This is a genomic window from Accumulibacter sp. (assembly GCF_036625275.1).
Lineage (GTDB): Bacteria > Pseudomonadota > Gammaproteobacteria > Burkholderiales > Rhodocyclaceae > Accumulibacter.
This window is the reverse complement of sequence record NZ_JAZKUD010000018.1, coordinates 1-55,556: the sequence shown is the minus strand read 5'-3', so window position 1 is coordinate 55,556 and position 55,556 is coordinate 1. Positions and strand designations below refer to the sequence as shown.

Here is a 55,556-nt window from a genome sequence, read left to right as displayed (position 1 = left end):
CCTTCATGAACGCCATCCAAGGTTGCCTGGACGATACCCACACTATTCACCAAACGGCTCTGAACTCCCTCTTGAGCCTCAACTTTCAAACCCTACAGAAAGCGCAGTTGTGACCGCGTACGGTATATGACCAATATTTGGCAGCGGGGTATCCCATCGCCTCCGTCGTGATCGAGGGGGCCTGTCGGCATGTGGTCAAGGATCGGCTGGAACGTACCGGGATGCGCTGGACGGTGGCCGGCGCCCAAGCCATGCTGCAATTGCGCTGCATCGCCATCAATCAGCAATGGGAAGACTTCACCGCCTTCCGTGTTCGACGCGAATCCGAGCGGCTGTATCCACATACCACTCTGTATGAGGTCGAGGATTGGCCGATATCTCAAACCGCTTGAACCTTGGGCGCGGGAGACGGGTTGCACCCGTGACGGACACGGCGACGCGATTCCTCGGCGACACAATCGATGCGATCGCTGAACACCGCCGCCACCCCCCGCCGGTAGAGCGTGGTTGCGAGCACTGGATCATTGACCGTGTAGCAAAGCACCGGGATGCCATGGGCACGCGCTTCGCCAAGCAGGTCGTCGTCAAGGCAATCGACGTGACAATGCAGGGTCACTGCTGCGAGCTGCCGGAGACGCGCCAGCCAGTCCGTCGGCGGACGTTCATGAAGCATGCCGAGCGGCAGTTCCGGGACAGCCGCCCGTGCCGCAGCCAAGGCCGTTTCGGAAAACGACGAGAGCAGCGGCAGTTCGGCGCCGGCCCACAGCGCGCGCAGCGCGCGCGCGACGACCTCGCCGGTCAGGGCGTCGAAACCGGCGGCCGGTTTGATTTCGACGTTGGCCAGCAGACCCAGTTGCCTGCAGACGAAGGCGGCCGACGCCAGTGTCGGCAGCGGCTCGCCGGCAAATGCCGGATGCTGGCGAACACCGGCGTCGAGGACCGACAGTTCGGCATCAGAGGTCTCGCATATCCGACCGGCGCCGCTCGTCGTGCGGGCCAGCGTTTCGTCGTGCAGTAGCCACGGCGAAGCGTCTGCCGACAGCATCACGTCGAATTCGACCGCCCGCAGACCCAAGCGGGCGGCGATGCGCAAACCGGCCAGGGTGTTCTCCGGCGCCAGCGCGCCCCCGCAGCGGTGCGCGAAAACATGCGGCAAGCGCCAGCCGAGGCGTGGCGCAATCACTTCTTCCGTTGCGGCGCCGGCGCTGGTGCCTTTGACGCTCCGGAAAGGACGAGATTGCCCCGCTGGACAGCGTTGTCGAGCGCCTGTTTGGCCGGCGTCTTGCCCGCCCAGGCGGCTTCGAGTTCCTCCTCGGTGATGATCCGCACCCGCTCATTCTCCGAAACGCGCAGCGCACGCAGAGCGCCTGGGCCCTGCAACTGCGCGTAAGCGACATTGAGACCGGCGGTATCGGCCTTCAACAGCTTGCTGCCCGCAGCCGCACGCGCCGCCGGCGTCATCGGTAGAAAGCCGGCCACCGCACTGAACTCGACCTGCAGATCGGGCTCCATCAGGAAACTCACGAACTGCGCAACCCCCTTGTACTCGGCCGGCTTCTGGCCGGCGCCGACCCACAGCGAGTAACCTCCGGCCAGCGTCTGCTGCGGTGCTCCCGGCACATCGTCGTGATACGGCAGCGACGAAACGCCGACCTCGACCTTGCGGCTCTCGTGCAGCGCGCCGTAGAGCGAAGACGAACTGGTCAGCATGCCGCATTCCCCCGCGACAAAACGGTTGTCGGCCTCGTCGCGACGGCCGAAATAGATGAAGAAACGGGCTTTCGCCCAGGTGGTCAGCATCGCCGTGTGCTTGACCTGGACCAGGCCGTTGAAGTTCAGGCGACCCTTCGCGTCGGATACCTCGACGCCGTTCCAGGAACTCAGGTTGTCGATATGCACCCAAGACGGCCAGGAAGTGGTGTAGGGACAGGTGCTGCCGGCATCGAACAGCTTGTCGGCGGCTTTCAGCATCTCCGCCCAGGTTTTCGGCGGTTTTTCCGGATCGAGTCCGGCCTTGCGGAAGGCCATCTTGTTGATGAACAACACCGGCGTCGACAGCCCGATCGGCAACGCAAACAGTCCTCCTTTGGCATCACCCAGGCCGACGCGCAGTTCCGGCGCTAGTTTGCCGCCATCGAGGGGCATGTTCGCTTCCTTCATCACCTGGTGCAAAGGTTTGAAATTTGCCTTTGCAGCGACAAAGCGCGCCTGCTCCTCGCGCGTCACCAGGTTGAGATCCTTGGGCGAATCGCCCTGAACGCGGCGCACCAGCTTGACCTCATAGTCCTTCTGCCGCGAGTTGAAGCGTTCGATCAGTTTCTCGAGTCGCTCGGCACGTTCTTCGTCAAGCTGATGCGAGAGGTCGATGGTTGTCGGTGCCGCAACCGACAACGAAGAAACGGGCGCCGCCAGTACAAATGCCAATGCCGCCGCCGGGAGAATTCTGAGTAAATGCATGCCGATCCTTCCTGGTCAGAAAAAAAGAACGTGATTATAGTGGCAGCGACCGCCAATCCGATTGTAATCCTCCGACCGCGGTGGCCTGTGAGGCTCATGTCTGATGGTTTGCCGCTAACCGGTTGTTAACACCCCATGATGGGCAACGCATGAATGACGCCGTCCACAGGCACTGGTGCGTCGAGAACAGCCTGCATGGGTGCATGGATGTCGTTTTCGGCGACGACCAGATGCGCGCTCGCACCGATCATGCCGCTCAAAATTTCGCCGTCTTGCGCCAGTTCGTCTTGAACCTCCTGCGCCTTGCTCCGGTAAAACCAAAAGGCGGCCTCAAGGTTCAGCGACTGATCGCCGCCTCTTCGGACGCCTTCCGCGCCGAACTCCTGAGTCTTGTATAAGATTCATGCGATGGCCCTGCCAGAGGCGCCGGGTGGGCATGAAAGTGTTGCTTGAACCCGTATAATTGCGCCTTCACTCCCACAGGCCCAATCGTGTCCGACCGTCTTGCCGTACTGTCCCAATACCTTCTGCCCAAACAAGCTCTGAGCACAATCGCCGGCAAGCTCGCCGAGAGTGAAGCCGGCAGCCTGACGACCCGTGTCATCCGCTGGTTCGTTCAGCGCTATGGCGTCGACCTGAGCGAGGCCGTCGATGCCGATCCGATCAGCTACAGGAGCTTCAACGAGTTCTTTGCCCGATCACTGCGTGCCGGTGCCCGGCCACTTGCCGACGCCGCTTTTCTCTGTCCGGTCGATGGTGCGATCAGTCAGTTTGGCGCCATCGAACACGACCAGATTTTTCAGGCCAAAGGTCATCGCTATTCGACCGTTGCCCTCGTCGGCGGCGACCGTCCACTCGCCGCCCGCTTCGAGAACGGCGCTTTTGCAACCCTCTACCTCAGTCCGCGCGACTATCACCGAATTCACATGCCGGTTGATGGCCGCCTGACGCGAATGATCCATGTTCCCGGCGCGCTATTCTCGGTCAATCCGGCAACAGCACGTGGCGTGCCAGGATTGTTCGCCCGCAATGAGCGGGTCGTTTGCGTCTTCGAGGCCGGATTTGGCCCCTTCGTCCTGATCCTGGTCGGCGCAACCATCGTCGGCAGCATGGCTACCGTCTGGCACGGCATCGTCAACCCACCGCGTGTCCGCGAAATCCGTGAATGGCGCTACGACGACCAGCAGATCGTCCTGAAGAAAGGCGATGAAATGGGCCGCTTCCTGCTCGGCTCGACGGTGGTCGTACTCTTTCCGAAAGACACGCTCCATTTCAATCCGGCCTGGGCGCCCGCCCGCCCGATCCGCATGGGCGAGATGATGGCTACTCCTGCCGAACGATCTCGGCCTGCACCCGAGGGGTCAGGCGACAATTCCGGTAGAACCTGATGGTCCGAGCGATTCCCCAGCAGATCAGCGTTGGCAGCGCGGCAACGATGGCCGCACTGACGATGACCCTGGCAAAGCTGCTGGCCGTAATCAGCGGGACTTTGGCGGCGATACCGGCGAAGGCCGCCATGAAGGTGACAACAAAGATGATTCCCAGGGTTCTCATATTCAGAATTCCTTGCGTGCGACGATGGCGGTGGTGATGGCGCTGGCGGTGCTTGCTTGACGAATCGGATGCCGATGCACAAGGCGTTCAGGGCATCGTTCCTGGGGTGTCAGGAATTTCGTTCAAGGCAAACGAATTATGTGTTGCACTGGCAAAACAGCGAGGAACTACTTCTCGGTTTTCGAACTATACTCATTGGTTTTTTCGCACGAGGGAGCAGTGGATTCAAACGGTTTGACAGTTTCTTCGCGAGCGTCAGTGATGCCGGCGATCGCTTCGGGAACCCCCACCCATCTGGCACGCGCCTGGCTGTGGCTGGGGGTGATGGCGCTGATCGGTTCGGGTCTGTTGGCGGTACTGCTGGTCCTGTCACGGACACCGGGGATTCAGGATGTCTTTCCGCTGAAGGATCTGTTCCGGGCCGCGCTGGTGGTGCATGTCGACCTGTCGGTAGCCGTCTGGTTCATGGCCTTTGCCGCGGTGATCTGGAGCGCCGTCGGCACCGCCAGCCTGACGTGGCTCGGCTGGGTCGGTTTCGGTCTGGCGGCGCTGGGGACGGCGCTGATGACCGTTTCACCGTTCTTCCCCGGCGCCGAACCGATGCTCAACAACTATATCCCGGTACTCAAGCAACCGCTTTTTTTTGCCTCGATCTGGACCTTCGCTGCCGGCTCGAGCCTGACCGTGCTGCGTGCCCTGGTCACCACCTGGCCGCAGCGCCCGCTTGCCGAGCCGCTGCTCCTCGGCGCTTTCCTCGGTGCCATCGCGGCCTTGCTGGCGCTGGGTGCCTTCTACGTATCCTGGGCGCAGGTGCCCTGGGTCGAAGGAATGATTTATTACGAAGTGTTGTTCTGGGGCGGCGGACACACTCTGCAGTTCCAGCATGCCCTGCTGATGGTCGTCGCCTGGCTTTGGATCGCAGCGCAACTCGGCCGTCCGTCGCGAGTCTCGGCTCGTGCGCTGTCGGTACTCTTTCTGGTCGCAGCACTGCCGCTGCTGGCCGTGCCGGCAATCTATCTGTGGGTACCGGTCGGCTCGCTGCCGCACATGGAGCTGTTCGCCAAACTGATGCTCTGGGGCCACCCTTACATGGGACCGCTGATCCTCCTCGGCGCCCTGTCTCTGTGGCGCTTGCGCGGCCTGCCGACTGATCTCGACGGCCCGGCCAGGTCCGCCCTGCTGGCTTCGTTCATCCTGTTTGCCCTCGGGGGGGTGCTCGGTTATCTGATCGAAGGGGTGAACGTCGTCATTCCGGCGCATTACCACGGATCGACGGTCGGCGTGACGCTGGCCTTCATGGGACTCGCCTACGTGCTGCTGCCGAAGCTCGGTTTTAACCGCCCGGCGGGCCGCATGGCAATCTGGCAACCCTACGTTTATGGCGCCGGGCAGTTGTTGCATGTGCTCGGTCTGGCGTGGTCGGGGGGTTACGGCGTGCAGCGCAAGGTGGCCGGTGCCGATCAGTTGCTGACGACGCTACCGCAGAAGATCGGCATGGGCATGATGGGCCTCGGCGGCCTGATCGCGGTCATCGGCGGATTGATGTTCGTTCTCGTCTGTCTCAAGGCAATGTCGCGGCGCAGCGGACGATGAAGCAAGCATTGGGGCTGGCGGTAACGGCCGGGGTGGCGACGCTGGCGACGATTGGCTGGCTGGGTTATCGCTTGATCGAGCAAAACCGTTTGCCGGTCAATGGCACTCCCTCCGGCCTGATCTCGTCGCAGCAACTATCGCCGGCGCAGGAGCAGGCGCAGGCCGACGCGGTCATGGGGCTGACGCTGCCCGATCTCGACGGGCGCCCGCAGGCGATGGCGCAGTGGCGTGACAAGATTCTGGTGGTCAATTACTGGGCCAGTTGGTGCGCCCCTTGCGTCGAGGAAATACCAGCCTTCTCACGCCTGCAACGCCAGTATGCGGCGCAGGGCGTACAGTTTGTCGGGATAGGGATCGACACTGTGGAAAACATGCAGGCCTTCGTCAGGACCACACCGGTCGCCTATCCGCTACTGTTCGCCGATCCGGCCACCAGCCAGATGCCTGGCCTGCAGATCAAGGGTCTGCCCTATACACTGGTGATTGGCCCCGACGGCCGGGTGCAGGGTAGCCGTTTGGGTCGGTTTGACGAGTCCCGACTGAACTCGATCCTGCAGCGCCTCGCCTCGCGGTAAGCGGGCAAGGCGTCACCCGGAACCAGACCAAGGAACCGCGACCAGCAGGGTCAGCCCGGTTGTCGCCAGCAGCACGTGCTGCTGAACTGATCACCCGTTTACTGCAACTGGCGCCATTCGCTGCGAATCAACTGCTGCGCAGAACGACTTCCCGCAGCCGCTTCAGCTTCGGCGCAACCATTGGTACGGTGAGCATCGTACTGGCCACCGCCATCAGCAACAGAGCGGTGAAGGCCTCACTGGTGATGATCTGCTTGTCGAGCAGAATGTTGGCGAAAATGATCATGATCAGCGCCTTGGTCTGCAGGAGCCAGCCGATGATGCCTGCCTCGCCGGGCATCCAGTCGAGGATTCTGCCGGCGATGCTTGTGCCAAGCAGCTTGCCGCCAACCGAAGCGACGAGCAATAGCCCGGCAGCGACGAACACCGCCTCGCCACCGAGCGTCCAGTTGGTACGCAGGCCGGTGCTGAGGAAAAAGACCGGCATGACGACCAGCAGGACATGGTGGCGCAGCAGGTCCATCCGTTCCTGATCGAACCACCCGGTGTCCATGATCGCGCCGGCGAGAAAGGCGCCGACCATGAAGTGCAGGCCGGACCAGTCGGCACCGAAGGCGCAGGCGGCCAGCCAGATCAGCGCCACATGCCAGCGGTCACGCTCCTGCAGCCGCTGCATCAGCGCCCGGAAGGCGAAGCCGAGCAGGGCGTAGCCGAGAAGAAAAGCGATCTGCTTGCCGACCCGATGCCAGTCCATCAGGATCAGCGCCAGCACACCCCAGATGGCAATGTCGTCGAGACTGGCGTAGCGCAGGATGCGCTGGCCGATCGGCTGGCGCAGAATGGCGAGCTTGTCCATGAGCAGGATCAGGATCGGCAGCGCCGTCACCGCGCAGGCCATGCCGACGCCGAGAACGAACTGCCAGGGCATCGCCTGCGGCCCGGTCCAGCCATCGTCGAGCAGCAGCAGACCGGCCGCCAGGCAGCCGAACAGGAGCGGCGTACCGAGCGCCAGTCCGGCGGTGATGCTGCTCTCGCGACGATGTGCCCAGGCCTGTCCGAGGTCGAGTTCGACGCCGGCGATCATCACGAAGAGCATCACCGCCCACCAGGCAATGCCGTTGAGTGACTGGACGACCGCCGCATTGAAGACCAAGGCATAGCCATCGGGGTAGAAGCGACCGAGAATTCCCGGTCCGAGCACGATCCCGGTGAGGATCTGGACGACGACCAGCGGCGCGTAGTAATCCGTACGCCCGATACGCCAGATCAGATAGGGCAGCGTGAAGATGATCGCCATGGCGATCAGAAAGATTTCTGTGATGTTCATGGTGCCGTTGGCAGTCTCCAGGATCGACCGCTCAGTCGGTGATCTTCCTGGCCAGCAGCCATGGCAAGCGGAGCAGGAAACCGAAAAACAGCCGGGTGTGCATCCAGGTCAGCAGAGTGTTGTCGCGCAGGTAGCGGAAATGCGAGACGCCGCCCTCGTCGGGCCGCAGGTAGCGCACCGGCGCATCGCTGTTGAGCGGCGGGACGCCAGCCCAGCACAAGCGAACGACGGCCTCCGGATCGAAATCGAAACGGCGCATCCAGCGATTCGCCTGCATGATCCGTTGCAGCGGTTCGATCGGGTAGACGCGAAACCCGTAGAGCGAGTCGCCGATGCCCATCCACAGCGTTTCGAGGTTGGCCCAGCCATTGGAGATCTTGCGGCCATTGACGCGCAGTGCCGGCGCATCGGCGGCGAAGACCGGCTTGCCGAGCACCATCGCTTCCGGCCGCGCTTGCGAAGCCGCCATGAACGCGGGGATCAGCCTGGCCGGGTGCTGGCCATCGGAATCCATCGTCAGCGCGTGCGTGAAGCCGGCGATCCGTGCCTGGCTGATGCCTTCGAGCACCGCCGCCCCCTTGCCACGATTCTTTGGCAACACGAACACGCGCAGGCCATCATCTTCACCAGCCAGTGCCTGCAGGCATTCGCCGGTCCCGTCGGTACTGCCGTCGACAACCACCCACACCGGCGTCCATTGCGCACGTGCGGCACGAACCGTCTGCAGAACCTGTGGCCCTGGGTTGTAGCTCGGGATGATGACCAGATGAGTGGAGGAGGCGACCGCCATGGCGCGCGTTCAGCAGACCTTTCGCCGGCCCTTGTGGGCATTCACGAGGGCCGGGCCGGTGACTGTTGCCGGCCATGGCTCACTCAGTTCGGCCCGGAAATGATTTTCGAGTTCGGCCCTGAAGACAGCAACGTCCTCCGGCGGGGTGAAGCGACGGCCGAGACGGATGCGACAGCGCAAGGGCAATTCCGGCCGCCTGAACAGTGGCCAGTGCTTGCCGAGATAGGGCGTCGAGAACTCGATCAACAAGACTTGAACCGCCACCCTGTTGCGCCGGGCGACGAGACCGACCGTCGGCAGGCAGGAGTTGACCGGAAAAGTGGTGGTCCGCGTGCCTTCGGGGAAAATCAGCAGGTGGGCGCCTTGTCTGAGTTCTTCGCCGGCGTCGAGGATCATCGCCAGTGGCGCGTCATTGCGGATGAAGCGCGCCAGCCGCGCAGCCGCGCCGAACAGGAGATTGTCCATCAGTTCCGCCTTCATGATGCAAACGGTATCCGGTACGCGAGAGAGGATAAGGACCGCGTCGAGCAGCGAGGGATGGTTGGCTGCCAGCAACAGCGGCCCCGCGCCGCGCAGTTGATCGAGTTCTTCGAGATCGAAGCGGCAGGCACACAACCAGCCGAGCACTGCCAGATAGCCACGGAAACCGACACGCGCCACCAGGCGGCCAATCGACTGGCCGATGCGGCGCGGCAAGAGCGGATGGAGAAGCATCGCAAACGGCAGCCAGATCAGGCAGCAGAGCGCCAGAACGCCCAGCCCCAGCACCATGGCCAGACGTTCATAGGCGACCCACAGGGGGGCTTTGCCGGCAGGCGAGTCAGTCATCGACCTGCACGCGCGTCGACGATTCGCCGAGAATCCAGCTCAGCGAGAGACCGGCAGCAAAATAGTTTTTTTGCCTGACCAGCGGGCTATCGTCGAAAGTCGCGCCATCGAGGTTGTCGTAGCGGACAAAGGCGCCAAACCAGAATTTGGGAAAGCGCTTCGAGAGCGCCGCCAGGTATTGCGTGCCGGCGTAGCCGCCAGCGGCCTGGTAGGCGGGACGCGTCGGCGTGGCGTACTGCGGTGCGACCGTGTAGTAATAGGCATTCTGCCGCTGGTTGCCGAAAACCACCCCGCCCAGCAGGCCGAGTTTCCAGTTAGGCATCCCCGGCAGGTCGGTGAGGTCGAGGTTGAGCCGTGGATGGAAGACCCAGCCGATATCACGGGGAGAACTCTCGACGGTGAAAGCGGCGCGCAACGGCAGCAGCAACTTGACGAAACGGGACCGGTTTTCCGATCGCCACAGGGTGATATCCATCTGCGGGCCAATCTCGAAGGTCGCATCGAGGTTCGGCATGCCGGCGCGGGCACGGATGTCGTCGCTCAGGCCCGGTGGCGACAACGCCAGACTGACGCTCAGGTCGACGCGGTCGGAATCGAAGAAGCTGCCGCGGATGCCGTGCCGGTCGGCCTTGAAGAAATCCCCGTGATAGGTGAAATAGGGGACCGGCAGAACGAAATGGTCGGTTTGATCCGACCCCCGGTAATACGGGAAGCTGAATGCCGCAACCCCGGCCCCCAGTTCCCACAGTGGCTTTTCCTCGGCTGCCGGCGCGACCAGCGCAAGACAGCCCAGCCCCGCTGCCGTCAGACGGCCGATCCGGCATCCGTTCAAGGCATCATGCATCAGACACTCCCCAGAACATTGACGGCCACCGCCTCGATCTCGACGAGAAGGTCTTGTCGGCAGATGTCGGCCTGCACGCAGAGACCCACCGCAGTACCCATCGGAGCGCTCAACAGATCCCGCACGGCCGGAAAATCCTCGGCATGGCGGATGTAGACACGGTACGCAAGCCCGCCCAGCGTAAATATCGTGCGGCTCAGACGGTTGGCCTCGGTCAGCACGGCCTCGACGTTGGCCAGCGCCTCGCGCGTTTGCCCAAAGATATCCCCGAGATGCACCGTGCGGTGTCCGACGATGCTCGCCGTCCCGGAAATGAACAGGCACTCCCGTTCGGGCAGGGTCAAGAGCACCGCACGTGAGAAAGTAGGGCTGCGTGGCCCGTACTCCATCGGGTAGTGGTAGGCACTCACCTGGCGTGGGTTCTCGACCGGCTGTACCGGCGTTCGACCTGCGAGGAAGGCAATGCTCAGCGGTCCCTGCGGCAGACCGATCGTACAGGCCGCGGGAACGTCACCGGTGGCCGCCCGAGCGCAGGCAGCAAAGGCATCGTGCCGGCCAATGTTGAACTGGCGATAGCGTTCGAGGCCGTTGGTTTCGCCGTTGATGTCGGCAAGATAATTCCAGACGCGCCAGAGGTGTGGCAACTCCTGCGCGGCAAGTAGCCGGAAAATGCGCCGGTAGGCTTCCCCTGTTGCCTGCTGCAGGGCGCTTTCCCGGCCGGTAGTCGAAAAGGCCTGCTCGTCGAGTTCGATGACACCGAACAGGACTTCCCGGCTGCGCCGGAAAGCGATTCCTTCAAACTCGCCGGGGCGGCAATCGCCCGCACTGATCCACAACTCATGGACGGCTTCGCCGGGATAACCGAGCAACGGCGCAACCACTGTCTGCTCCGGCCAGCGAGGCGTCGGGGGTGTGGACGGCCGACAGCCGATCAGCGTGCCGCCGAGGATCTCCGCAGCTTTGACTTCGGCATCCACAAGCGGTCGCGAACGGCAGGCATCGGAACGAAAAGCGAGGCTCACGGGCTGGCGTTCAGGGCAGGGTCATCGACCCGGCGGATGTTGGAACGCCGGCGCCTCCAGCCCATGAAGGCACGCCGGGGCTGGATGGCGTTGGCGAAATAGTAGAGCAGCTTGAACATCCACAGCGAGCGCCAGATCGGCGTACTGCCGAAGATGTCGCCGGCGAGCACCGACAGCAGCGCTTCCTTGACCCGGAAGAGGTTCTTCGGACCCATGAAGAAGTCGCGCATGATCGGGTTGGTGACCCGGTAGATGAACCACGAGAACTGCTTCGGACCATGCTGCATCAGGCGGTCGAAGCGCTTGAGGGCCGCCGCCGCCTCGCCAGGCCGCTGCAGGCAGGTGTCGATGGTCTCCGCGCCGATCACGCCGCTGTGCATCGCCAGCAGCACCCCGGAAGAAAAAACCGGGTCGATGAAGGCATAAGCATCGCCAAGCAACAGGTAGTTGCTGCCATGCGTGCGCTCGGACACGTAGGAAAAGTTGCCGGTTGCCTCGACCGGGTTGATCAGCCGGGCATCCTTGAGACGCATGGCGAGTGCCGGGCAGGAGGCAATGCCGTCGTGCAGGAAGCGCTCGATGCTCCGTTGCCCCCTGGCCTTCATGAAATACGGCCAGGTGACCATGCCGACGCTGGTCACGTCGCCCTGCATCGGAATGAACCAGAACCAGCCATGCTCGAACCAGAAGATGGTGATGTTGCCTTCTGCCTGCCCGGCGCTGCGGCTGGCGCCAGCGAAATGCCCATAAACGGCCGAACTGTTGTGCCGCGGGTTGCGGTGCTTGATCTGGAAGCGATTGGCCAGGAAGGTGTCACGCCCGGAAGCATCGACGACGAAGCGTGCCGTCCATTCGACCTCGCGACCATTTTCCTGACAGGCGCGGACCCGCACGCTGTTGTCGGACAGGAAGTCGACTGCCCTTGCCTTGCAAGCCTCGTGGACCTCAACCCCTTTGCACGCGGCATTGCGGATCAGGATGGCGTCGAACTCCGCCCGTTTCACCTGGTAGGCGTAAGGCATCGACTTGTCCCAGGCATCTGCGAAATGGAAGGTCTGCGGCATCAAGTGCTGTGGCGAGACAAACTCGGCCGCCCATTTTTCCATGCCGATGGCCTTGACCTCGCTGGCAACGCCGAGCCGTTCGAAGAGCGGCAGATTGGCTGGCAGCAGGGACTCGCCAATGTGGAAGCGCGGATGTCGCGCTTTCTCGAGCAGGACGACACGATAGCCTCTCTCGATGAGCAAAGGAGCGATCGTCGACCCGGCCGGGCCGCCACCGATCACCAGGACATCGCATTCCCGGCGCTCCCCTCCCCCACCTTCAACCTGCATGCCCGCAACCCCTGTCAATCACGACTCCGGCAGCGAAAGCCGCCAAGTGCTCCATTATACTGTTCCCTGCACGGCTGATCCCAACGCTTGCGGCGTGCAGCACGATGCCGGTTCCGGTGCCGCTGCCGGCCGCGCCGGACGGCGGGAAATCTTGATCGGCGACATGGCGGCAATGGCATCCGCTTTCAACTCCGGACTCAGGAAGGGCTGCAGGCCGACCGGTTGGCGCGGATGGCGGGCAAACTCCTGCCTGGCAAGTTCCAGTTGCTCCTTGTTGGCACTGAAGTAACGAGCCGCAGCCACGGTTTCCGGCAGGTGCCGGACAACATGCCAGAGGCTCCAGCGATGCTGCCAGAGTCGCTTTGCAAAGCGATGGCGATAGCCCCGGCTGTCGTAATAACGCTTGACGTGCCAGTTGTAGAGCGCGTCCATCTCCTCGCGCGACGAAAAGCCGTGTGGCTTGAAGACAAAATTCAGGCAGTTCATCAGCCGCCAGTCTTCGATGAAGTCCCCTTCCTTGCCACTGACGCACTCGTCCCAGATCGGCGCGCCATACATCGGGCTGAACTTGGTCATGTTCATTTCGTCAAGATCGAGAGAGAGAATGAAATCACTCGTCTGCCTGAGTGTTGCCGGTGTTTCTCCCGGCAACCCGAAGATGAACAGGCCCTTGGCGCGCAAACCGGCAGCGTGGATCCGTTCGACGGTCTTCTTCACTTCCGGCAGCGTCACCCCGGCCTTGTGGCGCTCCATCATTCCCGGATCGGCTGATTCGATACCCATCGACACCATCAGCGCACCGGCCTTCTTCAGCATGGCCAGCATTTCGTCGGAGGTGTGACCCGTGCGGATGGCGCAGTTGAAGTTCATCCCCAGCGGCTGCTCGATCAGCAGTTCGCACAGTTCGGTGACGCGTTTCTTGTGGGCCGTGAACAGATCATCGTAAAAGTTGATGTGGTAGACACCGAAGCGATCCCGAAGGTATTTCATGTGCTCGTACGTGTATTGCGCCGAGTTGGTCTTGTACAGTCGCTCGAAAACCGTTCGGTCGCAAAATGAGCAGGTGTAGGGGCAGCCGCGCGAAGTGATCATCGTCGCGCCGTGACGTTTCTCGTAGGCAAACAGTGGCAGGTGGTAGCCATGCGGAAAACCGGCCAGCTTTTCGTACGCCGGAAAGGGCAGCTCGTCGAGATTGAGGATGCGGTGTCGGCGCGGATTGCAAACGATCCGGTTGTCGCCGTTGCGGAATACCAGGTTGTCGATCTCCGCCAGCGCCTTGCCGTTTGCCAGGTCGAGCAGGCAGCCTTCACCCTCGCCGATGCACAGGTAGTCGATTTCCGGAAAGTGCTCAAGAATCGGTGCGCCAATCGATGAGACATGCACCGCCCCGAAGACGATTCTGACCTCCGGCCGCTTCCGCTTGATGTACGCAGCGAGGTCGACCCCGTCCATAAAGCTGGAAGTCGTCGCACTGATGCCCACGAGATCCGGCCGGGTCGCCAGAACAATCTCAGCGTTGGCCTCGATTCCCGGCGGCGCATACGGGCCCAGGCAGTCATGCAGTTCGGTCGCATGGCCATGCTTCTCCAGCCAGCTTGCGAGCTGCATGATGCCGATCGGCGGCATGCGGTTGGCCAGCACCGAAAAATCGGGCTGCCCTGGAACGAAGTTGAAACCGGCCGGGTGAACCAAGGTAATGCGCACGCTTTACTCCTCGACAAATGTCTCTGAACCCTGCTGGAAAAGCGCCGGCCGAGGGGCGGCCTGCGTGATCATCGGCAGACTGCCCGGCCGCGTAGAACGGCCTTCTGCCCTGCGCGCAAGCGCCAATCAGCCTGGTCGGCACGCCAAGCAGAACTTGCCACGAAGTGCCAGTGACCCGCATACCATCCTCAGAGCAGCACTCCTGAATTGACGGATGCCGACCGGACTCGATCGATAAGCGAGCCAACGACCACGCTCTCGCCCGCGACCATGGCCATGGGTGCTGACCAGATCTTTTTCCCGCCCCCGCGCAATGCGTTCCAGCCAGCGTCAGCGGTAGGCCGGCTCGCTGGCGTTGTGAATTATCCATACCAGATGCGCACTGCCAAAATCACCCATCGAACCTCCGGCAAAAATCAGACGACCCTGGTTCTTGTAGACCAGTTCCTGACGATGCGTGTCGCTCCCGAAGAAGAAGGGGATGAAAGCCTTGCCGGTGATGTAGGCACCCTGGTCGCTGGGCTGTCCGACGAGGTCGGTCACCTGCTTCATGGGCATGCCAATCTGTAGCTGTGTAAACTTGCTGCCCGGCGCCGGCCTGCCAGTGATCTCACCCTCCCAGTCGCGCAATCCCTTGACGGTCTGGCCGTAGCCGGCTTCGACCCTGGATGAATCCACGACTTCACCCCTGCTGTTCATTCCGGGGCCGATCCTGCCCGATGACGTCGCCGGGGCCAGCGCCGCGGGCTGGGCGGCTGCCACTGGCTGCGCAGCCTGGGCTGACGGAGTGGGCTGCTCGGCCTTCGCGGCCTTGGTGCCCTTCTTGGCTGGCCTGGCCGGCTGGTTCAGCTGTGCTGCCGGGACCGTCTGCGGTGCGGCCACGGTATCCTCCGCCTGTATCGCTGAAGCCGGCACAGCAGATTGAGCACCATCGCTCTTACTGATATTACTGAGGCAGCCCGACAAACCTGTTGCAGCCAGAAGTGCCAGCAACGAAAAACCACAAACCCTCCCCTTCGACATGACCCCTCCTGACGATTGAAAACTGTACGTGACGATCCGGGCACAAACCCGCCTGAGGAATCTATCGTTGAATCAGTGCCCTGTCAATTCATTGAGTAGCTTCGTAGCGGGTGCGAATGAAAGTGTTGGACGAGTCCCTACGCTGATCATGGTCAGCGACTTGGCCAGATTGGCGAGGAGTCTGCGGTAGAGTAGCGTTCCCATCCTCGGAGAGAAGCCATGCCCATCATTTCCTGCGACGAAGCTTCGGATACGAGAGTCTTGGCGGCCCGCCTGGCCGCCCATCCCAAGATGTTGGCCAAGGTGCTCTGGAGATGCTGGATCGGATGGAAAATGCTCAGGGAGACCTACGGCGTGCCGACGAAGCCGAGCGGCGCGTGACCAAAATCCTCCGGGAGACCGGCCAAGAGCTTCTGACGGGATGGGCTGGGTATACTGGTCGAGTTCTCCCAGTCTGTACATCGCAAATCGAAAAATCCATGAAATCAGTTAGCCCGAGGAGGTTTTTCCGTCCGGTGCGGATGCACCGCTTGCGGTGGCTGGCCATCCGGGTTCTGTTGCTGCTCGGCTGCCAGGGACTCCTGGCAGCCGAGAGTGCGCAGCCGCCCGCATCGACAGTGGTCGCCCGGATGCGCGACAACGCGCAGGCCATCACCTACCGCGCCGGCGACTATGATCGACTGCTCGCTTCGATCGGCGATGCAAGCATCGTCCTGTTGGGCGAATCGACACACGGCAGCGCCGAGTTCTACGACGAACGTGCCCGCATCACGCAACGACTGATCCATGAGAAAGGCTTCCGGGCGTTGGTCCTTGAAGCGGGCTGGGCGCCGGCGACACAGCTCGACGATTTCGTCCAGGGGAGGCTGCGCGCATCGGATGCCACGGCCGCCTTGCGCGTGTTTCAGCACTTCCCGCGCTGGGTGTGGCGGAATGAACAGTTCGCCGGCTTTCTCGAACATCTCAAGGAAGCGAACGAGTCGGCGCCGCCTGCCCGTCCGGCCATCGCGGTCTACGGAATGGATCTGTATGGGGTCCCGGAAGCGATCGTCCAGGTCGTACGTTACCTTGAGGCATACGACCCGCCAGCCGCCAGGCGGGCCAGACGCGACTACCGGTGCTTTGCCCCATACGCCCGGCCGCCGCTCGATCCACACCTCTATGGCCGCGATGTGGCCAACGGCGCCATGCCTTCCTGCGCAAGACAGGTGCAATCCCGCCTCACGAAAATGCGCCAACTGGCCGGACCAGATCCGGCACCGGCCGCGTTTGCCGCGCTGATGAGCGCGCGCGCGATCGCCGGGGCGGAAGCCTACTACCGGACACTGTATGCACTCGGCGCTCGCGAGTCCTGGAATCTGCGCGAGCGCTTTCTCGCCGAATCGCTGCGGATACTGCTCGAACGACACGGCAAGGTTGTCGTCTGGGCACACAACACCCATCAGGGGGACGCCCGTGCAACTGATCAGGCACTGGCGGGCGAACTGTCGATCGGCCAACTGATGCGGGAACAGATGGCCGGTGAGGCGGTTTACCTGGTAGGCCTCACCACTTCCGGCGGCAATGTTCGTGCCGCGACCGGCTGGGGAACGCCAGACCGGGTCAAGCGCCTGAAAGCACCGATCGAAGGAAGTTGGAGCCGTTTGCTGCACGACGCCGGTTCACCGGCATTCGTGCTCATTTTTCGTGACAATCCTGATCTTATCGACTCGCTCGACCACCAGCGGCTCGACCGGGACATCGGCGTCACCTACCTGCCCGATGCGGAACTCGAGAAGCACTACTGGCAGTCGTCGCCGGCAAAGCGCTTCGACGCCCTGATCCATATCGACACGACCCGCGCCGTAGTGCCTCTACGGTAGAAAAGAAACTGTCATGGCCAAGCTTCCTTCCCTTATCATGTTCCAAATGATCCAGAGGTAAGCAGATGGCCAAAGATAAAGACAGTCACCCACACCATGACCCGGTCGTTGTCAGTGAGAGCGGTCTGGGACCCTACCAGCAGACGGTGCGCGCCGGCCGGCATACCTTGCTTGCCGATGAGCCGGTCACCATGGGCGGCGGCGACACTGGCCCATCGCCCTTTGATTTGCTGCTCGCCAGTCTTGGCGCCTGTACCTCGATCACCCTGCGCATGTACGCCGAACACAAGCACTTGCCACTCACCGGTGTCAGCGTCGAACTGATGCACGACCGGATCGAAGTCGAAGGACATGGCAAGATCGATCGAATTTCGCGCACCATCACGCTGACCGGCGATCTGACTCGTGATCAGCGCAGCAAACTGCTGGCGATTGCCAACAAATGCCCCATGTACCGTGTCCTGCATTCCGACCTGCGCATCGACAGCGTACTCGCCGACCGCGAGTCGGCAGCACCTGTCGCCTGACGGTCATGCCTTTTCCAGGTAATCCAGGTAATCATGAAGGCAGAATGAGGTGATTGTGGTCTTGTCACTAGAGACTTGCCAGACCATCTATGGTAAAATTGTTGCGCCGCAACATCAACCTGTATGGCGTCTCTCGAACAGGAGACGAAAATCCTCATGCTAGAACATCACTACCTCACTACCCTCTTTGAACCTAAGTCCGTTGCCGTCATCGGTGCTTCCGACCGGGAGAATTCGGTCGGCAATGTCCTGTTCAAGAATATTCTCGATTCGGGCTACAAGGGACGTTTGTACCCGATCAACACCGCTCACGAAACGATCCAGGGCGTCCCGGCCTACAAATCGATCGAAGAGATCAGCGCCCGTGTCGAACTGGCAGTGGTCGTCACCAGACCGCAAACGGTCCCGAAAATCATCGAACAGTGTGGGCACAGTGGTGTCAAGAACGCCATCGTGATCACCTCCGGCTTTGCCGAGGCGGGACATTCCGGCGCAGCGCTCGAACGCAAGATGATGGAGATTGCCCGCAGTTATGGTGTCCGCCTGCTGGGTCCGAATTGCCTGGGGATCATTCGCCCGAATCTCGGACTCAACGCGACTTTTGCGCGTATCTATGCCAACGTCGGCAATCTCGCGCTGGTCTCGCAATCGGGTGCGATCTGCTCGGCGGTTCTCGACTGGGCGACTAGCAACCGCGTCGGTTTTTCCAGCGTCATTTCACTGGGCGGCACCGCCGATGTCGATTTCGGCGAGATCCTCGATTACCTGATCTACGACAACCTCACCCATTACATCCTGCTCTACGTCGAAGGTATTCGTGATGCGCGCCGCTTCATGAGTGCGCTGCGTTCGGCAGCGCGCATCAAACCGATCGTGCTGCTCAAGGCCGGGCGCCACGCCGGTGGTCTGGCGGCGGTCGAAACGCACTCGGGCATGCCCGGCGGCTCCGACATCGTTTTCGAGGCGGCCGTGCGCCGCGCTGGTGTCGTGCGGGTCAAGAACATCGGCCAGTTGTTCTATGCCGCCAAGGCTCTGGCCTCGAAATTCCGCCCGCAAGGCAAGCGCCTGGCGATCATCACCAACGGCGGCGGACCGGGGGCGATGGCCGCAGACCGTGCCGGTGATCTCGAGATTCCGCTGGCCGAACTGTCTTCCAGCACCATTCAGACACTCAATTCCAAGATGCCGCCGACCTGGTCGCAGCGCAACCCCATCGATATCGAAGGGGATGCCACACCGAAGCGTTATCACGACGCCATTCTGGCTGTCGCCGAGGATGACAACGTCGATGGTGTGCTGGTCATGCTCTCGCCCCAGGCCATGACGCAGCCGATGGAGGTTGCCAAGGCGGTGATCGAAGTTGACCTGCTGACCGCCAAACCGATCCTCACCTGCTGGATGGGCGAGGAGCAGGTATATCAGGCACGTACCATGCTCGAGGACGCCGGCATCCCTTCGTTCCGCATGCCGGAAACCGCAGTCGAACTGTATTACCATATCTCGACCTATTACTGGAACCAGAAGCTTCTGCTGCAGACCCCAGCCCCCTTGTCGAAGCATTCGCGGCCGGAAACCGAAGGGGCCAAGATGTTGATCGAAGCGGTGTTGCACGAACGGCGCAAGGTCCTCTCGGAGATGGAGTCGAAAGCCATCCTGCGCGCTTTCCGCATCCCGGTCGCACAGACCATGGTCGCGCATACGCCAACCGAATCGCTGCTGCTGGCTGAACAGATCGGTTTTCCAATCGCCATGAAGATCGATTCGCCGGACATCCTCCACAAGAGCGAAGTGGGCGGCGTGCGGCTCAACATCACCAATGCGCCGGCGGCGCGCAACGCCTATCACGACATTCTCGAAACAGTCAAGAAGCGGCATCCGACGATGCGCGTCAATGGCGTTTCGATCGAACCGTACCTGGCGCGGCCGCACGGCCGCGAACTGATGATCGGGGTCTCGCGCGATCGGATCTTTGGTCCGATCATCACTTTCGGCGCCGGCGGTACCGAAGTCGAGGTGTTCAGTGACCGGGCGGTTGCGCTACCGCCACTCAACCGCTTTCTGGCACGAGACCTGATCGCCTCGACACGCGCCTCCAAACTGCTCGGTACATTCCGCAACATGCCGCCGGTGAACCTTGAAGCCCTCGAAGACATGCTGCTGCATGTTTCGCAAATGATCTGCGAACTCCCCTGGCTGCAGGAACTCGATCTCAACCCGCTGATTGTCGATGAGAACGGTGGGATCGCTGCCGATGCGCGCATCGTCATCGATTATGCGGCGCCTTCGGGCGACCGCTATGCGCACATGGCAATCCACCCCTACCCGGTGCATCTGATCCAGGACTGGGAACTTCCGGATGGCCGGACGGTGACGATTCGCCCGATCCGCCCGGAAGACGCCGAACGCGAGCAGCAGTTCGTCATCGGCCTGTCCGATGAAAGCAAGTACTACCGTTTCATGGATACCATCCGGGAACTGACGCAGACCATGCTGGTACGCTTCACCCAGATCGACTACGACCGGGAAATGGCTCTGGTGGCAACCCTCCCCGACGCTGATGGCAAGGAGTTGCAGATCGGTGTCGCCCGCTATGTCACCAATCCGGACGGCGAATCAGTCGAGTTTGCGCTGGCCGTCGCCGACGACTGGCAAAAACACGGCGTTGGCCGCAAGTTGATGAGTGCGCTGATCGACTGTGCACGCGTCAAGGGCTACCGCACCATCGTCGGCGACGTACTGTCGATGAACACTAAAATGTTCAACCTGATGACCAGGCTCGGCTTCACGATCCACCCGCACCCTGACGACCCGGCCGTCAAACGCGTGATCAAACCCTTGAACAACTAGGAAAAGTTTCAGGGGCCAGGGACAAGGCAACGCATCCAACTCGGCGAAGCCAAAGCCTTCGGCCCCGCCAACAATCAGGAGCGGCCAGACGACGGGCATCCGGCCGCTTCTTCGCTACTGCAGGTCGAAATTCACGTCGTAAGGATAGGATCGATGCGGTTCATTGGCCTCCCGACGTGATTTCTGTTCATTCAGGTCAACCTTCCTGTCCCACCAGATCGCCCGGCCGCGGCGCTGATCCTCGGCCCATTCGGGATGCTGGGCCATCATTTCGCGCATGAACTGGGTGTGATCGGATTCGTACAAAGCCATCTGGCCTCCTCCCAAAGGATAAAAACGCTCTCGCTGGCAAGCAGCTTCGACCGATGATTATACGCTCGCGGGTCAGCCCCCCGGCCCTGCTCGGCCAGTCCTCCCGGAATTTTTTCTCCGCCTACCAGTCCATCGCCGTGCAAAGATTGACAGACTACCGGCGCACTTCGTCGGCGACAACGCCACGCAGAATGTCCCTGCTCAGACGCTGAGGTCGACCTGCTGTAGGCTGCCGATCCCGCCACTTTCCTGCAGGAAGACGCCGCTGCTGCGGATCTGCCCAAGGGTTTCGTTGCTGCCGTTGCGTAGATCGAAAGCCGTCGCGACGTGGGCCAGGCTGAGTGCGCCGACATTGGCTTCCTTGAGGCTTAGCACCTTGCCGCCACCACCGGCATCGGGCGTCCACACCCCGAGCTGGGCATAGGCCGCGTCGTTTTCGTCGATCCAGCCGTTACCATCGCCGTCGAGTAGCGCCAGGTCGGCAAAGCCATCGCCGCTCCTGGTCCCGAAAAGCTCACTGCCGTTGTTGATCTGCCCGTCGTGATTGCGATCGAGGGTCAGGAAACCGCTACCGGAAGCGAGACGATTGATGCTCTCGGCGGTCCCGTTGGCGTCGAGATCGAACTTGAAGCGCTGGTCGCTGAGTTGGGCGGCATTGCCCGCAAAATTGATCACCAGTGGATCCTTCTTCTGGCGCGTCGCGTCGCCGAGGCGCAGGCTGACATCGCTCTCTTCGTGGTAGCTGCGTGACATTTGAAGTTGCAGATCGAAGCGAATCTCCTGGCCGTCGGCGGTCTTGATCACCCCGCTGGCGGCGAACGAGGTTTGTTCGAATTCGCTGTGCGACGCGTGGTAGTCGTATTCGACGCCGTAACCGGCTGGCCTTTGCGCTGCAGCGGCGTGTTCACCCTGGGCAGCGCTGGCAACCGGCGCCGCTTCGGCCGGCAGATCCAAAGCCGGCGGCGCAGCCGGTGCATGCAACTCGGCGGCATCGAAGACGCGGACGTCTTCGCCGGTCAGCATGCGAACGAGGGCGCGCATCAACAGCATGCGTGGATCACTCTCGGTCTCGTCGGTACTGCCTTCCAGTGCATCCGCCTGCGCTGCCGCCTTGCCAGCATCGGAAAGAGTGACCTGATCGGCAACAGCACGCGCATCGCCGCGACCCTCGAAGTCCGGCCGCTGAGCACCGATCCACATGCGCATCGATTCGCGGACTTCGGTTCTTTGCGCTGCGACATGCGACGAGAGCATTTGCATCTCGGAATGGGCAATTTTCATGGTGGCTGCCTGAGTAGATGGAGGTAAACGTTACAACGGCAGACGAGAGGTTTTTCTTTAATGTGAAAGTCGCGTCAGCGACTCACGAATCTCCCTTGCCCCTCACGGTGGCGAAAGCAGGGGACTCGTGGAGCACCGCTTCGCGCCACCGCAGCCGACCCGCGATGCAGTGCAGGTTCAGTTCAGGTCGATTGCGTGGCGTTTGAGATCATCGAGGCCGACGATCAGCAGTGCCGCTTCGTTGGTGGCGTTGAGCACGACGCGCGGCGCCCTGCCGGCATGCAGAGCTTCGCGCCAGCGGGCGGCACAGAGGCACCAGCGGTCGCCGGGGTGCAGGCCGGGAAAGCCGAACTCGGGGCGCGGTGTCGACAGGTCGTTGCCACGCGCCTTCGAGAATTCGAGGAATTCGGCAGTCAGCAGCACGCAAACGGTGTGGCTGCCGAAATCCTCGTCGCTGGTGTTGCAGCAGCCGTCCCGGAAAAATCCGGTCATCGGCTTCTCGCTGCATGCCCCGAGTGGTCCGCCAAGAACGTTGCGCTGACTGCCGCCCATGTCGTCGGGTTTCATGTCAATTCATCGATCCAGGCTTGCTGGATCGCCTCGAGGATTTTCTCGCCACAGTGTCTGGAGTCTTCGTCAAAACCGGGCAGGGCAAGCACCCAGTTCATCAGGTCAACGAAGTTGATCTTCAGCGGGTCGACCTCGGGATGCGCTTCCACGAGTTCGACAGCGATTTCATTGATGTCGGTCCATTTCATCGATGTCCCTCCTTGGCCATGTTGATCGAGTAACGCGGGATCTCGATCACCAGCGACGCTGCATTGACGATCACCTGACACGACAGACGTGAATTCGGTTCAAGACCCCAAGCCTTGTCGAGCAGGTCGTCCTCGACCTCATCGGAAGGTTCGAGGTCGGCAAAGCCTTCACGCACGATGACATGGCAGGTGGTGCAGGCACAGGACATCTCGCAGGCGTGCTCGATGGCAATGCCGTTTTCGAGCAGGTTCTGGCAGAGCGACTCGCCCGGTCTGGCGTCGATTACGGCGCCGTCGGGACAGAGTTCGATGTGCGGCAGAACGATGAGCTGGGTCATACGGTCTCTCCCGTTCTTGCCACGTCGGCCTCGCTGTCCAGATCACTGATGTTGCGGCCGGTGAAAGCCTGCCGGATCGATTTGTCCATCCGTCGCGCAGCGAAATCCTGGGTGTCGGCTTCGAGGTCGTCGATCGCCAGCATGATCTGGCGGCGCTGGTCACTGCCTGCGGCCGCTTGCAGCTTGCCGATGTCGAGGTCGATGCGAGCCCGTTCGTCGGCACTCAGCAGATCCCCGTCGCGGGCCAATGCCGAGCTGACGGCCTCGATCAACCGTTCGGCATCGACCTGCGTTTCCTTGAGCGCACGTTGCAGGGCGTCGTCTCTGACATGCGCCAGCGAGTCCTTGAGCATACCGGCAATTTCGTCGTCGGACAGTCCGTACGAGGGCTTGACGACGATGCTCGCGGCAACGCCAGAAGCCTTTTCACGGGCGGTCACTGCCAGTAGGCCATCGGCGTCGACCTGAAAAGTGACGCGGATGCGGGCAGCGCCGGCGACCATCGGTGGAATGCCGCGCAACTCGAAGCGCGCCAGCGAACGGCAATCGCTGACCAGCTCGCGCTCGCCCTGTACGACATGCAGTGCAAGCGCCGTCTGGCCATCGCGGAAGGTCGTGAACTCCTGCGCGCGCGCCGTCGGAATCGTCGAATTGCGGGGAATGATCTTCTCGACCAGACCGCCCATGGTTTCGAGACCCAGCGATAGCGGGATCACGTCGAGCAGCAGCCAGTCGTCGCTAGCCAGGCCATTACCGGCCAACAGATTGGCCTGTTTGGCCGCGCCGATGGCGACGACCTTGTCAGGATCGAGATTGTTCAGCGGGTTCCGGCGGAAGAAATCTCCAACGGCGCGCTGTACCTGCGGCATGCGCGTGGCACCGCCGACCATCACCACCCCCTTGACCTCGGCAACCGACAGACCGGCATCGCGCAACGCCTTCTTGACGGGTTGCATGGTCTTGGCCACCAGAGTCTGGGTAATCTCGGCAAAGATTTCGGTGGTCAGCGTCAGATCGACCTGCTCGCCACTGTTCAGGCGCGCATTGATCTGGGCAACGCCGTGAAAGGTCAGATATTCCTTGGCTTCGCGAGCGCGCGTCAGGAGCATCCGGGCATCCTCGACCGACAGGGGCCTGAGCCCGGCGGCTTCGAGGATCCAGCAGAAGATGCGATGGTCGAAATCGTCGCCACCCAGCGCCGAATCGCCACCGGTCGCCAGCACCTCGAAGATGCCGCGCGACAGTCTGAGGATCGAGATATCAAAAGTGCCACCGCCCAGGTCATAGACGGCATAGATGCCTTCGGCAGCGTTGTCGAGGCCATAGGCAATCGCTGCTGCGGTCGGCTCGTTGAGCAGGCGCAGCACCGGGAGTTCTGCCAACCTGGCGGCATCCTTGGTGGCCTGCCGCTGCGCATCGTCGAAGTAGGCGGGAACGGTGATCACCGCACCGAGCAGTACGCCCCCCAGCGAAGCTTCGGCGCGCAGGCGCAGCGTGCGCAGGATTTCAGCCGAGACTTCGACCGGGCTCTTCAGTCCGGCAGCGGTGTGCAACCGCAACATTCCAGGGGCATCATCGAACAGGTAGGGCATGCCTTCGCGGTTGGCAATGTCCTGCAAACCGCGGCCCATGAAGCGTTTGACCGAGACGATGGTGTTGCGCGGATCAAGGGACTGTTTCGCCTGTGCTTCGTAACCGACCTCGCTGTGTCCGTCGGGCAAGTAGCGCACCACTGAGGGCAGCAGGGGACGCCCGAGTTCGTCGCCGAGGACGGCCGCCAGGCCACTGCGTACCGTTGCGACCAGTGAGTTGGTCGTACCAAGGTCAATGCCGATCGCCAGCCGGTGCTGGTGTGGCGCAGTGGACTCGCCCGGTTCTGCAATCTGTAACAATGCCATGAAGAAGTTCCTGGTCCTTGTGGCGGGTGGTTCGGCGCAGTGGGTTGGCTGCTATTCTTCGCAGGCCGCCATCGCGTCGTCGATCTCGGCGAGTAGCTTCTCCAGAAACATCAGTCGCCGCACACGGTCGGCAGCCTGATCCAGGTCATGCTGATCGTCGAGCAGGACGGCAATTTCTTCGTAGCGCTCGCGCATGTCACGCTGCAAACGATGGTGCAAACACTCGAGTTCGCGGTGTTCGCCAGCGGTGCGCGCTTCGGCAGCTGCCTCGCGCCATTCCATCTGCTCGATCAGGAAATCCGCCGACATCAGGGTATTGTTATCGCTGCCGATGTCGTGTGCCGCCAGATGCAGCAGGTATTTCGCCCGTGGCAGGGGTTTCTTGAGCGTCTGGTAGGCTTCATTGATCCGCGTCGCCCACTGCAGCGAGAGCCGCCGTTCAGCCTCGCCGGCACTCGCAAAGCGGTCGGGATGCACCCTGGACTGGATTTCACGGTAGCGATCGTCGAGCAGCGCTACGTTCAGTCGGAAAGCAACCGGCAACTCGAATAAGGTGAAATGATCGGCGTTGAATTCCATTTTTTCCCGGCAGCACAGCTTCGCTCAACGCGGGGTCGTGTGCGCGACTTTGACATTCACCGACACGCCTGTGGCCCCCTCTCCCATTTTGTCGGCAAACTACACGTTACACGTTGAAGCTTTCACCGCAACCGCAAGCATCCTTGACGTTCGGGTTATTGAATCGGAACCCCTCGTTGAGGCCCTCACGCGCGTAGTCAAGTTCGGTCCCGTCAAGATAGGGAAGGCTTTTCGGATCGATCAGAACCTTAACGCCATGCGATTCGAATTGAATGTCGTCTGGTCGGGCGTTATCCGCGAATTCGAGCTTGTAGGCCATCCCGGAGCAGCCGCTGGTGCGTACGCCGAGACGCAACCCGATACCCTTGCCACGCTTGACCATGAAATTCGCGACGTGGCGGGCGGCCCGTTCAGAAAGCGTCACTGCCATGTAAAAACCTCCTGCTGTACTGGTCTGTTAAGCCGGAACTTGCTCGCCGTGCTTTTTCTTGTAATCAGCCACCGCCGCCTTGATCGCATCCTCGGCGAGAATCGAGCAGTGGATCTTGACCGGTGGCAGCGCCAGTTCGTCGGCGATCTGGGTATTCTTGATGTCCAGCGCCTGATCGATGGTCTTGCCCTTGACCCACTCGGTCACCAGCGAAGACGAAGCAATCGCTGATCCGCAGCCGTAAGTCTTGAACTTGGCATCTTCGATGACGCCACCCTTGCCGACCTTGATCTGCAGCTTCATCACGTCACCGCAGGCAGGCGCACCGACCATGCCGGTAGCCACGCCCTCTTCTTCCTTGCCGAACGATCCGACGTTACGCGGATTTTCGTAGTGATCCAGAACCTTGACACTGTACGACATGCTGTTTCTCCTTCAATCCATTCCATACATTCATTGATCAATGAGCCGCCCACTGGACCGTACTCAGGTCGACTCCGTCCTGCACCATTTCCCACAGAGGTGAAAGTTCGCGCAATCTGCCGATCTTCTCGTGCAGGAGCCTGATTGCGTAGTCGATCTCTTCCGCGCTGGTAAAACGGCCAAGCGTGAACCGGATCGAACTGTGCGCAAGTTCGTCATCGCGACCGAGCGCGCGCAGGACGTAGGACGGTTCGAGCGAGGCTGAAGTACACGCCGATCCGGACGACACCGCGAGATCCTTGATCGCCATCAGCAACGATTCGCCTTCGACGTAGGCGAAGCTGATGTTCAGGTTATGCGGCACCCGGCGCTCCATGTCGCCATTGACATAGACATGCTCGATGTCCGACAGACCTTTGAACAGGCGATCGCGCAACATGCGGATGCGCTCGTTCTCGGCGCCCATCTCCAGGCGTGCCAGGCGGAAAGCTTCACCCATGCCAACGATCTGATGCGTCGCCAGCGTGCCGGAACGGAAGCCGCGTTCGTGACCACCGCCATGCATCTGCGCGTTCAGGCGAATGCGCGGTTTACGCTGCACGTACAAGGCGCCGATCCCTTTCGGGCCGTAGGTTTTATGTGCCGAGAAGCTCATCAGGTCGACCTTGAGCGCCGCGAGATCGATCGTCACCTTGCCGGTCGCCTGCGCCGCATCGACATGGAAGAGGATTCCTCTGCTGCGGCAGATCTCGCCGATCTCGCTGATCGGCTGGATGACGCCAATCTCGTTGTTGACGAACATCACCGAGGCGAGGATCGTATCCGGGCGTAGTGCCGCCTTGAACACATCGGGATCGAGCAGACCGTCGTTCCCGACATCGAGGTAACTGACTTCAAAGCCCTGCCGCTCGAGTTCACGGCAGGTATCGAGAACGGCCTTGTGCTCGGTCTTGACCGTCACCAGATGCCTGCCCTTGCCCGAGTAGAAATGCGCCGCGCCCTTGAGCGCCAGGTTGTTCGACTCGGTCGCACCCGAAGTCCAGACGATTTCCTTGGGGTCGGCATTGACCAATCTGGCGACCTCTGCACGTGCTTCTTCGACCGCAGCCTCGGCTTCCCAACCGAAAGAGTGCGAGCGCGAAGCGGCATTGCCGAACTTCTCGACCAGATAAGGAATCATCTTTTCCGCCACGCGTGGATCGACCGGCGTCGTGGCTGAATAATCGAGATAAATAGGCAGTTTCAGCATGGCTCTTGCTCCGGGTTTTTGATGTGGTGACCGATCTTCAGTTCGTCTTCTGGCCAGTTCAGGCGGTCATCGCGGTCAGCCGTCGCAAGCCGGCGACGGTCGCCTGCAGGGTTTTCAGAAAGCCGGCGACCTGTTCTCTGCTATTGCCGCCACCGAGACTGACGCGCACCGCACCGCGGGCCAGCCCGGGATCAACCCCCATCGCCCGCAGCACATGCGAGGGCTCGGGATGGGCACTCGAACAGGCGGCGCCGCTGGCGACTGCGTAGCCGGCACGGTCCAGGTGTCCGACCAGCGTTTCGCCATCGAGTTCAGGAAACGAGAAATAAACGGTGTTCGGCAGGCGCTCGGCAGCCTGGCCAAAGAGTGTCGCGCCGAAGCCGATGAGGCCAGCTTCAAGCCGCCTGCGCATCTCGAGCAGATGCTTCGCGAGCGTGGCCTGGCGCTCTGCAGCCAGGGTACAGGCGACGCCGAAACCGACGATTGCCGCCACATTCTCGGTCCCCGAACGTAGTCCGCGTTCGTGGCCACCGCCGGCAATCAGCGGCTCCAGTTCGACGCGCTTGTCGAGCACCAGCGCCGCCGCCCCCTTGGGACCGCCGATCTTGTGTGCCGACAAGGTCAGCGCATGCACTCCAGCGGCATTGAGACGACGAAAATCGACGGCCAGCTTGCTGACCGCCTGCACCGCATCGGTGTGGAACCAGGCGCCGGCCATGCGCGCTTGCTCGGCGAGCGATTCGAGATCCTGCAACACGCCGGTTTCGTTGTTGGCCAGCATCACCGAAACGATCTTCGGTTTGCGGGCCATTACCACCGCGAAGTGAGCAGCATCGACCCGGCCATTGGCGTCGACCGCCAGCTTTTCGAGTGTCCAGCCGCGTTTGCACAATTGCTCGGCAGGCTTGATCACACAGGGGTGCTCAATCGCACTGACGGCCAGCAGACCAGGCTTCAGACAAGCTGCGGCGCCCTTGATCAACAGATTGTTGGCTTCCGAACCGCCACTGGTAAAAACCACTTCGCTGGCATGTGCACCGACTGCCGCAGCGACCTGGCTGCGCGCCTCGTCGATCGCCCGCCGTGCCGCACGTCCATACTCGTGCCGGCTCGAGGCATTGCCGAACTGCCCAGAAAGATAGGGCAGCATCGCCTCGAGCACCGCCGGATCGGTCGGGGTACTGGCATTGTGGTCGAGATACACGGGCGCGAACATGGCGGTTGACGCTCAGCTTTCCAGGGCAACGGCCTTGGCGCGTGCCCGCGGCCTGCTCCGGCGCGCATCATGGACAACGGCAACCTTGCCGCCGGTTTTCTGGAGTTGTTGATTGACGAGTTCGGCCAGCGTCACCGAACTGAGAAACTCGTACATCTTGTCGTTGAGCGTCGACCACAGCTCGTGCGTCATGCAGCGCTCATCGTCGCGGCAGTTCTCACGGCCACCACATTGCGTCGCATCGAGCGGTTCATCGACGGCACGGATGATGTCGGTGACCGTCATCTCATTGGTTGGTCGCGCCAGACAGTAGCCGCCACCAGGGCCGCGCACGCTTTCGACGAGACCATAGCGGCGCAGCTTGCCGAACAACTGCTCCAGATAGGAAAGGGAAATTTTCTGGCGATCGCTGATTCCAGCCAGAGACACTGGACCCTCGCTACAGCGCAGTGCCAGATCGATCATCGCAGTCACTGCGAAACGTCCTTTGGTAGTTAGTCGCATGGCTCCTCCACGGATATTAGTAGTTGATCAGGTGATCAGACTATAGTGACAACTTGGAAATTAGTCAACTATTTTACTCAGGTATTGAGGGTCGAAATGGTCAGTCGTGACCAGCCCGTCCTTGACCTCGACGCCGGCCTCGTCGAGTTTCCTGAGCAGCAGCTCAAAACGCCGGTCAACCTCGACCGCGTGGTCAAGAAGTCCATGAATCGCCTTGGCCAGCGGGTCATCCTGATCGCCAGCCAGGGCATAAGCCGAGAAACCCAGCTGCCCGGCCATCTGCTCACGCTTCTCGGCCTGCACGCTGCCGATGATGCGCGCCGGATTGCCCACCGCAGTGGCTCCTGGCGGCACGCTCTTGATCACCACCGCGTTCGAACCGACCTTGGCTGACGCACCGATGGTGATCGGTCCAAGTACCTTGGCGCCAGCACCGATGACCACACCATTTTCCAGCGTCGGATGCCGCCGGCCCTTGTTCCATGACGTGCCGCCGAGGGTGACGCCGTGGTAAAGCGTGACATCATCGCCAATGATGGCAGTCTCGCCGATCACCACGCCCATTCCGTGATCAATGAACAGACGCCGCCCGATCGTCGCTCCGGGGTGGATTTCAATACCGGTGAAGAAACGACCGAGGTGCGAAACCGCGCGACCCAACCAGTGCAGTTGATGCATCCACAACCAGTTCGCCAGACGATGTGAGACCATCGCATGCACACCGGGGTAACAGGTCAGCACCTCCCAGAAGGTCCGGGCAGCAGGGTCACGATCGAATACCGATTGAATGTCTTCTCGCAGGCGGCTGAACATGAAAGGAAAATCCTTCAGCGAAAATCCTTGTGGGAAGGATCTCATCATACAATAACCAACTATTTTGATCCACTATTATCTACAGAGTTGCTTGTACCGCTGGCCATCCCGCGCTTTCCGGCAACCTGCCTTTCGACCGCGTCGAGCAGTCCGCGGAGAATGTTGATCTCGTCGCGTTCAAGCTCGGCACGTCCGAACAGGCGACGCAACTTGGGAAGCAGCCGCCGTGGTCGCAGCGGGTCGAGAAAACCGCTGCTCACCATGACCCGTTCAAGATGCTCGAAAAACCGCTGCACATCCTGGTAGTTCGCCGGTGGCGAAGCAAAAGGCACCGCTTTGCTGAGTACCGGTGGATGGCCGTCAAAAGCCGCCAGGCGCAACTCGTAACACAGCAGTTGCACCGCTGCAGCCAGATTGAGTGAGGCGTACTCCGGGTTGGCGGGGATGAAGACCGTACGCTGACAGCGCTGTACCTCGGCGTTCGACAGCCCGGCAGTCTCGTTGCCAAACAATAGCGCCACCTCGCCCTCGTCGGCCCTGGCGAGAATCTCTGCCGCAGCCGAGCGTGCCGGCAGTGGCGGTGGCCCGAGGTTGCGCTGCCGCGCCGAGATTGCGCAGGCAAATACGCAATCGGCCAGGGCTGCATCAATGCTCGTACACACCTCGGCCGTCACGAGCAGGTCTTCGGCCCCGGCAGCGCGGGCCAGCGCCTGGTCATCGGGAAAGTGCTTCGGATTGACCAGCAACAGGTGCGACAGACCCATCGTCTTCATCGCGCGCGCAGCGGCGCCGATGTTGCCGGGATGACTGGTATGCGACAGGACGACGCGGACCCGGTCGAGCGGCGAGTGCGAAGATTGAGACCTGGCAGGCCGGTTCATATTAGAATCCAGGCTCTCCACAGCCATCAGGCCGCACCCGCCGGGTTTCTCAAAAGTCATCCATGCATCCAGCTCTCAACATCCTCATCAAGGCGGCTCGCCGCGCCAGCCAGATCATCAATCGTGCCTCACTGGATCTCGAGCACCTTCAGGTCACCACCAAGCGTCAGAGCGATTTCGTCACGGAAGTGGATAAGGCCGCCGAAGCGGCGATCATCGACGTGCTGCGCGAGGCGTATCCGGAATACGGCATTTTAGCAGAAGAGTCCGGTCAAACCGCCGGCAGCACCGGCGCCAGCGAGTATCAGTGGATCATCGATCCGCTTGACGGCACCACCAATTTCATTCACGGTCTTCCGCAATACGCGGTCTCGATTGCGCTCGCTCACCGCGGTCAGATCACCCAGTCGGTGGTGTATGACACGGTCAGGAACGAGATGTTCACCGCCAGCAAGGGCGCCGGCGCTTTCCTCAACGAACGCCGCATCCGTGTCAGCAAGTGCCTCAGACTCGAAGACGCGTTGATTGGCACCGGTTTCCCTTACCGTATCTACGACCACATCGACGCTTACCTGGCGATCTTCAAGGAACTGGCGCGAAAAACTGCCGGCCTCCGCCGCCCCGGCGCCGCTTCTCTCGATCTGGCCTACGTGGCCTGCGGTCGTTTCGACGGCTTCTGGGAATTCGGCCTGTCGCCCTGGGACATCGCCGGTGGCGCGCTGTTGATTTCCGAAGCCGGCGGCCTGATCAGTGATCTGGCAGGCAACGAAAGCTACCTGCAAACCGGCAACCTGGTCGCTGGTACGCCCAAGGTCTTTGCGCAATTGTTGCAGGTTATCGACAATCATCGGACGGCGGGGTTGGCGGCGTGAATGGGCGGGAATCCCGTTGAGACTGCGGTGACCGCCTGCGGTCAGAGTTCGAGCTCCGCAATCAGCGGCGCGTGATCCGAGCAGCGGGCCCAGGACAGACCCTTGGGAACCTGCATTTCGAGTATCTGGAAGCCGCGCACGTAGATGCGATCAAGCGTCAGCCACGGGGCAAAACTTGGAAAGGTGCGCGCCACGCCAGCCTGTGTATCGCTGGCGGTGCGCCAGGGCAGCAACCAGTCAAGGACGCCACGGTCACCGCTTTCCGACGCGGCGGCCTCGCCCACTTCATCGACACCCAGCCGGTCGCGCAGCAGACGATCGACTCGCTGTTGCCAGTCGTTGAAGTCGCCGGCAATGATCAGCGGCGCCTTTACGGGGACTTCGCGCTGCACGAAATCGGCCAGAAAAGTGGCCTGCCGCAGGCGGCTGCGCTTGATCAGGCCGAAATGGACGCAGATCAGGTGCACCTCACGGCCCTTGCCGCGGCCGAAGCGCACCACAGCGTGCAGCAGACCGCGCTTTTCAAGGATATGGTCGGAGATGTCGTGGTTGGTGAAGTCGACAATCCGATGGCGCGAGAGGATGGCATTGCCGTGATGACCATGCGGATAAATGGCGTTCATGCCATAGGCGCGGTGCGCGTAAGCCCCCGTGGCCAGAAAATCGAGCTGCGTACCCGATAATGGATAACCAGGCTGACGAGCCAGCCGTTCGTTGCGGTCCTGCACCTCCTGCAGGAAAACGATGTCGGCGTCGATGGCGTCGAGCGCCATGCGTACGTCGTGGATGCGCGGTCGCCCGCGGATACCGGTAACGCCCTTGTGGATGTTGTAGGTAGCAACCCGAAGCCTCATGGCAGGGCCTGGCAGGCGGCTGGCTGATGCTTCACGGCAGGCGTTCGAAGTAGCGATCGATCAGGGTCGGATCGTCGAAATGGCGGCGCCCGACGAAAGCCGTCGCATGTCGCCCCCATTGCCGCATCTGCCCGGCGCTGACCACCCCCATCGGCCAGAAGTAGAAGCGTTCGCGCCGCTCGCTGCCGTCGATCAGTCCATCCGGGGTGAAAGCGCTGCGGCTGCCGCCGTCGGGCAGAGGTAGCGCACGCAGCTCGTCGTCGTCGCGCAGCACGAGTGCGACGCTGTGATCCGGTCGCGCGACGTCGATTTCGACCCGCTGCAGATAGTGCGTGCCCGCCGCGATTTTCAGCACGACGCGCTCGTGCGTCGCCAGTGAGCGTAGCGTTTGAGGGGCAAACAGGTTTTCATCGATGCTCTCGGTTTGCGGTCGCGCTTGTACCTGCTCGGTCGGTATGAACAGATGATAGCAGCCACAGGGATGAATCGTGTCATAGACCAGAGGGGTGCCGTCCTCGGCCAGGGTGACGCGCCACATCAGGCCATCGAGCCGCCCGGCCAGGACGTCGTAGGCATGCACCGGTGGGCGCGCCGGAAACCATGCAGTGTATATCAGTTGTAGCAACCAGCGCCCAGCGAAGTGTGCATGGCTGGTGCGCACGTACAGCACCGGCTGGTTGAGGGCAACGCCGATCCGCAGCCGGCCATCAGAATCGATCCGCCAGACCAGTGCGCCGGGCTGATCGGCGTCGCTCACCGTGGCAATGTCGAGTTGCGGGGCGTGACGAAGGATCAGGCTGGTCAGGGTCTGTCGAGTGAGCACTGGCAGGCCAAGTTCGGGTAAATCAAGCAGCGTCGGCATAGCGGCCAGGGATTCACTGACGGTGTAGCGCCGACGCATGGCGGCAAACGGGTCAGTCGCGGTCTGTGCGGCAAACTCCGCCAGCGTGTCGCGCTGCCAGCTCCGGATGCCGGCAGCGAAAGCATAGCGTGTCAGCGGATAAAGGCCCAGCGCACGCATCGCGATCGAGTAGTCGTCGGACACCTGAACTGCTCCGAGCAACGCCGGCAGCTCATGCTGATCGGCCCATGCCAGCAGTTGCCGGCAAGCGGCCAGCGCGTCGGTCAAGGCAGCAGCGTCATGACCGGCATTGCCCAGTTCGATGCGCCGTGCGGTGGCGTCCAGCACGGCCAGCGTGGCACTCCAGGCCTGTGCCTGCGGCACGGTCAGGTCACTCTGCGCTGCCATTTGGGCGAGAACACGATCGGCCCGCCGGTAGGGAAAACCTGGCACGCGTGGCGCCTGCGCATCACGTGTGCCAGCCTCGTCGATCAGTCGGTCACTGACCTGGAAAAGCCGCGCGCAATCTCCTAAGGCATCGTCCTGCTGCAGGCGTTGTGCGACCGGCGCGTATCCGTAGGGGTCAGAACTTGCACAGCCGATAAGCAGGCCGCAGCACAGAGCGATGGCGAGACCGTTGTTCATCATTCGGCATGCTCCGCAGCGACCAGCAGCGCCTGTCGCCTCTCGATCTCGCGCAGCATCGCCTCGAACTGTGCGCGCATCGTGCTTCGCACGGCGGCAACGCCGAACAGCGGGCCGATCACCACGGGTAGCGGCCGCGTCAGTTCGAACTGCGCGTCATAGTCCAGCCGCACCCCGGCACGCTGCGCCAAGCGGATCGCGCTCAGCGTGTAACGGCCGCTGAAGCTGCGCAGCGTCGGCTCACCCGCGTCCAGTGGACTCGCCTCCATGCGCGCCAGCACCATCGTGTAGGGAAGGTGCTGAACCGCCAGGCGGACCCGTACCGGCAAGTCGATGAACCATACCGAGAACACGCCGACCTGCTCGATACTGAGCTGGTTTCCTGCACGCGCGAGAACGCGTGCGCGCGTCACTCCAGGAATGAACTCGCGCAGGCGCTCATAGTCGGTGAGTGTTTCCCAAACCACGCGCTGATCAGCGACCAACTGCGCGCTGGCCCGCACACTGTAGATTTCACCGTCGAGCGACACCTCGGTGCGAACTGCTGCGCCGCTGGCTGCATCGCTGCTCTGCGCCGTGGCATCGCCAGCGATCATCAGTGACATCAGAGCCACCAGCGCGCCCTGCGAGCAGCGGCGCGCGGCTGGACGCAGCACTGCGGCGAGGGGTCGTCTGGTATACTGCGCAGTCTTGACAGACATTCCACTACGACCGTCGGACATGAAATATCAAATCATCCCGGTGACCCCTTTCGAGCAGAACTGCAGCCTGCTCTGGTGCGAGCAAACCAAGCGCGGTGCCGTCGTCGATCCGGGTGGTGATGTATCGCGTATCCTGCGAGCCGTTGCGGCCAACGGCGTCGAGCTGGAGAAGATTCTCGTCACGCACGGTCATATCGACCACGCCGGCGCCGTCGCTGATTTGGCGGATCGCTTGTCCTTGCCGATCGAGGGACCGCAGCGCGAAGACCAGTTCTGGATTGACGGCATGCCGGTGCAGAGCAAGATGTTCGGCTTTGCCAACGTGCGATCCTTTACTCCTGACCGCTGGCTCGTCCAGGGCGACAAGGTCTCGTTCGGCAGGGTCGAAATGGATGTCCTGCATTGTCCTGGCCACACGCCTGGGCACGTGGTTTTCTTTGACCAACCAGGCCGCTTGGCGATCGTTGGCGATGTGCTGTTCCAAGGATCGATTGGCCGCACCGATTTTCCAAAAGGCGATTTCGACACGCTGATTTCTTCGATCCGCAACCGGCTCTGGCCGCTTGGCGACGACGTCGCCTTCATTCCCGGTCACGGACCGATGTCGACTTTCGGAACAGAGAGACGCAGCAATCCTTTCTGCGGAGACTAACGATCCTAACGATCAGTTCTTCGGGCTGACCGTTCTCTCGTTCAGTTCTAGAAGTGCAGCGGCCGCTTGTCGCAGGCCAGCGCAGCTTCGTGAACCACCTCCGACAGTGTCGGATGCGCATGGCAAATGCGCGCCAGATCTTCGGCGGCAGCGCCGAACTCCATCGCCACGACCCCCTCCGAGATCAGCTCGGAAGCATTCGCACCGATGACATGGACACCGAGGATGCGATCGGTCGTGGCGCAGGCGAGGATCTTGACGAAACCGCCCGGCTCGCCCATACCAAGCGCACGACCGTTCGCGGCAAAAGGAATTTTGCCGGCTTTGTAAGCGACACCTTCGGCCTTCAACTGCTGTTCGGTCCTGCCGACCCAAGCGATCTCCGGACTGGTGTAAATCACCCATGGGACGGTCTCGTGGTTGCAGTGCCCGGACTGACCAGCCATGATCTCGGCGACCATGACACCCTCCTCCATCGCCTTGTGCGCCAGCATCGGACCGGCGACGACATCACCCACTGCCCACACGCCGGGGAGATTGGTACGGCATTGGGCATCGACTTCGATCTGGCCTCGCTCGGTCAGTTTCAGGCCCACCTTGTCGGCGTCCAGGCCATCCGTGTTGGGAATGCGTCCGATCGAGACAATCAGCCGATCGGCATCAAGTTTCTGCTCGCTGCCGTCCCTGCCGATATAGTCGATCGAGACCCCTTTCTGGGAAATCTTGACATCACCGATTTCGATGCCGGTAATGATCTTCAGACCTTGTTTGGCAAAAACCTTGGCGGCTTCCTTGGCCACGTCGATATCGGTGACTGAAAGAAATTCCGGTAGCGCTTCAAGGATGGTCACTTCGGAACCCAGGCGACGCCAGACACTGCCCATTTCAAGTCCGATGACGCCGGCACCGATGACCGCGAGCCTCTTCGGAACAGCGTTGAGGTCGAGCGCACCGATGTTATCGCAAACGATCTCGTTATCGACCGGCACTCCAGGCAAATGACGGGCCTTGGAACCGGTCGCAACGATTATCTGCTTCGCCTCGACCAGGGTGTCACCTACCCTGATCTCCCAGACCTCGCTTTCTGCCGATCCCTTGCGTCCAACAAAAGCACCGTGCCCATTGAGCAGGGTGACCTTGTTTTTCTTGAACAGGCCCTTGATGCCGCTGGTCAGCTGTTTAACGATACCCTCCTTGCGACCGATCATCCTGGCCACATCGATGGTCGGCGTACCGACACAGATCCCCTGCTCAGCAAAGCTGTGCCCGCTCTCCTCAAAGAGGTGCGAGGTATGCAGCAGCGCCTTCGAAGGAATGCAACCAACATTCAGGCAGGTTCCGCCAAGACGCGGTTCTCCCTTGGGGTCGGCATAGGCATTCGATTCACAGCAGGCGACATTGAAACCGAGCTGTGCGGCCCGAATGGCGGCAATGTAGCCGCCCGGGCCACCACCGATAACGAGAACGTCAAATTGTTTGGACATGATTGATTCCCTTTCTAACGGTCATGACTTTCTCCGACACTCCCGATTCATGATCCGTGATGGCCCGTGCCTCGGTGGCGGATGGTCAAACGCCAAGCAGCAGGCGAGCTGGATCCTCCAGTGCTTCCTTCATGGTCACCAGGCCGAGCACCGCCTCGCGACCGTCGATAATCCGATGGTCGTATGACATGGCCAGATAGTTGATCGGACGGATCACTACCTGGCCATTTTCGACCACTGGACGGTCCTTGGTCGCATGAATGCCGAGGATCGCCGACTGCGGCGGATTGATGATCGGTGTCGACAACATCGAACCGAAGACACCGCCGTTGGAAATCGAGAAGGTGCCGCCGGTCAGATCTTCCATCGACAGCTTGCCGTCCTTGGCCTTGCTGCCGAATTCGCCGATTTTCTTCTCGATGTCGGCAAGGGTCATCTGGTCAGCGTCGCGCAGGATCGGCACCACCAGGCCGCGCGGGCTGCCTACGGCAATGCCGATGTCGATGTAGCCATGGTATACGATGTCGTTGCCATCGACCGAGGCGTTGATCACCGGGAATTTTTGCAGCGCCGCAACGGCGGCCTTGACGAAGAAGCCCATGAAGCCCAGACGAACGCCGTGTGCCTTTTCGAAGCGATCAGCATATTGCTTGCGCAGCGCCATGATCGGGCCCATGTTCACCTCATTGAAGGTGGTCAGGATCGCATTGGTCGCCTGCGATTGCAGCAGGCGCTCGGCAACTCGGGCACGCAGACGTGACATCGGTACGCGCTGCTCCGGCCGGTCGCCAAGCGGCACCGTCACGCTTGGTGCTGGTGCCAGCCCCGAAACCGGGCTGACCATCGGCACGGCGACCGGGCCTGCAGCCGCAGCTGTAGCCGCTTTGACTACCGGCGCCTGGGCAGCCAGTGCATCACCCTTGGTCACCCGGCCGCCACGACCCGTACCCGCAACACCGCTGGCGGCAATCCCCTTCTCCTCCAGGATCTTGCGTGCCGCTGGCAAAGCGACACCAGTAGCCGTGACCGGAGCTGCCACCACGGCATCAGCCCTGGCTGGTGTCACCTTGGCCGCGGGTGCTGCTGCAACTGTGCCGGCCTGGGCGGCAGTATCGATGCGCGCAATCACCTCACCCGCAACTACAGTCTCCCCGTCAGTCTTGACAATTTCAACCAGCACGCCACCATCCGGTGCTGGCAGTTCGAGGACGACCTTGTCGGTCTCGATGTCGATCAGGTTTTCATCCCTTGTGACGGCTTCGCCGGCCTTCTTGTGCCAGGTAACCAGGGTCGCTTCGGCAACTGACTCGGAAAGCTGTGGAACTTTGACGTCGATGATCATGTTCTCTCCGTTCTAGGGCAATTTGTAGTACTCGATCTCACCGAAGGCGGAGTCGATCAGAGCCTTTTGTTGGGCGTTGTGCTTGCTTTGGTAGCCAACCGCCGGGGACGCGGAAGCTGGACGAGAAACCAGCAACAAATGCTGCTTGTCGCTGAGCGAGCGCGACAAGTGCTGACGCGAGGCAATCCAGTACCAGGCACCCTGATTGCGCGGCTCATCCTGACACCAGACGACCTCCGTGGCTTTCGGGTACTTGGCCAGTTCCTCCTGGAAAGACTCTTGCGGGAAGGGATAGAGTTGCTCGAGTCGGGCAATCGCGACATGCGAGATCTTCCGCTCGTGCCGTGCAGCCACCAGTTCGTAATAGATCTTGCCAGAGCAGAAGATCACTCGGGTGACCTTCTTGGCAATGATCGGTTCGACTTCTCCGATCACGCGCTGGAATTCTCCTTCGCTCAACTCCTCCAGTGTCGAGGTCGCATCCTTGTGGCGAAGCAGCGATTTCGGCGAGAAAACGACCAACGGTTTGCGCTGGCTACGCAGTGCTTGCCGGCGCAGCATGTGGAAGACCTGCGCTGGTGTCGATGGCTGGCAGACTTCCATGTTCATCTCGGCACAGAGCTGCATGTAACGCTCGATGCGAGCCGAAGAATGCTCCGGACCCTGTCCTTCGTACCCATGCGGCAGCAGCAGGACCAAGCCACTGGCCCGCCCCCACTTGGCTTCTCCGGCAGCGATGAACTGGTCGATGACCACTTGCGCGCCGTTGGCAAAGTCGCCGAATTGAGCCTCCCAGACCACCAATTCGTGCGGATTGGCGGTCGAGTAGCCATACTCGAAGGCCAGCACCGCTTCCTCCGAGAGGACCGAGTCGAAGCATTGGAAACTGCCCTGCCGATCCTGCAGATTGGCCAGCGGGTAATAGGTTCCATGATCCCAGTGCTCACGATTCTGGTCGTGCAGCGCAGCGTGCCGGTGGAAGAAGGTGCTTCGACCGACGTCCTCGCCGGAAATACGAACGCCATAGCCGGAAACCAGCAGCGAGGCATAGGCCAGGTTCTCGGCCATCCCCCAGTCGACCGGCAGCCTGCCTTCGCCCATCTGGCGACGGTCCTCGATGATCTTCTGGACGCGGCTGTGCAGCGTGAAGTTCGGCGGAATGGTCGCCAATCGCTCGGACAGGCGTTGCAGTTCGCCGACCGGTACCTTGGTATCACAATTTTCGATGTATTGCGGCGAAACGAACGGTGTCCAGTCGATGGTCATCGGGTGCTTGTAACCGGCGAGGACCGGGTTATACAACAGTTCGCCACGATCGAGGTGGGCACGGTAATCGGCGATCAGTTCGTCCGGACCCTCGGCGTGCAGCACCCCTTCGGCAACCAGCTTGTCCGCGTAGAGCTTGCGTGTGCCGGGATGCTGCTGGATCTTCTTGTACATCAGCGGCTGCGTGACCATGGGCTCGTCCTGCTCGTTGTGACCGAGCTTGCGATAGCAGACGATGTCAACCACGACATCCTTCTTGAAGGTCTTGCGGTATTCGACGGCCAGGCTGGTGACCAGCGCCACCGCTTCCGGATCATCTCCATTGACATGGAAGATGGGGGCTTCGGCCATCTTGAAGATGTCGGTGCAGTACAGCGACGAACGATAATCGCGCGGATCGGAAGTGGTGAAGCCGATCTGGTTATTGACGACAATATGAACCGTACCGCCCACCCCATAACCGCGCGTCTGCGCGAAGTTCAGCATTTCCTGGTTGACTCCCTGGCCAGCGACGGCCGCATCCCCATGGATGAGTACGGAGAGCACCTTGTCCTTGCCGTTCTCGCCGCGACGACGCTGGCGCGAATACACCGAACCGATGACGACCGGGTTCACGATTTCGAGGTGTGAGGGGTTGAACGCCAGCGTCAGATGGCAGGGGCCGCCCGGAGTGGACACGTCGGACGAGTAGCCCATGTGGTACTTGACGTCACCGGCGGTCAGTACCTGCGCTTTTTTACCCTCGAATTCGTCAAACAACATCGACGGTGCCTTGCCCAGCGTATTGACCAGGACGTTGAGGCGGCCACGGTGGGCCATGCCGACGACGATCTCGTCGACCCCACCGGCGCCGGCGACACGAATCAGTTCATCCATGGCCACGATCGTCGATTCGCCTCCTTCGAGCGAGAAGCGTTTCTGCCCGACATAACGGGTATGCAGGTAGCGTTCGAGCGTTTCGGCGGCAGTCAGACGTTCGAGCATCCGCCTTCTCTGCTCGGCGGAATAGCTCGGCTTCGAATGGATGCGCTCGAGGCGATCCTGAATCCAGCGCTTCTCGGCAACCGTACTGAGGTACATGTACTCGACACCGATCGATCCGCAATAGGTCGCCTTGAGTGCGTCGTAGATCTGGCCAAAGGTGGCGTGGTCCGGCGTTCCCTTGAATGATCCGGCATTGAACACCGTATTCAGGTCAGCATCGGAAAGACCGTAATAGGCGGGATCGAGTTGCGGCACCTCCGGACGCGGCGTGCGTTTCAGCGGGTCCAAGTTGGCCCAGCGGTCACCAATGAAACGATACGAAGTGATCATCTGGAGAACGCTGACCTGTTTCCTGTCATCTACTGGCGCGACTGCTGCGGCGCGGTAGCCTCCCTTTCTTGCCAGTTCGGCAAAAGCATTGATCACCGGCAAATGCGGAACATCGCGAGCAACGTAACCCGGCAATTGCGCCAGCTTGTCGAAATACTCGCGCCATTGCTCGGAGACAGAGCCAGGATTGTCGAGATAGTTTTCGTACAACTCCTCGACAAAGGGTGCGTTGCCGCCAAAGAGTAGGGAGTTACCAAAAAGCTGATTCATCATGGCAGTTTCCTGTCGTCACCGTTCCGGTTCGAATTGGGAAAACCTGTGGCGGGAAAACCACAGCATGAAAAAAGGGCGGCTACCACCGGCCGCCCCTTGGAGTCGATCAGCCTAGCGCTGGTCGATGGCAATGACGTCGCGCCTGGCTTTGCCGACATAGAGCTGGCGTGGACGACCGATCTTGTATTCCGGATCGTTGATCATCTCTTCCCATTGCGTCATCCACCCGACCGTACGCGCCAACGCGAAGATGCAGGTGAACATGGTGGTTGGAATGCCAAGCGCCTTCTGAACGATTCCCGAGTAAAAATCGACGTTGGGATAGAGCTTCTTCTCGATGAAGTAGTCGTCCTCCAGAGCGATCTTCTCCAGTTCCATCGCCAGCTTGAACAGACGATCGTTCTCCAGACCGAGTTCCTGCAGCACATCGCCGCAGACCTTGCGCATCAGTTTGGCGCGCGGATCGAAGTTCTTGTAGACACGGTGACCAAAACCCATCAGCTTGAATTCGTCGTTCTTGTCCTTGGCACGGGCAATGTAGCGGCCAACGCGCGAGACATCGTGAATTTCCTCCAGCATCTGCAGACAGGCTTCGTTGGCACCGCCGTGTGCCGGGCCCCAGAGGCAGGCAATCCCCGCCGAGATGCAGGCATACGGATTCGCACCGGAAGATCCCGACAGACGAACCGTCGAAGTCGATGCATTCTGCTCGTGATCGGCATGCAAGGTGAAAATGGTGTCCAGAGCGTGCACCAGCACCGGATTCGGCTTGTACTCCTCGCAGGGCGTGCCGAACATCATGTGCATGAAGTTAGCGGTGTAATCGAGGTCGTTGCGCGGGTAAATGAACGGCTCGCCGACGTGATACTTGTAGGCCATCGCGATGATCGTCGGGAGTTTGGCGACGATCCGGTTGAAGCTGATGTTCTGGTGTTCGAGATCGGAGAAATTCTCGGCTTCATGGTAAAACGCCGACAAGGCGCCAACGACCCCCACCAGGACAGCCATCGGGTGTGCATCACGACGGAAGCCCTGGTAAAACTTCACCAGTTGCTCGTGCACCATCGTGTGTACCTTGATGTTCTTCTCGAAGTTGGTTTTCTGAGTGGCCGTCGGCAGCTCACCGTTCCACAGCAGATAGGCCACCTCAAGGAAGTTGCATTGCTCAGCCAGTTGCTCGATCGGATAACCCCGATAAAGGAGTTCGCCCTTGTCGCCGTCGATGAACGTGATCTTCGACCGGCAACTCGCCGTCGACAGGTAGCCGGAATCGTAGGTGAAATGACCGGTCTTGCCCAACAGGGTACGAATGTCGATGCAATCATTGCCGTGGGTAGGCGTCATGATTGGAAATTCGACGGGCGCCCGCCCCTCGATGGTCAAAGTTGCTTTACGTTCGATCGTCATTTATTTATCCCCGTTCAGGTGTTGAGGTCACAGCTACGAACAGGAAGCCACCAGACTATGGCAACTTCCTTACTTAACTCTTACGGTGCGCAACAAGGCAACGACTTCGGCCTGGACCGCATCTGCGCACTCGTGGCTACCATTGACCAGCGGCCAGAGTTCCAGGTCTTCCATATCAGCCAGAGTAATAAATGCCTCCGCCTGTTCGGGGCCCAGCGTCGGGAAGATCCGGTCAAGAAACTCCCCGAGCAAGAGGTCCATTTCTAGCATGGCTCGTCGCGTGCAGCGCCAGCGCAAGCGGTTGAGGTTTTCTCTGTCCTCCATCAGACCACACGACGAACCATCATTTCCTTGATCTTGCCAATTGCCCGCGTCGGATTGAGACCTTTCGGGCAGACATCGACACAATTCATGATGCTGTGACAGCGAAACAGACGATAGGGATCCTCGAGATCATCGAGACGCTCATTGGTCGCCTGGTCACGGGTATCGGCGATGAAGCGATAGGCGTTCAGCAGGCCGGCGGGACCGACAAACTTGTCCGGGTTCCACCAAAAAGAGGGACACGAGGTCGAACAGCAGGCACACAGGATGCACTCGTACAGACCATTAAGTTCTTCACGTTCTTCTGGCGACTGCAGTCGCTCGCGTTCCGGACGTGGTCCTTCATTGATCAGGTAAGGCTTGATCGAGTGGTACTGCTTGAAGAACTGGGTCATGTCGACGATCAGGTCGCGGATAACCGGCAGGCCTGGTAGCGGCCGCAAGACGACCGGTTGCTTGAGATCCTTGATCTCGGTGAGACAGGCCAGGCCGTTCTTGCCATTGATGTTCATCGCATCCGATCCGCAAATGCCTTCGCGACACGAGCGGCGATAGGAAAGCGTATCATCCTTCGCCTTCAGCCGGGTCAGGATGTCGAGCAACTTGCGATCGATGGAGAAATCGACTTCGACCGAGATGTCCTGCATGTAGGGCGCGGCGTCCTTGTCGGGATCGTAGCGGTAAATCTTGAACTGCATGGTACTGGTGGTCATGATCATTGACTCCTTGACGCACGATCAATAGGAACGCGTCTTCAGCGCGATGGATTCGACGGACAGCGGCTTCATGATCACCGGCTTGTAATCGAGACGATTAGCATCGCGGTGCCATAAGGTGTGCTTGTGCCAGTTGATGTCGTCGCGCCCGTTCGGATTCGCTGCAGTATCCGGCGCGTCGTCACGGACATGGGCACCACGCGACTCCTTGCGCGCCTCCGCCGAAATCATCGTCGCCTTGGCCACTTCGATCAGATTGTCCAGTTCCAGGGCCTCGACTCGTGCCGTGTTCCACACCTGAGACTTGTCCTTGATCTCGGTTCTCGCGACCGCCTTCTCGATATCGAGGATTTTCGCAACACCTTCGGACAGCATGTCCTTGAAGCGGAAAACGCCACAGTGTTTTTGCATCGTACGCTGCAGTTCGAGACGCGTCGCGTTGACGTCGGCCCCGCCGGTCTGCGTGTTGAGACGGTGCAGGCGTGCCATCGTGCGATCCGCGAAATTCTCCGGCAATTCCTTGAGACCGATGGCTCCGGACTTGAGGTCGTCGATGACCGAATCGCCGGACGACTTGCCGAATACCAGAAGGTCCAGCAGCGAGTTGGTTCCCAGCCGGTTGGCGCCGTGCACCGAAGCACAGGCGACCTCGCCGGCGGCGTAGAAGCCCTTGACCGGCGTGCCGTCATCGGCAACGACCTGGCCCTTGTAGTTGGTCGGCACACCACCCATCTGGTAATGGCAGGTCGGCACCACCGGGATCGGCGCCTTGATCGGGTCGATGCCGGCAAACTGGATCGAAATCTCGCGAATTCCCGGCAGGCGCTTCATGATCGTCGCCGGATCGAGGTGGGTGATGTCGAGCAGCACGAAATCCTTGTTCGGACCGCAACCACGGCCCTCGTTGATTTCCGTGACCATGGCGCGCGACACCACGTCGCGAGAAGCCAGGTCCTTGGCATTCGGTGCGTAACGTTCCATGAAGCGTTCGTTGGTCGAATTACGCAGGATGCCACCTTCGCCGCGCACCCCTTCGGTAATCAGCACGCCCGCACCAGCGACGCCGGTCGGGTGGAACTGCCAGAATTCCATGTCCTCCAGTGCAATGCCGGCGCGCGCCGCCATGCCCAAGCCGTCACCGGTGTTGATGAAGGCATTGGTCGATGAATAGAAAATCCGGCCCGCACCTCCGGTGGCAAAGACGGTGGCCTTGGTGTGGAAAGCAACGACTTCACCTGTTTCCATTTCAAGGGCGATGACGCCGAGCACCTGGCCGGAATCGTCGCGGATCAGGTCGAGCGCCATCCATTCGACGAAGAACTGCGTATTGGCACGCACATTGCGCTGATAGAGCGCGTGCAGCATGGCGTGACCCGTGCGGTCTGCCGCGGCGCAGGCGCGGCGAACCGGTTTCTCGCCAAAGTTCGACATATGTCCACCGAAGGGACGCTGGTAGATCTTGCCCTCATCGGTGCGGTCGAAGGGCATGCCGAAGTGCTCGAGTTCAACGACGACCTCGGGTGCCATGCGGCACATGTATTCGATCGCGTCCTGATCACCGAGCCAGTCCGAGCCCTTGACGGTATCGTACATGTGCCAGTGCCAGTGATCTTCCTCGGAATTGCCGAGCGAGGCCGATACTCCTCCTTGCGCCGCCACAGTGTGCGAACGGGTGGGAAAGACCTTTGACAACACGGCCGTCTTCAGACCAGCTTCGGAAAGCTGGATCGCTGCCCGCAGGCCGGAGCCACCGGCCCCAACGATAACCGCATCGAACTTACGTACCGGAATGATTAGCTTGCTCACTTACATTCTCCACAGGATCTGAACCGCCCAGCCGGCATATCCGACCAGTACCGTAGCCGTCGCAATCATCATCAGCAGACGCAAGCCATCGGGCTTGACGTAATCCATCCAGATATCCCGGACACCGATCCAGGCATGGTAGAAGACACTGACAAAGAACAGAAATGTGGCGAATTTCATGAAGCCGTTGGCAAAGATGGTGCGCCAGGCTTCGAAGGAATCGGGCCCGACAGCACCGACCACGACCAGGAAAATGACTGTGTAAACAGCCATGATGATGGCTGTGGCACGCTGGATCAGCCAGTCCTTGAGGCCATAGTGAGCCCCGACGAGAATACGATTTACCATAGCACTTTAGCTCCGACGATCAGGGTCAGCGCAATGCTGACCGCGAAAACGACCTTGCTCGACAGACGTGCCGCCTCAAGTTCAATCCCTTTGTGTAGATCGAGCAGCAGATAGCGGATGCCGGCGCAGAAGTGGTGCATGTAGAACCAGATCAAACCGAGCAGGACGATCTTGACCAAGGGGTGAGCGACGACTCCCTTGACGCTGGCGAAGGTTTCTGGAGACGTGAGACTGCTCTGGAACAGCCAGAGAAGAAATGGCAACAGCAGAAACAGCCCTGCCCCGCTGATGCGGTGAATGATTGAAAGGATACCCGGAAGGGGTAGCCTGATAGTGGGCAAATCCAAATTCTTTGGACGCTTTTTCTTGATCGCCATCTCTGCCATGAACGTCATCCCTCATATGATTAGCTGGCCGAATGTACGCCACCCGACCCCCTTCGATACCACGCTGGATTATAAATCATCCAGACGTGCCTGACTTACCCGAGAAACCTGTTCCGGGTCCTCAGCCCAGTTCATTGTGATAATGATAGTTGCGTGTCGAATAGAAACCCCGCCGCCATTCGACGGGCTTGTGGCCATAGGTGAAAGTCACCCGCTCGACCAGTAACAGCGGACTTCCCTCGGCTACCTGCAGCCACTCGGCACTGACCCGGTCAGCCGCAACGGCGCGCAGCCTTTCGTCGGCACGGATCATGCGAACGCCATAACGCGTCTCGAACAGGCTGTACAGTGACTCGCCTGATCTGAGCACCTCGAGTGACAGATCGGGAAAGAGTTCGCTCGGAAGATAAATCTCGTCGAAGACCACCGGTTCGTCACCCAACTTCAACAGGCGACGAAGAATCGTAATGGGCGTCCCCGTCTCGATGGCCAGAATGCGCGCGACATCGGCACCAGCCTTGGCGCGCCAGCATTCGAGCGGGATGCTCTGGGAGATCTGCAACTCTCCTTGATTGGGGAGCAGTCGGAGAAAGCGGAAAAACGAACCTGGATCCTTGTGGGTGGCGACGAAAGTCCCTTTACCTTGCTGGCGAACCAGGAGATTCTCGGCAGCCATTTCGTCAATGGCCTTGCGCACCGTACCCTGGCTCACACCGAAACGGCTGGCCAGTTCGGACTCACTCGGGATGGAGTCCCCCGGACCCCACTCACCCGACTCCAGATTGTGCAGGATCAGTTCCTTGATCTGCCGATACAGCGGACTGAAGGTAGGAGGATGCAATGACGATGACCGGCCCATGGACAGTCATTTCAGCATAATTTGACGCTCGCGTCTATCCTGTTCGAACTATTCATATCTTATATAAGACATAAGATAGATTTGACACCTGCTGACCATAGATCTTATGATCTGCCTGATTTGCTACCCCCACAGCAAACGGCTTGCGGGGGCAACGCCGATCGTTTTTTCTGCTCAAGCTGCCTACTTTACGTCGTCACTAACAACAGGAGCCGCATCATGTCCAAAGTCCCCATGCGCGTCGCGGTCACCGGCGCCGCCGGTCAAATTGGTTACAGCCTGCTTTTCCGGATTGCCTCCGGCGAAATGCTCGGCAAGGATCAACCGGTCATCCTCCAGCTACTCGACCTGCCGCAAGCTCAAAAGGCCTGCCAGGGCGTGATGATGGAACTCGAAGACTGTGCCTTCCCGCTACTCGCCGGCATGTTCGCCACCGATGACCCGAACCTTGCTTTCAAGGATGCGGATGTCTGCCTGCTGGTTGGCGCACGTCCACGTGGTCCGGGAATGGAGCGCGCCGACCTGCTGACCGCCAATGGTGCGATCTTTACGGTGCAGGGCAAGGCCATTGCCGAGAATGCCAGCGAGGACGTCCGCGTTCTCGTCGTTGGCAACCCCTGCAATACCAATGCCCTGATCGCAGGCGCTGCCGCCAGAAAAGTCGGCCGCACCAATCCGGACAACTATCATGGCATGCTGCGCCTCGATCACAACCGTGCACTTTCGCAACTCGCCGCAAAAACCGGCCGGCCGGTCGCAAGCTTCAAACAGCTCGTGGTGTGGGGCAATCATTCGCCAACGATGTACGCCGATTACCGCAATTGCACCTCTGGCGGCGACAACGTCAAGGCCCTGATCAATGATCCGGTGTGGAACAATGATGCGTTCCTGCCGACCGTCGGCAAGCGCGGCGCCGCGATCATCGATGCGCGCGGCCTCTCCTCTGCCGCCTCGGCAGCCAATGCCGCCATCGACCACATGCGCGACTGGGTTCTCGGTTCTGACGAATGGGTGACCATGGGCGTCCCCTCCGATGGCTCCTATGACATCCCGACCGGTATCGTTTTCGGTTTCCCGTGCGAATGCAAAGACGGTTCGTTCAAGATCATCCAGGGAATCGAAATCGACGAGTACTCGCGCGAGAAGATGAACAAGACTCTCAAGGAACTGACCGACGAAGCGGATGCTGTCAAGGACATGCTCTAAGCGAGTCATCAGCAGTCGTTCTGAACTTTCAGCCGCGGGCCAGTCCGCGGCTTTTTTTCAGGCGTACTTTCCAGGTCAAAATTCAAGTTCGGGGGTGTACCGCAACGAAACTGCCTCACCAACGAGCGGGAGCCATTGATCGGGCTTAAGGAGGCGTTGGATTTCTTTTCCTTCCCTACTTGTTTTCCTTCTAGAATAACTGCTTCTCGAAACCCGCAAGTAACCCTCATGCGCCACTCCACAGAGAAACTCTTCACAGAGGCGAGACCATTTCCTCTCGCTCGCATGCACACGGACAACCCGCATGCATCTGCTGGAGGAAGCAAAACCGCGCTTCTTCGCCTGCAGCCATGAGCCTGCAGGCGCTGACCACGGCAATCATCGAATTTCGCGATCAACGCAACTGGGCGCAGTTTCACAGTTTGCGCAACTTGATCGTCTCATTGAATCTTGAAGCCAGCGAGTTGCTCGAACTGACGCAGTGGAAGAGTGACACCGAGATGACTGCAATGGCGGGCAGCACCAGCGCGCAGGAAGCCCTGCGCGACGAATGTGCCGACGTCCTGATTTACCTCTTGTTGATTGCTGAAAATGCCGGCATCGACCTTGAAGAAGCCGCACGCGCCAAACTCGTGAAGAACGCGATCAAGTATCCGGTTGCGCGCAGCTATGGATCAAACCGGAAGTATTCAGATCAATGAGCAGCACGCCAGACCCGGCTGCAAGCCGCTTCCCGACCATCCGCCAGATCCAGGCCAGCGCCGTTCTCGGCTGGGTGCAGGCAGGCTGGCATGACTACCGTCAGAGTGGGTTTGCCAGCCTGTTCTACGGCGTTTGTTTTGCCTTCGGCGGTTGGTTGCTGCAGGTGGTTTTTTCTCATGCCATCGCACTTCTCGCGGGGCTGACAACCGGCTTCCTGCTGTTGGGCCCTTTTCTGACATTCGGACTCTACGATCTGAGTCGGCGTATCGAAGCCGGCAAACCACCCCAACTGGCCCCGACTCTCCTCGCCTGGCGTTCGAATCTGGCGAATATCGGGCTGTTTGCCGCGCTGCTGGCGGTGATCCTGCTGATCTGGGCACGCGCGTCAATCATTATCTTTGCGCTTTTCTTCGCCGGTGGATTGCCCAGCTTCGCTGATGTCGTGCGCACCGTCCTGACTTTCGAGCAACTCGACTTTGCTTTCGCTTACTTTGCCGTCGGAGGGTTCTGCGCCTGCTTCGTCTTCGCGATGAGCGTCATCGCCCTGCCCATGATGCTCGACCGCAAGACCGATGCGATCACGGCGGCGCTTGCCAGCCTCTTTGCCTGCGCTCGCAACCCCGGCCCAATGCTGCTCTGGGCCGCCTGCATCGCGATCCTCGCCGCCATCGGCTTCGCGACGCTGTTTCTCGGGCTGGTCGTGACCATGCCGCTGGTGGGGCATGCGAGCTGGCACGTCTACCGCGCAGTCGTGGCCGACGAGGAGCAGGCTGAACCGCGCTGAACGCGACTACAGCCTGGCCTGGCTACTCCGGCAAACCGTTCAGGAAGTACAGACTTTCCAGCCGCGGCCCCGGTTTGCCGAGCATGCCGAACCAGCGATCATGGATCGCGTAAATCTCGCGGCTGCGGCTGAGCCGAGCGAGTTCGCGGTTCACTGCCAGGCGAAAGGCCGCATCATTGCGGCGCATCATCAAAGCGTAGGGCTCGAAGGAGAAGGTCTCGGGACCGATCGACCAGTCATTCTGGTTGCCTGAGTCGAGGGCCAGCCCGATCAGCAACGATCGATCCGAGGCGTAGGCCTCGACCTTTCCCTGCAGCATTGCCGCAATCCCCTGCGAGTGATCACTGACCTTGACCAGTTCGGCAGCGACCTTGTACTCCAACAGTGCCGCGGCAATCGTCCGTTCGCTGGTGGTTCCTGCGGCGACGGCAATCCGCTTGCCGGCCAGGTCTTCGAAGCGCCGGATTCCGGCAGCCCGGCGCGACAGATAAGTGCCGCCGTCGATGAAGGTCAGCAGACTGAAATCGACTTCCTCCATGCGTGCCAGCGTACTGGTGGTCGAACCACATTCGAGGTCGATCGCGCCCGATTTCAATTTGGCGACCCGTGTTTCCGGCGTCACCGGAACCCACTGCAGTTGCAGCTCGTCGAGGTCCAGTTGCCTGACGATTGCCGCCGCCACCCTGATGCACAGGTCGACAGAATAGCCCCAGGGCTGATTGTCATCGCCAGTGTAAGAGAAGGGTACCGCGCTCTCGCGATACCCGAGTGCGATGGTCTTTGACGCCTTGATCTTGTCGAGTGTCCCCGCCGCCTGCGCCGGTACGACAAGACCCAGGAGCATAGTCGTTGCCGCCCACAGAACCCAACGATGCAACTGCATGCCATTCCTCCCAACGGTGATGACGAAGATCGCCTTCTCGAATGATCAAAGCCGTGAAGCCGTGATTCTGATCGATCGACGGTGATTTGAAGAAGGCATTTTATAGCTGCGTGCGGTATAGTCCAGGAACAGATTACTCAACTCGTTTAGCGGCCGATACCCGATGCCGGCCTCGACGGTCCAACTCTCAATACCTTGAGAGATGACCGCCTTCCGCCCAGGCATGTCATCAGATACATTTTCTCGATACATTGACGCACCTACGGACAATCAGGCAGGCCATGACCGACAATCTGTTCTCCATCTGTGAGCCGCGACCCGATGTCCTGCAAGGGGCGTTGCGGGAGAGCGACTTTGCTGCGGACCTCTCGCAGGTGTTGCGGGGCGACGCTCCCGACGAGTACAAGCGCCCGGCGCTGTTCTTTGCCAACACCTACCCGACCAAGGGCATCAAGAACGTTCTCAAGCTGGTTGCGCTGCGGGTCAGTGGCCATCCCGACCAGATTGGCGCCATCTTTCGTCTCGACACCCAGTTTGGCGGCGGCAAGACGCACGCTCTGATTGCGCTCGCGCACGCCATGCGCAGCCTCTCCGAGGTGGCGAACGCTGACGAGTTTCTCGACGCCTCCCTGCGCCCCTCGGTGCCGGTGCGCATCGCGGCCTTTGATGGTGAAAATGCCGATCCGGCCAATGGACACCGGCTCGGCGACACCCTGCGTGCCTACACGCCATGGGGGGAACTGGCGTATGCGCTGCGTGGTGAAGCCGGGTATCGCCTGGTCGAAGCGAGTGACCGCGAAGGAATCGCGCCGGGTGCCGACACCTTGCGCGAGTTGATCGGCAGTGAGCCGGCGGTGATCCTCATCGACGAGATCGCCCCCTACCTGCGCAAGGTGGCCGGTCGGAATGCGCAGCGAGCAGGCGAACAACTCCTTGCCTTCATGACTTCGCTGATCAAAGCGGTGGAAAGCTCCCCCTATGCGGCGCTGGTTTTCACGCTGGCAGTGGGTCGTGACGGCAAAGCCTCCGACGCCTACAGTCGCGAGACACAGGACATCGCCGCCTTCTTCGCCGAGGCCGAGAGCGTCGCCGCCCGCAAAGCGACGGTGATCGACCCCACCGAGGACGACGAGACCGTCAAGGTCATCTGCCGAAGGCTGTTCACCCACATCGACCGCGACAAGGCACGGTTCGTCATCTCCGCGTACAAGTCACTGTGGGACGCCAACCGGGAACTGCTTCCGCCGGCCCCGGCCGAGGATCGGCGTTTGGACGAGTTTGCTGCCGGCTATCCGCTGCACCCTGAACTGGTGAATGTGCTGACGCAGAAGACCGGCACCCTGGGCAACTTCCAGCGCGTACGCGGCATGCTGCGTCTGCTCGCGCGTACGGTGGCACGCGCCTGGCAGACACGGCCCGCCGACGCCTACGCGATTCACACGCATCACATCGATCTCGGGTTCGAGCCGATACGCCTCGAACTCGTCACCCGCCTCAAGCAGGACATCTACGTGCCGGCCATCAAGACCGAGATTGCCGCGGTCGAAACCACACCGGCCCTGGCTGAACAGCTCGACGCGGGGCCGTTCAGGGGCCTGCCCAAGTATGGATCGTACGTCGCCCGCTGCGCGTTCATGCACACCCTGGCGTTCAACGAGACCTTGCGCGGACTCAACGCCGAGGAACTGCGCTACGCCATCCTGAGCCCGGGAACGGACGTCGCATTCATTGACGACGCACGCAAACGCTTCGCCACCGACTCGGCGTATCTCGACGACAAACCCGGTGCGCCGCTACGTTTTCTGGCCGAGGCCAATCTCACCCAGATCATTCGGCGCGAAGAAACCAACACCGACCGCGACGAGGCGCGCACCCGCCTCAACAGCTTCATCCGCGATCTCTTCGCCGGCACCAATCTCAATCTCATCCCCTTCGCTTCAGGCCCTCACGACGTTCCCGACGACGATGGCAGCGGACGCCCCTACCTGGTGATGCTTGGCTACGAAGCCACCCAGGTCTTCAGCGACGCGGTCACTGTCGACAACCTGGTCGCGAAAGTCTTTCTGCACAAGGGGGGAGGAAGCGACTGGCGCCACAACCGGAACCATCTCGTCTTCCTGCTGGCAGACGCGGCCGGGGTGCCCAACATGAAGGCCAAGATGCTGCGCAACATCGCGCTGGAGTCGCTGCGGCAACCCGGCAAGCTCAAGGACCTGGCCGACTATCAGGTGGCCAAGCTGCAGGAACTGCACGAACGCTCCAAGCAGGAACTCGCACTGGCCGTGCAGCAGTGTTTCCGACACATTTTCTACCCATCCCGCAATCGACTCGACGGGGCCAACTGCGACCTCGCGCACACCGTGGTTGACATTCAAACCGCCTCGGACCGGCCGGGCGATGGCCAGCGCCAGGTCGTCACCCAACTCCAGAATACCGGCAAACTGCGACTGCCGACCGACAAACCGGACTCGCCGGTCTACGTGCGTGACCGCACTCCCCTCAAGAAAGGCCAGATCACCACTGCCGCCCTGCGCACCGAATTCCGCCAGGACCCGTCCTTGCCGATGCTCGTCGGTGACGAGGTGTTCATCAAAGGCATTCGTCTGGGTATCGATCAGGATGACTACGTCTACCAGTCAGGCGACCTCTTGCGTGGCAAGGGGGACCCGCATGCCGAAATCAAGGTCGACGAGCAGTCGTTCATTTATACGACTTCGTATGCCCAGGAGCACGGCATCTGGCCGCGACAGGAGCCAAAGAGCGAAACCAGCAAGACCGACTCAAATACGCGATCGACCGATGACCAGGCGGACCCGCGCCCAGGAGATTACGCTGCAACCAGCGACCGAACGATGCCCAAGGCGAAGTCCCCCCCTCTACTTGAGGCAGAGGACGTTCTCAAGGCAGCGCTCACCCGTCTTCTGGAACAAGCGCGGCTCAATGGCATCCGCAGCCTGGCGACGCTGACCATCCGGCCATTCGACAAATCGGACGCGTTGAAACTGATGCCGCTTGTCAAGTCGATCCCGAACGCCAGCAAGCGGGTCGAGATGACCGCTTTTTTCGTGACCTCCGGCGGTTCCACCGCCGACATCAGCTTCAAGGGCGACATCGAAGATGCGATTGCTCTCAAGGACTACCTCGAACCGCAGTTCCGTGCAGCCAGCGACATCGACGCGGCTGTTTCCTTTTTGCTCCGCTTCGAGCCGCCGCTTGCCGTTCAGGGGCCTTCCGCCGAAGGCCTGATTCAGCGGCTGACACGACTGGTTTCGCCCTCGGCACACGTGCTGGCCACGGCCGCAGAGCAGGATTGAGCAGGATCGCCAATGAGCAAAGTGACCCACCTGAGTGCCGCAAAGCACGCTTCCGCGCTGCCCCAGTACGAGATGCGCGCTCGCCGGCTCGCCGGATCGGATATCGAGGTCGAGATCTGGCAACTCCCTGCCGGCGCTACGCCGCACATTCGGCAGCCAACCTACATTGCCGGGTTGCGCGGTCGCAACTTGTCGCTGATCGAGCACCGTCTGCTGCGGCGTCTGAAACAGTCACGCATCGACCTGAGCAACCTGCCCGCCTTCGATGCGCTGAGGATAGTGGTCGATGAAGAAATGGCGATCAGTCTCGGGCTACTGTTTCGCGCCCTGGCGCCGATGCGCAATCGCGAGCATATCGCGGCGGTCGCCGAAGGCATCGAAGCGATGAGCAAGGAGGAAGCCGGCTACTGGCTCGGCATGGCCATGCACCGCAAGCACCCACGGCGCGTACTGATGGCGCTGCGCTTCCTGCTCATCGAGCCGAAACCCTGACGGATGCGCGAACTCACCGGGATTCGCAGGCCCACGAGTTCCGGGAAGATGACAAAGCGGTCCTCCTCCCGGCTCCCGCGGACTCAAACTCTTCCGAACTGGGTGCGATTGAAAGTATTGGCCGATAATATCAACTTGCCTTCCGCTTCAAGGGAGAGTCAGGGGCACTCTCCCTCCCCTTCAAGGGGAAGGTCGCGCCAGCGACGTTTGCGATTGGACGGGTCGGGGTAGGGATGGGGTAGCGGAGCAGAAATGGAAAAGGGAACAGGCGCATGAAAGGGCAGACGAACCGTTCGGTGATCGACAATGCGCTTCAGAATAAGCTGCGAACCCACATGACCGATGCCGAAACTCGCTTGTGGCAACGTCTGCGCGGTCGGCAGATCGCGGGCTTCAAATTTCGTCGTCAGCATCCGTTCCTGGATTATGTGCTCGATTTCGTGTGCCTGGAAATGCGGCTGATTGTGGAGGTGGACGGAAGCCAGCACCAAGACTGCGAGGCAGATCATGTACGGGATCGACGACTCCATAAGGCCGGCTTCCGCATCATGCGATTCTGGAACAACCAGGTGTTACAGGAAACTGACGCTGTGGTAGAGGCTATCTGGACGGCGTTGCAAGACGAATCCGGGGATGCTGTATCGCTGATGACCTCATCCTCACCCCAACCCGTCCAATCGCAAACGTCGCTGGCGCGACCTTCCCCTTGAAGGGGAGGGAGTGGCGGCTCCATCGCGGCTCGCCACCAACATTTTCGATTGCATTCCTTTCCAACTTTCGTGTTGCCATTGTCTTTTGTTCTTGCTACGTTAGTAGGAACAATTCCTACCATTTGCCGCGAGAGGTGCCCATGACCACCGCCGAAAAAATCAGCATTGCCTTGCCGCCCGAGATGGTCGCCCTTGTCCGCAGCGCCGTTGCCACCGGTGAATACGCTTCGAGCAGCGAAGTCATCCGAGACGCGCTGCGCGACTGGACGAGCAAGCGCAACGTGCGTCAACAGGGGATCGCCGAGCTGCGTCAGATCTGGCAAGAGGCAATCAATGACGGGGCACCGGGGGTTGCGGCCGACGAGGTGCTCAACCGCCTGGAGCGCAAGTATCAGGCGATCGCCGA

56 protein-coding genes and 1 pseudogene are annotated in these 55,556 nt (G+C 60.9%); 18 read left to right on the top strand and 39 right to left on the bottom strand.

Translation table 11 applies throughout. From position 1 onward, the window contains the following. The first annotated feature begins 137 nt into the window (after positions 1-137). Entirely contained in the window at positions 138-392 is a 255-nt protein-coding gene (locus V5B39_RS08910) for a hypothetical protein (protein ID WP_434735672.1), read from the top strand. Here the strand turns inward: V5B39_RS08910 and ugpQ are convergent. Further along, a complete protein-coding gene (gene ugpQ / locus V5B39_RS08905; RefSeq protein WP_332342544.1) occupies positions 380-1,183 on the bottom strand; it encodes a glycerophosphodiester phosphodiesterase in 804 nt (267 codons plus the stop codon). The genes V5B39_RS08910 and ugpQ overlap by 13 nt on opposite strands. Further along, complete coding sequence (locus tag V5B39_RS08900; RefSeq protein ID WP_332342543.1) at positions 1,180-2,457, bottom strand: extracellular solute-binding protein; 1,278 nt, start codon at positions 2,455-2,457, stop codon at positions 1,180-1,182. The genes ugpQ and V5B39_RS08900 overlap by 4 nt, the downstream gene beginning before the upstream one ends. Positions 2,458-2,621: 164 nt before the next feature. Here V5B39_RS08900 and V5B39_RS08895 point away from each other — a divergent pair. Together V5B39_RS08895 and asd are read left to right on the top strand one after the other, a co-directional pair. After that, positions 2,622-2,855 (top strand): annotated as a pseudogene (locus tag V5B39_RS08895) (ISAs1 family transposase); the annotation flags it as partial. Between the two features lie 93 nt (positions 2,856-2,948). Further along, entirely contained in the window at positions 2,949-3,845 is an 897-nt protein-coding gene (gene asd, locus V5B39_RS08890; RefSeq protein ID WP_332342542.1) for an archaetidylserine decarboxylase, read from the top strand. On the opposite strand, the gene V5B39_RS08885 is transcribed toward asd, so the two are convergent. Then, a complete protein-coding gene (locus V5B39_RS08885; protein ID WP_332342541.1) occupies positions 3,781-4,011 on the bottom strand; it encodes a hypothetical protein in 231 nt (76 codons plus the stop codon). The two genes, asd and V5B39_RS08885, sit on opposite strands and share 65 nt — an antisense overlap. Before the next feature lie 261 nt (positions 4,012-4,272). Here V5B39_RS08885 and V5B39_RS08880 point away from each other — a divergent pair, with 261 nt between their 5' ends. Continuing rightward, positions 4,273-5,604, top strand: coding sequence for a cbb3-type cytochrome c oxidase subunit I (locus V5B39_RS08880; protein ID WP_332342540.1), 1,332 nt, complete (start codon positions 4,273-4,275; stop codon positions 5,602-5,604). Further along, positions 5,601-6,179: a TlpA family protein disulfide reductase gene (locus V5B39_RS08875; protein ID WP_332342539.1), complete on the top strand. Its 579-nt coding sequence runs from the start codon at positions 5,601-5,603 to the stop codon at positions 6,177-6,179. Before V5B39_RS08880 ends, V5B39_RS08875 begins: the two co-directional genes overlap by 4 nt. 127 nt (positions 6,180-6,306) lie before the next feature. Here V5B39_RS08875 and V5B39_RS08870 read toward each other — a convergent pair whose 3' ends face one another. From V5B39_RS08870 to V5B39_RS08835, 8 genes are all read right to left on the bottom strand, one after another. Further along, positions 6,307-7,506 (bottom strand): cation:proton antiporter, encoded by a 1,200-nt coding sequence (locus V5B39_RS08870; RefSeq protein WP_332342538.1) that lies wholly within the window; start codon positions 7,504-7,506, stop codon positions 6,307-6,309. A gap of 31 nt (positions 7,507-7,537) precedes the next feature. Beyond that, complete coding sequence (locus tag V5B39_RS08865) at positions 7,538-8,296, bottom strand: glycosyltransferase family 2 protein (protein ID WP_332342537.1); 759 nt, start codon at positions 8,294-8,296, stop codon at positions 7,538-7,540. Positions 8,297-8,305: 9 nt separating this feature from the next. Further along, a complete protein-coding gene (locus V5B39_RS08860) occupies positions 8,306-9,124 on the bottom strand; it encodes a lysophospholipid acyltransferase family protein (protein WP_332342536.1) in 819 nt (272 codons plus the stop codon). Then, positions 9,117-9,968: a MipA/OmpV family protein gene (locus V5B39_RS08855; RefSeq protein WP_332342535.1), complete on the bottom strand. Its 852-nt coding sequence runs from the start codon at positions 9,966-9,968 to the stop codon at positions 9,117-9,119. The genes V5B39_RS08860 and V5B39_RS08855 overlap by 8 nt, the downstream gene beginning before the upstream one ends. After that, complete coding sequence (locus V5B39_RS08850) at positions 9,968-10,990, bottom strand: Rid family hydrolase (RefSeq protein WP_332342534.1); 1,023 nt, start codon at positions 10,988-10,990, stop codon at positions 9,968-9,970. Before V5B39_RS08850 ends, V5B39_RS08855 begins: the two co-directional genes overlap by 1 nt. Continuing rightward, the gene (locus V5B39_RS08845) at positions 10,987-12,324 is read right to left on the bottom strand and encodes an NAD(P)/FAD-dependent oxidoreductase (protein WP_332342533.1); all 1,338 of its coding nucleotides are present in this window, start codon (positions 12,322-12,324) and stop codon (positions 10,987-10,989) included. The genes V5B39_RS08850 and V5B39_RS08845 overlap by 4 nt, the downstream gene beginning before the upstream one ends. A gap of 54 nt (positions 12,325-12,378) precedes the next feature. Beyond that, positions 12,379-14,028 (bottom strand): B12-binding domain-containing radical SAM protein, encoded by a 1,650-nt coding sequence (locus tag V5B39_RS08840; protein WP_332342532.1) that lies wholly within the window; start codon positions 14,026-14,028, stop codon positions 12,379-12,381. A gap of 330 nt (positions 14,029-14,358) precedes the next feature. Continuing rightward, positions 14,359-14,790: a hypothetical protein gene (locus tag V5B39_RS08835; RefSeq protein WP_434735673.1), complete on the bottom strand. Its 432-nt coding sequence runs from the start codon at positions 14,788-14,790 to the stop codon at positions 14,359-14,361. Between the two features lie 480 nt (positions 14,791-15,270). Between V5B39_RS08835 and V5B39_RS08830 the strand changes: the two genes are divergently transcribed. The 4 genes from V5B39_RS08830 to V5B39_RS08815 all read left to right on the top strand — a co-directional run bounded on the left by V5B39_RS08830 (position 15,271) and on the right by V5B39_RS08815 (position 20,287). Continuing rightward, a complete protein-coding gene (locus V5B39_RS08830; RefSeq protein WP_332342531.1) occupies positions 15,271-15,432 on the top strand; it encodes a hypothetical protein in 162 nt (53 codons plus the stop codon). 98 nt (positions 15,433-15,530) lie between these two features. Then, positions 15,531-16,913, top strand: coding sequence for an erythromycin esterase family protein (locus tag V5B39_RS08825; RefSeq protein WP_332342530.1), 1,383 nt, complete (start codon positions 15,531-15,533; stop codon positions 16,911-16,913). A gap of 65 nt (positions 16,914-16,978) precedes the next feature. Continuing rightward, on the top strand, positions 16,979-17,440 hold the full coding sequence (locus V5B39_RS08820; RefSeq protein ID WP_332342529.1) for an OsmC family protein: 462 nt from the start codon (positions 16,979-16,981) through the stop codon (positions 17,438-17,440). A 156-nt stretch (positions 17,441-17,596) separates the two neighbouring features. Then, positions 17,597-20,287, top strand: a complete 2,691-nt coding sequence (locus tag V5B39_RS08815) for a bifunctional acetate--CoA ligase family protein/GNAT family N-acetyltransferase (protein ID WP_332342528.1) — start codon at positions 17,597-17,599, stop codon at positions 20,285-20,287. Between the two features lie 114 nt (positions 20,288-20,401). Here V5B39_RS08815 and V5B39_RS08810 read toward each other — a convergent pair whose 3' ends face one another. The 14 genes from V5B39_RS08810 to V5B39_RS08745 form a co-directional block, all read right to left on the bottom strand. Beyond that, positions 20,402-20,599, bottom strand: a complete 198-nt coding sequence (locus V5B39_RS08810; RefSeq protein ID WP_332342527.1) for a DUF3460 family protein — start codon at positions 20,597-20,599, stop codon at positions 20,402-20,404. Between the two features lie 201 nt (positions 20,600-20,800). Next, positions 20,801-21,880, bottom strand: coding sequence for a VCBS repeat-containing protein (locus tag V5B39_RS08805; protein ID WP_332342526.1), 1,080 nt, complete (start codon positions 21,878-21,880; stop codon positions 20,801-20,803). A 177-nt stretch (positions 21,881-22,057) separates the two neighbouring features. Then, positions 22,058-22,447: a DUF2237 family protein gene (locus tag V5B39_RS08800; RefSeq protein ID WP_332342525.1), complete on the bottom strand. Its 390-nt coding sequence runs from the start codon at positions 22,445-22,447 to the stop codon at positions 22,058-22,060. Continuing rightward, on the bottom strand, positions 22,444-22,638 hold the full coding sequence (gene iscX / locus V5B39_RS08795; RefSeq protein WP_332342524.1) for a Fe-S cluster assembly protein IscX: 195 nt from the start codon (positions 22,636-22,638) through the stop codon (positions 22,444-22,446). The genes V5B39_RS08800 and iscX overlap by 4 nt, the downstream gene beginning before the upstream one ends. Then, complete coding sequence (gene fdx, locus V5B39_RS08790; protein WP_332342523.1) at positions 22,635-22,976, bottom strand: ISC system 2Fe-2S type ferredoxin; 342 nt, start codon at positions 22,974-22,976, stop codon at positions 22,635-22,637. The genes iscX and fdx overlap by 4 nt, the downstream gene beginning before the upstream one ends. After that, positions 22,973-24,874, bottom strand: a complete 1,902-nt coding sequence (gene hscA, locus V5B39_RS08785) for a Fe-S protein assembly chaperone HscA (RefSeq protein ID WP_332342522.1) — start codon at positions 24,872-24,874, stop codon at positions 22,973-22,975. The genes fdx and hscA overlap by 4 nt, the downstream gene beginning before the upstream one ends. 51 nt (positions 24,875-24,925) lie before the next feature. Continuing rightward, a complete protein-coding gene (gene hscB, locus V5B39_RS08780) occupies positions 24,926-25,453 on the bottom strand; it encodes a Fe-S protein assembly co-chaperone HscB (protein ID WP_332342521.1) in 528 nt (175 codons plus the stop codon). A gap of 106 nt (positions 25,454-25,559) precedes the next feature. Next, a complete protein-coding gene (gene iscA, locus V5B39_RS08775; RefSeq protein ID WP_332342520.1) occupies positions 25,560-25,883 on the bottom strand; it encodes an iron-sulfur cluster assembly protein IscA in 324 nt (107 codons plus the stop codon). Positions 25,884-25,910: 27 nt separating this feature from the next. Further along, complete coding sequence (gene iscU, locus V5B39_RS08770; protein WP_332342519.1) at positions 25,911-26,306, bottom strand: Fe-S cluster assembly scaffold IscU; 396 nt, start codon at positions 26,304-26,306, stop codon at positions 25,911-25,913. Positions 26,307-26,343: 37 nt separating this feature from the next. After that, entirely contained in the window at positions 26,344-27,555 is a 1,212-nt protein-coding gene (locus V5B39_RS08765; RefSeq protein ID WP_332342518.1) for an IscS subfamily cysteine desulfurase, read from the bottom strand. Between the two features lie 58 nt (positions 27,556-27,613). Then, complete coding sequence (locus V5B39_RS08760) at positions 27,614-28,771, bottom strand: cysteine desulfurase family protein (RefSeq protein WP_332342517.1); 1,158 nt, start codon at positions 28,769-28,771, stop codon at positions 27,614-27,616. A 12-nt stretch (positions 28,772-28,783) separates the two neighbouring features. After that, positions 28,784-29,275 carry a Fe-S cluster assembly transcriptional regulator IscR gene (gene iscR / locus V5B39_RS08755; RefSeq protein WP_332342516.1) on the bottom strand — a complete coding sequence of 164 codons (492 nt, stop codon included), beginning with the start codon at positions 29,273-29,275 and terminating at the stop codon, positions 28,784-28,786. 60 nt (positions 29,276-29,335) lie between these two features. Beyond that, positions 29,336-30,088 (bottom strand): serine O-acetyltransferase, encoded by a 753-nt coding sequence (gene cysE, locus V5B39_RS08750; protein ID WP_332342515.1) that lies wholly within the window; start codon positions 30,086-30,088, stop codon positions 29,336-29,338. Between the two features lie 59 nt (positions 30,089-30,147). Then, positions 30,148-30,969 (bottom strand): RNA methyltransferase, encoded by an 822-nt coding sequence (locus V5B39_RS08745; protein WP_332342514.1) that lies wholly within the window; start codon positions 30,967-30,969, stop codon positions 30,148-30,150. 62 nt (positions 30,970-31,031) lie between these two features. Between V5B39_RS08745 and V5B39_RS08740 the strand changes: the two genes are divergently transcribed. Beyond that, the gene (locus V5B39_RS08740; RefSeq protein ID WP_332342513.1) at positions 31,032-31,841 is read left to right on the top strand and encodes an inositol monophosphatase family protein; all 810 of its coding nucleotides are present in this window, start codon (positions 31,032-31,034) and stop codon (positions 31,839-31,841) included. Positions 31,842-31,882: 41 nt separating this feature from the next. Here V5B39_RS08740 and V5B39_RS08735 read toward each other — a convergent pair whose 3' ends face one another. Genes V5B39_RS08735 through V5B39_RS08725 form a run of 3 tightly spaced genes read right to left on the bottom strand, consistent with a single transcriptional unit; the run spans position 31,883 to position 34,882 of the window. Beyond that, the gene (locus V5B39_RS08735; protein ID WP_332342512.1) at positions 31,883-32,695 is read right to left on the bottom strand and encodes an endonuclease/exonuclease/phosphatase family protein; all 813 of its coding nucleotides are present in this window, start codon (positions 32,693-32,695) and stop codon (positions 31,883-31,885) included. 31 nt (positions 32,696-32,726) lie between these two features. Next, the gene (locus tag V5B39_RS08730) at positions 32,727-34,184 is read right to left on the bottom strand and encodes a hypothetical protein (protein WP_332342511.1); all 1,458 of its coding nucleotides are present in this window, start codon (positions 34,182-34,184) and stop codon (positions 32,727-32,729) included. Next, a complete protein-coding gene (locus V5B39_RS08725) occupies positions 34,181-34,882 on the bottom strand; it encodes an SRPBCC family protein (RefSeq protein WP_332342510.1) in 702 nt (233 codons plus the stop codon). Before V5B39_RS08725 ends, V5B39_RS08730 begins: the two co-directional genes overlap by 4 nt. A 19-nt stretch (positions 34,883-34,901) precedes the next feature. Here V5B39_RS08725 and V5B39_RS08720 point away from each other — a divergent pair, with 19 nt between their 5' ends. Next, positions 34,902-35,534 (top strand): MBL fold metallo-hydrolase, encoded by a 633-nt coding sequence (locus V5B39_RS08720; RefSeq protein WP_332342509.1) that lies wholly within the window; start codon positions 34,902-34,904, stop codon positions 35,532-35,534. 47 nt (positions 35,535-35,581) lie between these two features. Here V5B39_RS08720 and lpdA read toward each other — a convergent pair whose 3' ends face one another. The 10 genes from lpdA to V5B39_RS08670 form a co-directional block, all read right to left on the bottom strand. After that, positions 35,582-37,018: a dihydrolipoyl dehydrogenase gene (gene lpdA, locus V5B39_RS08715; RefSeq protein ID WP_332342508.1), complete on the bottom strand. Its 1,437-nt coding sequence runs from the start codon at positions 37,016-37,018 to the stop codon at positions 35,582-35,584. Positions 37,019-37,103: 85 nt separating this feature from the next. Further along, positions 37,104-38,360 (bottom strand): 2-oxoglutarate dehydrogenase complex dihydrolipoyllysine-residue succinyltransferase, encoded by a 1,257-nt coding sequence (odhB, locus tag V5B39_RS08710; protein ID WP_332342507.1) that lies wholly within the window; start codon positions 38,358-38,360, stop codon positions 37,104-37,106. Between the two features lie 12 nt (positions 38,361-38,372). Further along, the gene (locus tag V5B39_RS08705; RefSeq protein WP_332342506.1) at positions 38,373-41,213 is read right to left on the bottom strand and encodes a 2-oxoglutarate dehydrogenase E1 component; all 2,841 of its coding nucleotides are present in this window, start codon (positions 41,211-41,213) and stop codon (positions 38,373-38,375) included. Between the two features lie 111 nt (positions 41,214-41,324). Beyond that, the gene (gltA, locus tag V5B39_RS08700; RefSeq protein ID WP_332342505.1) at positions 41,325-42,620 is read right to left on the bottom strand and encodes a citrate synthase; all 1,296 of its coding nucleotides are present in this window, start codon (positions 42,618-42,620) and stop codon (positions 41,325-41,327) included. Positions 42,621-42,689: 69 nt separating this feature from the next. Then, positions 42,690-42,944 (bottom strand): succinate dehydrogenase assembly factor 2, encoded by a 255-nt coding sequence (locus tag V5B39_RS08695; RefSeq protein WP_332342504.1) that lies wholly within the window; start codon positions 42,942-42,944, stop codon positions 42,690-42,692. After that, complete coding sequence (locus V5B39_RS08690) at positions 42,944-43,657, bottom strand: succinate dehydrogenase iron-sulfur subunit (RefSeq protein WP_332342503.1); 714 nt, start codon at positions 43,655-43,657, stop codon at positions 42,944-42,946. The genes V5B39_RS08695 and V5B39_RS08690 overlap by 1 nt, the downstream gene beginning before the upstream one ends. 24 nt (positions 43,658-43,681) lie before the next feature. Continuing rightward, positions 43,682-45,466 (bottom strand): succinate dehydrogenase flavoprotein subunit, encoded by a 1,785-nt coding sequence (gene sdhA, locus V5B39_RS08685; protein WP_332342502.1) that lies wholly within the window; start codon positions 45,464-45,466, stop codon positions 43,682-43,684. Beyond that, positions 45,467-45,814: a succinate dehydrogenase, hydrophobic membrane anchor protein gene (gene sdhD / locus V5B39_RS08680; RefSeq protein ID WP_332342501.1), complete on the bottom strand. Its 348-nt coding sequence runs from the start codon at positions 45,812-45,814 to the stop codon at positions 45,467-45,469. It lies immediately after the preceding gene. Continuing rightward, positions 45,808-46,200 (bottom strand): succinate dehydrogenase, cytochrome b556 subunit, encoded by a 393-nt coding sequence (sdhC, locus tag V5B39_RS08675; protein WP_332342500.1) that lies wholly within the window; start codon positions 46,198-46,200, stop codon positions 45,808-45,810. Before sdhC ends, sdhD begins: the two co-directional genes overlap by 7 nt. Before the next feature lie 121 nt (positions 46,201-46,321). Beyond that, positions 46,322-47,059, bottom strand: coding sequence for a GntR family transcriptional regulator (locus tag V5B39_RS08670; RefSeq protein ID WP_332342499.1), 738 nt, complete (start codon positions 47,057-47,059; stop codon positions 46,322-46,324). Positions 47,060-47,278: 219 nt separating this feature from the next. Between V5B39_RS08670 and V5B39_RS08665 the strand changes: the two genes are divergently transcribed. The 3 genes from V5B39_RS08665 (at position 47,279) to V5B39_RS08655 (ending at position 49,751) form a co-directional block, all read left to right on the top strand. After that, positions 47,279-48,265 (top strand): malate dehydrogenase, encoded by a 987-nt coding sequence (locus V5B39_RS08665; protein WP_332342498.1) that lies wholly within the window; start codon positions 47,279-47,281, stop codon positions 48,263-48,265. Positions 48,266-48,615: 350 nt separating this feature from the next. Next, positions 48,616-48,966, top strand: a complete 351-nt coding sequence (locus V5B39_RS08660) for a nucleotide pyrophosphohydrolase (protein ID WP_332342497.1) — start codon at positions 48,616-48,618, stop codon at positions 48,964-48,966. Next, a complete protein-coding gene (locus V5B39_RS08655) occupies positions 48,963-49,751 on the top strand; it encodes a DUF2189 domain-containing protein (protein WP_332342496.1) in 789 nt (262 codons plus the stop codon). The genes V5B39_RS08660 and V5B39_RS08655 overlap by 4 nt, the downstream gene beginning before the upstream one ends. A gap of 22 nt (positions 49,752-49,773) precedes the next feature. Here the strand turns inward: V5B39_RS08655 and V5B39_RS08650 are convergent, their stop codons facing one another. Next, positions 49,774-50,634: an amino acid ABC transporter substrate-binding protein gene (locus V5B39_RS08650; protein ID WP_332342495.1), complete on the bottom strand. Its 861-nt coding sequence runs from the start codon at positions 50,632-50,634 to the stop codon at positions 49,774-49,776. A 281-nt stretch (positions 50,635-50,915) separates the two neighbouring features. Between V5B39_RS08650 and V5B39_RS08645 the strand changes: the two genes are divergently transcribed. From V5B39_RS08645 to V5B39_RS08630, 4 genes are all read left to right on the top strand, one after another. Continuing rightward, complete coding sequence (locus tag V5B39_RS08645) at positions 50,916-53,948, top strand: ATP-binding protein (protein WP_332342494.1); 3,033 nt, start codon at positions 50,916-50,918, stop codon at positions 53,946-53,948. A gap of 12 nt (positions 53,949-53,960) precedes the next feature. Then, positions 53,961-54,440 carry a DUF7680 family protein gene (locus tag V5B39_RS08640; protein WP_332342493.1) on the top strand — a complete coding sequence of 160 codons (480 nt, stop codon included), beginning with the start codon at positions 53,961-53,963 and terminating at the stop codon, positions 54,438-54,440. Positions 54,441-54,712: 272 nt separating this feature from the next. Next, positions 54,713-55,150, top strand: coding sequence for an endonuclease domain-containing protein (locus V5B39_RS08635; protein WP_332342492.1), 438 nt, complete (start codon positions 54,713-54,715; stop codon positions 55,148-55,150). A gap of 140 nt (positions 55,151-55,290) precedes the next feature. Further along, positions 55,291-55,556, top strand: a 266-nt coding sequence (locus V5B39_RS08630) for a type II toxin-antitoxin system ParD family antitoxin (RefSeq protein WP_332342491.1), incomplete at its 3' end; no start/stop codon positions are given.

Excerpts from the sequence above, each read along its gene's own strand:
- V5B39_RS08900 (WP_332342543.1), bottom strand. The coding sequence starts at position 2,457 with ATGCATTTACTCAGAATTCTCCCGGCGGCGGCATTGGCATTTGTACTG.
- V5B39_RS08885 (WP_332342541.1), bottom strand. The coding sequence starts at position 4,011 with ATGAGAACCCTGGGAATCATCTTTGTTGTCACCTTCATGGCGGCCTTC.
- V5B39_RS08880 (WP_332342540.1), top strand. The coding sequence starts at position 4,273 with ATGCCGGCGATCGCTTCGGGAACCCCCACCCATCTGGCACGCGCCTGG.
- V5B39_RS08875 (WP_332342539.1), top strand. The coding sequence starts at position 5,601 with ATGAAGCAAGCATTGGGGCTGGCGGTAACGGCCGGGGTGGCGACGCTG.
- V5B39_RS08870 (WP_332342538.1), bottom strand. The coding sequence starts at position 7,506 with ATGAACATCACAGAAATCTTTCTGATCGCCATGGCGATCATCTTCACG.
- V5B39_RS08865 (WP_332342537.1), bottom strand. The coding sequence starts at position 8,296 with ATGGCGGTCGCCTCCTCCACTCATCTGGTCATCATCCCGAGCTACAAC.
- V5B39_RS08860 (WP_332342536.1), bottom strand. The coding sequence starts at position 9,124 with ATGACTGACTCGCCTGCCGGCAAAGCCCCCCTGTGGGTCGCCTATGAA.
- V5B39_RS08855 (WP_332342535.1), bottom strand. The coding sequence starts at position 9,968 with ATGCATGATGCCTTGAACGGATGCCGGATCGGCCGTCTGACGGCAGCG.
- V5B39_RS08845 (WP_332342533.1), bottom strand. The coding sequence starts at position 12,324 with ATGCAGGTTGAAGGTGGGGGAGGGGAGCGCCGGGAATGCGATGTCCTG.
- V5B39_RS08830 (WP_332342531.1), top strand. The coding sequence starts at position 15,271 with ATGCCCATCATTTCCTGCGACGAAGCTTCGGATACGAGAGTCTTGGCG.
- V5B39_RS08825 (WP_332342530.1), top strand. The coding sequence starts at position 15,531 with ATGAAATCAGTTAGCCCGAGGAGGTTTTTCCGTCCGGTGCGGATGCAC.
- V5B39_RS08820 (WP_332342529.1), top strand. The coding sequence starts at position 16,979 with ATGGCCAAAGATAAAGACAGTCACCCACACCATGACCCGGTCGTTGTC.
- V5B39_RS08815 (WP_332342528.1), top strand. The coding sequence starts at position 17,597 with ATGCTAGAACATCACTACCTCACTACCCTCTTTGAACCTAAGTCCGTT.
- V5B39_RS08810 (WP_332342527.1), bottom strand. The coding sequence starts at position 20,599 with ATGGCTTTGTACGAATCCGATCACACCCAGTTCATGCGCGAAATGATG.
- V5B39_RS08805 (WP_332342526.1), bottom strand. The coding sequence starts at position 21,880 with ATGAAAATTGCCCATTCCGAGATGCAAATGCTCTCGTCGCATGTCGCA.
- V5B39_RS08800 (WP_332342525.1), bottom strand. The coding sequence starts at position 22,447 with ATGAAACCCGACGACATGGGCGGCAGTCAGCGCAACGTTCTTGGCGGA.
- iscX (WP_332342524.1), bottom strand. The coding sequence starts at position 22,638 with ATGAAATGGACCGACATCAATGAAATCGCTGTCGAACTCGTGGAAGCG.
- fdx (WP_332342523.1), bottom strand. The coding sequence starts at position 22,976 with ATGACCCAGCTCATCGTTCTGCCGCACATCGAACTCTGTCCCGACGGC.
- hscA (WP_332342522.1), bottom strand. The coding sequence starts at position 24,874 with ATGGCATTGTTACAGATTGCAGAACCGGGCGAGTCCACTGCGCCACAC.
- hscB (WP_332342521.1), bottom strand. The coding sequence starts at position 25,453 with ATGGAATTCAACGCCGATCATTTCACCTTATTCGAGTTGCCGGTTGCT.
- iscA (WP_332342520.1), bottom strand. The coding sequence starts at position 25,883 with ATGGCAGTGACGCTTTCTGAACGGGCCGCCCGCCACGTCGCGAATTTC.
- iscU (WP_332342519.1), bottom strand. The coding sequence starts at position 26,306 with ATGTCGTACAGTGTCAAGGTTCTGGATCACTACGAAAATCCGCGTAAC.
- V5B39_RS08765 (WP_332342518.1), bottom strand. The coding sequence starts at position 27,555 with ATGCTGAAACTGCCTATTTATCTCGATTATTCAGCCACGACGCCGGTC.
- V5B39_RS08760 (WP_332342517.1), bottom strand. The coding sequence starts at position 28,771 with ATGTTCGCGCCCGTGTATCTCGACCACAATGCCAGTACCCCGACCGAT.
- iscR (WP_332342516.1), bottom strand. The coding sequence starts at position 29,275 with ATGCGACTAACTACCAAAGGACGTTTCGCAGTGACTGCGATGATCGAT.
- cysE (WP_332342515.1), bottom strand. The coding sequence starts at position 30,088 with ATGTTCAGCCGCCTGCGAGAAGACATTCAATCGGTATTCGATCGTGAC.
- V5B39_RS08745 (WP_332342514.1), bottom strand. The coding sequence starts at position 30,969 with ATGAACCGGCCTGCCAGGTCTCAATCTTCGCACTCGCCGCTCGACCGG.
- V5B39_RS08740 (WP_332342513.1), top strand. The coding sequence starts at position 31,032 with ATGCATCCAGCTCTCAACATCCTCATCAAGGCGGCTCGCCGCGCCAGC.
- V5B39_RS08735 (WP_332342512.1), bottom strand. The coding sequence starts at position 32,695 with ATGAGGCTTCGGGTTGCTACCTACAACATCCACAAGGGCGTTACCGGT.
- V5B39_RS08730 (WP_332342511.1), bottom strand. The coding sequence starts at position 34,184 with ATGATGAACAACGGTCTCGCCATCGCTCTGTGCTGCGGCCTGCTTATC.
- V5B39_RS08725 (WP_332342510.1), bottom strand. The coding sequence starts at position 34,882 with ATGTCTGTCAAGACTGCGCAGTATACCAGACGACCCCTCGCCGCAGTG.
- V5B39_RS08720 (WP_332342509.1), top strand. The coding sequence starts at position 34,902 with ATGAAATATCAAATCATCCCGGTGACCCCTTTCGAGCAGAACTGCAGC.
- lpdA (WP_332342508.1), bottom strand. The coding sequence starts at position 37,018 with ATGTCCAAACAATTTGACGTTCTCGTTATCGGTGGTGGCCCGGGCGGC.
- odhB (WP_332342507.1), bottom strand. The coding sequence starts at position 38,360 with ATGATCATCGACGTCAAAGTTCCACAGCTTTCCGAGTCAGTTGCCGAA.
- V5B39_RS08705 (WP_332342506.1), bottom strand. The coding sequence starts at position 41,213 with ATGATGAATCAGCTTTTTGGTAACTCCCTACTCTTTGGCGGCAACGCA.
- gltA (WP_332342505.1), bottom strand. The coding sequence starts at position 42,620 with ATGACGATCGAACGTAAAGCAACTTTGACCATCGAGGGGCGGGCGCCC.
- V5B39_RS08695 (WP_332342504.1), bottom strand. The coding sequence starts at position 42,944 with ATGGAGGACAGAGAAAACCTCAACCGCTTGCGCTGGCGCTGCACGCGA.
- V5B39_RS08690 (WP_332342503.1), bottom strand. The coding sequence starts at position 43,657 with ATGACCACCAGTACCATGCAGTTCAAGATTTACCGCTACGATCCCGAC.
- sdhD (WP_332342501.1), bottom strand. The coding sequence starts at position 45,814 with ATGGTAAATCGTATTCTCGTCGGGGCTCACTATGGCCTCAAGGACTGG.
- sdhC (WP_332342500.1), bottom strand. The coding sequence starts at position 46,200 with ATGGCAGAGATGGCGATCAAGAAAAAGCGTCCAAAGAATTTGGATTTG.
- V5B39_RS08670 (WP_332342499.1), bottom strand. The coding sequence starts at position 47,059 with ATGGGCCGGTCATCGTCATTGCATCCTCCTACCTTCAGTCCGCTGTAT.
- V5B39_RS08665 (WP_332342498.1), top strand. The coding sequence starts at position 47,279 with ATGTCCAAAGTCCCCATGCGCGTCGCGGTCACCGGCGCCGCCGGTCAA.
- V5B39_RS08660 (WP_332342497.1), top strand. The coding sequence starts at position 48,616 with ATGAGCCTGCAGGCGCTGACCACGGCAATCATCGAATTTCGCGATCAA.
- V5B39_RS08655 (WP_332342496.1), top strand. The coding sequence starts at position 48,963 with ATGAGCAGCACGCCAGACCCGGCTGCAAGCCGCTTCCCGACCATCCGC.
- V5B39_RS08650 (WP_332342495.1), bottom strand. The coding sequence starts at position 50,634 with ATGCAGTTGCATCGTTGGGTTCTGTGGGCGGCAACGACTATGCTCCTG.
- V5B39_RS08645 (WP_332342494.1), top strand. The coding sequence starts at position 50,916 with ATGACCGACAATCTGTTCTCCATCTGTGAGCCGCGACCCGATGTCCTG.
- V5B39_RS08640 (WP_332342493.1), top strand. The coding sequence starts at position 53,961 with ATGAGCAAAGTGACCCACCTGAGTGCCGCAAAGCACGCTTCCGCGCTG.
- V5B39_RS08635 (WP_332342492.1), top strand. The coding sequence starts at position 54,713 with ATGAAAGGGCAGACGAACCGTTCGGTGATCGACAATGCGCTTCAGAAT.